The sequence below is a fragment of the Pseudomonas lini genome, assembly GCF_001042905.1.
Classification (GTDB): Bacteria; Pseudomonadota; Gammaproteobacteria; order Pseudomonadales; family Pseudomonadaceae; genus Aquipseudomonas; species Aquipseudomonas lini.
Genome location: NZ_JYLB01000001.1, coordinates 571,802 through 629,472, shown reverse-complemented (window position 1 = coordinate 629,472; position 57,671 = coordinate 571,802). Strand labels below are relative to the sequence as shown.

The 57,671-nt window shown below is 60.2% G+C and carries 48 protein-coding genes (2 of these 48 running past the window's edge); 25 read left to right on the top strand and 23 right to left on the bottom strand.

Going from position 1 to position 57,671, the window contains the following annotated elements; all coding sequences use genetic code 11:
- A protein-coding gene (gene nirB / locus TU81_RS02750) for a nitrite reductase large subunit NirB (RefSeq protein WP_048393230.1) crosses the window boundary here: on the bottom strand, positions 1 to 861 show its 5' end (the start). The gene continues 1,701 nt to the left of window position 1, outside the view; only the first 861 of its 2,562 coding nucleotides appear in the window; the start codon lies at positions 859 to 861; its stop codon lies off the left edge, out of view.
- Positions 862 to 1,720: 859 nt separating this feature from the next.
- Here nirB and TU81_RS02745 point away from each other — a divergent pair.
- The 5 genes from TU81_RS02745 (at position 1,721) to TU81_RS02725 (ending at position 5,743) form a co-directional block, all read left to right on the top strand.
- Positions 1,721 to 2,074, top strand: coding sequence for a DUF6124 family protein (locus tag TU81_RS02745; protein WP_038983161.1), 354 nt, complete (start codon positions 1,721 to 1,723; stop codon positions 2,072 to 2,074).
- A gap of 306 nt (positions 2,075 to 2,380) precedes the next feature.
- Entirely contained in the window at positions 2,381 to 2,986 is a 606-nt protein-coding gene (locus TU81_RS02740) for an SCO family protein (RefSeq protein WP_038983160.1), read from the top strand.
- Positions 2,986 to 3,459, top strand: coding sequence for a copper chaperone PCu(A)C (locus TU81_RS02735; protein WP_048393228.1), 474 nt, complete (start codon positions 2,986 to 2,988; stop codon positions 3,457 to 3,459). The genes TU81_RS02740 and TU81_RS02735 overlap by 1 nt, the downstream gene beginning before the upstream one ends.
- Before the next feature lie 138 nt (positions 3,460 to 3,597).
- A complete protein-coding gene (locus TU81_RS02730; RefSeq protein ID WP_048393226.1) occupies positions 3,598 to 4,569 on the top strand; it encodes a TerC family protein in 972 nt (323 codons plus the stop codon).
- A gap of 247 nt (positions 4,570 to 4,816) precedes the next feature.
- Entirely contained in the window at positions 4,817 to 5,743 is a 927-nt protein-coding gene (locus tag TU81_RS02725; RefSeq protein ID WP_231983787.1) for a bifunctional 5,10-methylenetetrahydrofolate dehydrogenase/5,10-methenyltetrahydrofolate cyclohydrolase, read from the top strand.
- 189 nt (positions 5,744 to 5,932) lie between these two features.
- Here the strand turns inward: TU81_RS02725 and TU81_RS02720 are convergent, their stop codons facing one another.
- Entirely contained in the window at positions 5,933 to 6,451 is a 519-nt protein-coding gene (locus TU81_RS02720; protein WP_048393224.1) for an SgcJ/EcaC family oxidoreductase, read from the bottom strand.
- 170 nt (positions 6,452 to 6,621) lie between these two features.
- Here TU81_RS02720 and TU81_RS02715 point away from each other — a divergent pair, with 170 nt between their 5' ends.
- The 4 genes from TU81_RS02715 to TU81_RS02700 are packed head-to-tail and all read left to right on the top strand — an operon-like array spanning position 6,622 to position 11,241.
- Positions 6,622 to 7,806, top strand: a complete 1,185-nt coding sequence (locus tag TU81_RS02715; RefSeq protein ID WP_048393222.1) for a sensor histidine kinase — start codon at positions 6,622 to 6,624, stop codon at positions 7,804 to 7,806.
- Positions 7,803 to 8,456, top strand: coding sequence for a response regulator (locus TU81_RS02710; RefSeq protein ID WP_038983155.1), 654 nt, complete (start codon positions 7,803 to 7,805; stop codon positions 8,454 to 8,456). Before TU81_RS02715 ends, TU81_RS02710 begins: the two co-directional genes overlap by 4 nt.
- Entirely contained in the window at positions 8,453 to 10,780 is a 2,328-nt protein-coding gene (locus TU81_RS02705) for an ATP-binding protein (protein ID WP_038983154.1), read from the top strand. Before TU81_RS02710 ends, TU81_RS02705 begins: the two co-directional genes overlap by 4 nt.
- Positions 10,777 to 11,241, top strand: a complete 465-nt coding sequence (locus TU81_RS02700; protein WP_030128799.1) for a response regulator — start codon at positions 10,777 to 10,779, stop codon at positions 11,239 to 11,241. The genes TU81_RS02705 and TU81_RS02700 overlap by 4 nt, the downstream gene beginning before the upstream one ends.
- On the opposite strand, the gene TU81_RS02695 is transcribed toward TU81_RS02700, so the two are convergent.
- Positions 11,218 to 12,135, bottom strand: a complete 918-nt coding sequence (locus TU81_RS02695; protein ID WP_038983153.1) for an alpha/beta fold hydrolase — start codon at positions 12,133 to 12,135, stop codon at positions 11,218 to 11,220. The two genes, TU81_RS02700 and TU81_RS02695, sit on opposite strands and share 24 nt — an antisense overlap.
- A 303-nt stretch (positions 12,136 to 12,438) precedes the next feature.
- Here TU81_RS02695 and TU81_RS02690 point away from each other — a divergent pair, with 303 nt between their 5' ends.
- Positions 12,439 to 13,116 (top strand): glutathione S-transferase family protein, encoded by a 678-nt coding sequence (locus tag TU81_RS02690; RefSeq protein WP_038983152.1) that lies wholly within the window; start codon positions 12,439 to 12,441, stop codon positions 13,114 to 13,116.
- A gap of 87 nt (positions 13,117 to 13,203) precedes the next feature.
- On the opposite strand, the gene TU81_RS02685 is transcribed toward TU81_RS02690, so the two are convergent.
- Both TU81_RS02685 and TU81_RS02680 read right to left on the bottom strand, forming a co-directional pair.
- A complete protein-coding gene (locus TU81_RS02685) occupies positions 13,204 to 14,478 on the bottom strand; it encodes a glucarate dehydratase family protein (RefSeq protein WP_038983151.1) in 1,275 nt (424 codons plus the stop codon).
- Entirely contained in the window at positions 14,475 to 15,872 is a 1,398-nt protein-coding gene (locus tag TU81_RS02680; RefSeq protein ID WP_038983150.1) for an MFS transporter, read from the bottom strand. The genes TU81_RS02685 and TU81_RS02680 overlap by 4 nt, the downstream gene beginning before the upstream one ends.
- A gap of 105 nt (positions 15,873 to 15,977) precedes the next feature.
- On the opposite strand from TU81_RS02680, the gene TU81_RS02675 reads away from it, so the two are divergent.
- Positions 15,978 to 16,880 (top strand): LysR substrate-binding domain-containing protein, encoded by a 903-nt coding sequence (locus TU81_RS02675; protein WP_048393220.1) that lies wholly within the window; start codon positions 15,978 to 15,980, stop codon positions 16,878 to 16,880.
- Between the two features lie 150 nt (positions 16,881 to 17,030).
- Here the strand turns inward: TU81_RS02675 and TU81_RS02670 are convergent, their stop codons facing one another.
- Entirely contained in the window at positions 17,031 to 17,360 is a 330-nt protein-coding gene (locus tag TU81_RS02670; protein ID WP_038983148.1) for a hypothetical protein, read from the bottom strand.
- 241 nt (positions 17,361 to 17,601) lie between these two features.
- On the opposite strand from TU81_RS02670, the gene TU81_RS02665 reads away from it, so the two are divergent.
- Positions 17,602 to 19,026: a homospermidine synthase gene (locus tag TU81_RS02665; protein ID WP_048393218.1), complete on the top strand. Its 1,425-nt coding sequence runs from the start codon at positions 17,602 to 17,604 to the stop codon at positions 19,024 to 19,026.
- Between the two features lie 36 nt (positions 19,027 to 19,062).
- Here the strand turns inward: TU81_RS02665 and TU81_RS02660 are convergent, their stop codons facing one another.
- The 4 genes from TU81_RS02660 to TU81_RS02645 all read right to left on the bottom strand — a co-directional run bounded on the left by TU81_RS02660 (position 19,063) and on the right by TU81_RS02645 (position 22,751).
- Positions 19,063 to 19,767 carry a phosphoribosyltransferase gene (locus tag TU81_RS02660; RefSeq protein WP_038983147.1) on the bottom strand — a complete coding sequence of 235 codons (705 nt, stop codon included), beginning with the start codon at positions 19,765 to 19,767 and terminating at the stop codon, positions 19,063 to 19,065.
- Between the two features lie 81 nt (positions 19,768 to 19,848).
- Positions 19,849 to 20,736 carry a universal stress protein gene (locus TU81_RS02655; protein ID WP_038983146.1) on the bottom strand — a complete coding sequence of 296 codons (888 nt, stop codon included), beginning with the start codon at positions 20,734 to 20,736 and terminating at the stop codon, positions 19,849 to 19,851.
- Positions 20,737 to 20,911: 175 nt separating this feature from the next.
- Positions 20,912 to 21,730, bottom strand: a complete 819-nt coding sequence (locus TU81_RS02650; RefSeq protein WP_048393216.1) for an alpha/beta fold hydrolase — start codon at positions 21,728 to 21,730, stop codon at positions 20,912 to 20,914.
- Between the two features lie 127 nt (positions 21,731 to 21,857).
- Positions 21,858 to 22,751 (bottom strand): LysR family transcriptional regulator, encoded by an 894-nt coding sequence (locus tag TU81_RS02645; RefSeq protein WP_048393215.1) that lies wholly within the window; start codon positions 22,749 to 22,751, stop codon positions 21,858 to 21,860.
- Between the two features lie 105 nt (positions 22,752 to 22,856).
- On the opposite strand from TU81_RS02645, the gene TU81_RS02640 reads away from it, so the two are divergent.
- From TU81_RS02640 to TU81_RS02615, 6 genes are all read left to right on the top strand, one after another.
- A complete protein-coding gene (locus tag TU81_RS02640) occupies positions 22,857 to 23,522 on the top strand; it encodes an RraA family protein (RefSeq protein WP_048393213.1) in 666 nt (221 codons plus the stop codon).
- Complete coding sequence (locus TU81_RS02635) at positions 23,522 to 24,184, top strand: RraA family protein (protein WP_048393211.1); 663 nt, start codon at positions 23,522 to 23,524, stop codon at positions 24,182 to 24,184. Before TU81_RS02640 ends, TU81_RS02635 begins: the two co-directional genes overlap by 1 nt.
- Positions 24,184 to 24,822, top strand: coding sequence for an RraA family protein (locus TU81_RS02630; RefSeq protein ID WP_038983141.1), 639 nt, complete (start codon positions 24,184 to 24,186; stop codon positions 24,820 to 24,822). The genes TU81_RS02635 and TU81_RS02630 overlap by 1 nt, the downstream gene beginning before the upstream one ends.
- A complete protein-coding gene (locus TU81_RS02625; protein ID WP_048393209.1) occupies positions 24,819 to 26,039 on the top strand; it encodes a pyridoxal phosphate-dependent aminotransferase in 1,221 nt (406 codons plus the stop codon). Before TU81_RS02630 ends, TU81_RS02625 begins: the two co-directional genes overlap by 4 nt.
- A gap of 224 nt (positions 26,040 to 26,263) precedes the next feature.
- Complete coding sequence (locus TU81_RS02620) at positions 26,264 to 27,487, top strand: DUF3422 domain-containing protein (RefSeq protein ID WP_048393207.1); 1,224 nt, start codon at positions 26,264 to 26,266, stop codon at positions 27,485 to 27,487.
- A gap of 174 nt (positions 27,488 to 27,661) precedes the next feature.
- A complete protein-coding gene (locus TU81_RS02615) occupies positions 27,662 to 29,848 on the top strand; it encodes a TonB-dependent siderophore receptor (protein WP_048393205.1) in 2,187 nt (728 codons plus the stop codon).
- Between the two features lie 203 nt (positions 29,849 to 30,051).
- On the opposite strand, the gene TU81_RS02610 is transcribed toward TU81_RS02615, so the two are convergent.
- Positions 30,052 to 32,139 (bottom strand): TonB-dependent siderophore receptor, encoded by a 2,088-nt coding sequence (locus TU81_RS02610; RefSeq protein ID WP_048393203.1) that lies wholly within the window; start codon positions 32,137 to 32,139, stop codon positions 30,052 to 30,054.
- A 317-nt stretch (positions 32,140 to 32,456) separates the two neighbouring features.
- On the opposite strand from TU81_RS02610, the gene TU81_RS02605 reads away from it, so the two are divergent.
- On the top strand, positions 32,457 to 33,503 hold the full coding sequence (locus tag TU81_RS02605; RefSeq protein WP_038983136.1) for an aromatic ring-hydroxylating oxygenase subunit alpha: 1,047 nt from the start codon (positions 32,457 to 32,459) through the stop codon (positions 33,501 to 33,503).
- On the top strand, positions 33,500 to 34,450 hold the full coding sequence (locus TU81_RS02600; protein WP_048393201.1) for a PDR/VanB family oxidoreductase: 951 nt from the start codon (positions 33,500 to 33,502) through the stop codon (positions 34,448 to 34,450). The genes TU81_RS02605 and TU81_RS02600 overlap by 4 nt, the downstream gene beginning before the upstream one ends.
- Positions 34,451 to 34,461: 11 nt before the next feature.
- On the opposite strand, the gene TU81_RS02595 is transcribed toward TU81_RS02600, so the two are convergent.
- The 4 genes from TU81_RS02595 to TU81_RS02580 all read right to left on the bottom strand — a co-directional run bounded on the left by TU81_RS02595 (position 34,462) and on the right by TU81_RS02580 (position 39,812).
- On the bottom strand, positions 34,462 to 35,175 hold the full coding sequence (locus TU81_RS02595) for a GntR family transcriptional regulator (RefSeq protein ID WP_038983134.1): 714 nt from the start codon (positions 35,173 to 35,175) through the stop codon (positions 34,462 to 34,464).
- Positions 35,176 to 35,371: 196 nt separating this feature from the next.
- The gene (locus TU81_RS02590; protein WP_038983714.1) at positions 35,372 to 37,249 is read right to left on the bottom strand and encodes a feruloyl-CoA synthase; all 1,878 of its coding nucleotides are present in this window, start codon (positions 37,247 to 37,249) and stop codon (positions 35,372 to 35,374) included.
- 155 nt (positions 37,250 to 37,404) lie between these two features.
- The gene (locus TU81_RS02585) at positions 37,405 to 38,853 is read right to left on the bottom strand and encodes an aldehyde dehydrogenase (protein ID WP_048393199.1); all 1,449 of its coding nucleotides are present in this window, start codon (positions 38,851 to 38,853) and stop codon (positions 37,405 to 37,407) included.
- A gap of 128 nt (positions 38,854 to 38,981) precedes the next feature.
- Entirely contained in the window at positions 38,982 to 39,812 is an 831-nt protein-coding gene (locus TU81_RS02580) for a p-hydroxycinnamoyl CoA hydratase/lyase (RefSeq protein ID WP_048393197.1), read from the bottom strand.
- 211 nt (positions 39,813 to 40,023) lie between these two features.
- On the opposite strand from TU81_RS02580, the gene TU81_RS02575 reads away from it, so the two are divergent.
- Positions 40,024 to 40,512 (top strand): MarR family winged helix-turn-helix transcriptional regulator, encoded by a 489-nt coding sequence (locus tag TU81_RS02575; RefSeq protein WP_038983131.1) that lies wholly within the window; start codon positions 40,024 to 40,026, stop codon positions 40,510 to 40,512.
- A gap of 962 nt (positions 40,513 to 41,474) precedes the next feature.
- Here the strand turns inward: TU81_RS02575 and TU81_RS02570 are convergent.
- Positions 41,475 to 42,785 carry an OprD family porin gene (locus tag TU81_RS02570; protein ID WP_048393195.1) on the bottom strand — a complete coding sequence of 437 codons (1,311 nt, stop codon included), beginning with the start codon at positions 42,783 to 42,785 and terminating at the stop codon, positions 41,475 to 41,477.
- A 335-nt stretch (positions 42,786 to 43,120) separates the two neighbouring features.
- Here TU81_RS02570 and mhpT point away from each other — a divergent pair, with 335 nt between their 5' ends.
- Positions 43,121 to 44,338, top strand: a complete 1,218-nt coding sequence (gene mhpT / locus TU81_RS02565; protein WP_048393193.1) for a 3-(3-hydroxy-phenyl)propionate transporter MhpT — start codon at positions 43,121 to 43,123, stop codon at positions 44,336 to 44,338.
- Between the two features lie 134 nt (positions 44,339 to 44,472).
- On the opposite strand, the gene TU81_RS02560 is transcribed toward mhpT, so the two are convergent.
- From TU81_RS02560 to TU81_RS02535, 6 genes are all read right to left on the bottom strand, one after another.
- The gene (locus tag TU81_RS02560; RefSeq protein ID WP_048393191.1) at positions 44,473 to 46,896 is read right to left on the bottom strand and encodes an efflux RND transporter permease subunit; all 2,424 of its coding nucleotides are present in this window, start codon (positions 46,894 to 46,896) and stop codon (positions 44,473 to 44,475) included.
- 52 nt (positions 46,897 to 46,948) lie between these two features.
- Positions 46,949 to 48,052, bottom strand: coding sequence for a WD40/YVTN/BNR-like repeat-containing protein (locus TU81_RS02555; protein WP_048393189.1), 1,104 nt, complete (start codon positions 48,050 to 48,052; stop codon positions 46,949 to 46,951).
- A gap of 69 nt (positions 48,053 to 48,121) precedes the next feature.
- Positions 48,122 to 49,483 carry a DUF1329 domain-containing protein gene (locus tag TU81_RS02550; protein ID WP_048393187.1) on the bottom strand — a complete coding sequence of 454 codons (1,362 nt, stop codon included), beginning with the start codon at positions 49,481 to 49,483 and terminating at the stop codon, positions 48,122 to 48,124.
- Between the two features lie 15 nt (positions 49,484 to 49,498).
- A complete protein-coding gene (locus TU81_RS02545; protein WP_048393184.1) occupies positions 49,499 to 51,148 on the bottom strand; it encodes a DUF1302 domain-containing protein in 1,650 nt (549 codons plus the stop codon).
- 145 nt (positions 51,149 to 51,293) lie between these two features.
- Positions 51,294 to 52,061 carry a coniferyl-alcohol dehydrogenase gene (locus tag TU81_RS02540; protein WP_048393183.1) on the bottom strand — a complete coding sequence of 256 codons (768 nt, stop codon included), beginning with the start codon at positions 52,059 to 52,061 and terminating at the stop codon, positions 51,294 to 51,296.
- A 59-nt stretch (positions 52,062 to 52,120) separates the two neighbouring features.
- The gene (locus tag TU81_RS02535; protein WP_048393182.1) at positions 52,121 to 53,596 is read right to left on the bottom strand and encodes a benzaldehyde dehydrogenase; all 1,476 of its coding nucleotides are present in this window, start codon (positions 53,594 to 53,596) and stop codon (positions 52,121 to 52,123) included.
- A gap of 287 nt (positions 53,597 to 53,883) precedes the next feature.
- On the opposite strand from TU81_RS02535, the gene TU81_RS02530 reads away from it, so the two are divergent.
- The 3 genes from TU81_RS02530 (at position 53,884) to TU81_RS02520 (ending at position 57,605) form a co-directional block, all read left to right on the top strand.
- Entirely contained in the window at positions 53,884 to 55,659 is a 1,776-nt protein-coding gene (locus TU81_RS02530) for a sigma-54-dependent Fis family transcriptional regulator (protein ID WP_048393180.1), read from the top strand.
- A gap of 143 nt (positions 55,660 to 55,802) precedes the next feature.
- On the top strand, positions 55,803 to 56,711 hold the full coding sequence (locus tag TU81_RS02525) for an alpha/beta hydrolase (RefSeq protein ID WP_048393178.1): 909 nt from the start codon (positions 55,803 to 55,805) through the stop codon (positions 56,709 to 56,711).
- A gap of 129 nt (positions 56,712 to 56,840) precedes the next feature.
- Complete coding sequence (locus TU81_RS02520; protein WP_048393645.1) at positions 56,841 to 57,605, top strand: substrate-binding periplasmic protein; 765 nt, start codon at positions 56,841 to 56,843, stop codon at positions 57,603 to 57,605.
- A 36-nt stretch (positions 57,606 to 57,641) separates the two neighbouring features.
- Here TU81_RS02520 and gabP read toward each other — a convergent pair whose 3' ends face one another.
- A protein-coding gene (gene gabP / locus TU81_RS02515; RefSeq protein WP_048393176.1) for a GABA permease crosses the window boundary here: on the bottom strand, positions 57,642 to 57,671 show its end. The gene runs 1,374 nt beyond the window's last position; the window shows 30 of its 1,404 coding nt (coding positions 1,375–1,404); its start codon lies off the right edge, out of view; its stop codon occupies positions 57,642 to 57,644.

The window sequence follows — 57,671 nt, the reverse complement described above, 5'->3', positions numbered from 1 at the left end:
CTCGCCGATGGCATAGATATTCGGATCGCTGGTCAGGCACTGATCGTCAATCACCACGCCGCCACGCGGACCGATGTCCAGCGCACATTGGCGGGCCAGCGCGTCTTGCGCGCGGATGCCGGCGGAGAACACGATCAGGTCGGCTTCGAGGAATTCGTCATTGGCAAAATTCATCCGGTAGCGGTACTGCTCGCCAGCACTGATCGACTGCGTGCCACGGGACAGATGCACACCCACGCCGAGCCGCTCGATTTGCGCTTTCAACGCCAAGCCACCCTGCTCGTCCAGCTGCACCGGCATCAAGCGCGGGGCGAATTCCACCACATGCGCTTCCAGGCCCAGGCTTTTCAGGGCGTTGGCGGCTTCCAGACCGAGCAAGCCACCGCCGACCACCACGCCACGCCGGGCATTGGCCGCTGCGGCACGAATCGCGTCGAGGTCTTCAAGGGTGCGATACACCAGGCGCGAGTCGCCTTCTGCACCTTCAATAGGTGGCACAAACGGATAAGACCCGGTGGCCAGAACCAGTTTGTCGTACGAGACGCAACCTTGTGCGGTGATTACCTGACGACGGTCACGGTCGATTTCCAGCACCGGCACGCCCAGATGCAGGGTGACGCCCGGCGTCTGGTACAGAGAGGCTTCGCCCAGGGCCAGCGACTCAGCATCGCGACCGCCGAAATACTCGGACAGATGCACCCGGTCGTAGGCGCGCATCGGCTCTTCACTGAAGACATGCAGGCGATAGTGGTCAAGGGCGCCGCGCTCGATGAGCTGCTCGACACAATGATGTCCGACCATGCCATTGCCGATCACGATCAGTGTTTGCAGTTTGTTCAACGCGGCAACATTGGAATTCATAGTAAGCACCCAGCCAAAGCCAATCACGGTTAAAAAAAGCAAAAAAAAACGCCTGAAACCTCTCGGTTTCAGGCGTCTTTGCCTGTTCTTCGCGGTGTTCGACCTGGCGCCTTCGCCTGATCCACCGATGTTGCCCACGACCTGCTCGGCCGATCGATCTTCGTTGATCGAGTGGGCTGCCCATCTGTTTTCGATGGACCTGAGGGGATCAATGCAGCCTTTGTGCCAGTCGGTGGGTCGATGCTTCATTTGCGTTGTAAAACTTGCGACTGAACAATCGGCAAACAGGCTTGGCGATCGCGGGATAGACGTGTTTTGGCAGGAATAAGACAGTCTTTCAGACGTGGTTGCACGGATCATTGGTAACAGAGGACAAAGGGGAAAACTCAGGGCACCGTTCGCGGCAGGCGCACGTTTTTATGGCATCGCGCTTTATAAAAGTGCATGTAGCGGTTCTTTCGAGGCTTTTACCGCTTGTAGGACGTGCGCGTCAGATTATTCAACATTGCCGGAAAGCGCGTGTTTAAAAACCATGAAGGTTACTTCCTGCAAGCTACAAGATCTTGCGCCGTTGCCTACGCTTACGCCAGAATCCGCCGGCTTGTGCGCCCTGCTCCTGGCCTCTATTGTTTCCGTGCCACTGCCCATCAGTGGTCGGGTTTAGTCGCCCGTGTTAACTCGGTTGTGCGTGCATCTGTCATGCAGGTTTTTCATTGACCTGTACTTTGATGGTGGCTGTACGTAGGGCGCCCTCGGGCGCGCCGGATTGCTGAGTTTCCCGGTCGACTAACCTGCGTGCAGCTGCCTCCCCTTTCGTTTAGTCGCAAGAGGGGTGGCACACCATTAGGAAACTCAGCATATGATAAAGCCTTCACCGAATCCGCCGAACACCGATCCGATATCCCCGTACGAACCCGATTCAAAAGAACTCAACGAGGCCGCCAAACGCGCCCTCGACTTCCACTTCCCGTCGAATGCCGATATCAAAGCCACCGCGCGTACACCCAGTACTATGTTTTCCGTGAACCCGGAGGCCACGGCCGAAACCCTGGCGGTTTTTTTGGTCGAGACGCTGGCCTCGGTCGATGTGATGGTCCATCAGTTGGTCGATCATCTGGAAGGTGAATCGCGTCACGCGCTGCTGGGCATTTCCAACAGCATCATGATCGCGGAGATCACGGCGAACCGGGTACTGGATAAAATAGAAGTGTGAGCTCCATTCCCCTGTGGGAGCGGGCTTGCTCGCGAAAGCGGTGTATCAGGCGACATCAATGTTGACTGTACCGCCGTCTTCGCGAGCAAGCCCGCTCCCACAGGTTTCTCGGTGCTTGCTGCCTGCCATATGTCATACACGCGTCATTTGTATTTCCACGTATCCCGAGACCGCGACCTTTTGGCGCATGCCGGTTGGCCATCGATTGAGCGCCACAGGGCAACAGTTTGTTAACATCCCTGCGCTTTTTTCATCGATTGATCAGCCACTGTAGATTCCCGGTCGCTACACAGGATGCTTTTTTCCATGAGTACGTTGTATACCCGTCGCACGGTCCTGCAAGGCATGAGCCTGTTGAGCCTTGGCCTGCTCGCCGGGTGCGATGACAGCAGCAAGCTGTCGTTCAAGTACGGCAAGGACCTCAGCGACAAGATCATGGGGCGTACCTTCAAGCTCAAGGACGCCCAGGGCGAGTACCGGATGCTGGGCAGCTACCGTGGCCTGATGCCGATGATCTTCTTCGGCTTCACCCAGTGCCCGGCGGTCTGCCCGACGACGCTGGCCCGTGCGGCACAGGCGAAAAAACTGATGGGCCGCGATGGCGAACGCCTGCAAGTGATCTTCATCACTCTGGACCCCGAACGCGATACGCCGCAAATGCTCGACGCCTACGTCAAAGCCTTCGATCCAAGTTTCGAGGCGCTGCACGGTACGCTGGAAGAAACCGCCGCCACCGCCAAGGAGTTCGGTGTGTTCTTTGAAAAGATCCCGAGCGGTTCGACCTATACCCTCTCCCACACCGCGACCAGCTTCGTTTTCGACTCCCGAGGCACTTTGCGCCTGGGGCTGTCCGCGTCCCTTACCGCTAAAGAGTGTGCAGAAGACCTGCTCACCGTCATGGAGGTCTGCTGATGACTTCGTTCTGCACAAAACGTATCAAACAACTGACCTTGGGCCTTTCCCTGATCGGCATGGCCTGGCAGGTGTCCGCCCAAACGCTGGTAAACGACGCCTGGGTTCGCGCGACAGTGGCCGGCCAGCATTCGACCGGCGCCTTCATGACCCTGCAGGCCGACAGCGACAGCAAACTGCTCAGCGTGCAGTCGCCGGTCGCGAACACCGTGCAAATTCACCAATCCAGCATGAAAGACGATGTGATGAGCATGAGCCAGGTCGAGTCCGTCGCGCTGCCGGCTGGCAAATCAGTGAGCTTTGATCCCCATGGCTACCACATCATGCTGATGGACCTGACGGCCCAGGTTAAGGAAGGCGACAAAGTGCCCCTGACCCTGACCGTGGAAAACGCCAAGGGCGAAAAAGAGACAATCAAGGTTGACGCCGACGCTCGGGCGCTCGGCATGCAGGATCACAGCATGATGCATTGAGAGCGTTGCTGAGGTTTTGTCAGCAACACTTCGTAAATAACGAATTGTCAGTGAAGAATATTCGATTTTTCTTCACTGCAATCTCCCCGCTAGCATGACTCTGTCGGCTCCAGAACACGTCCAGACAGTGAGAACGACATGCAACCCCTGAACATCGGCGAACTCTGGATGTGGGTCGCCTTTATCCTCTTCGTCATCGCCATGCTGGCCGTGGATCTGTTTGTCTTCGGCGGGCGCAAGGCGCATCGGGTATCGGTGCGCGAGGCATCGTGCTGGGTGATTGCCTGGTGCGCGCTGGCGCTGGTCTTTGCAGGATTGCTCTGGTGGTACTTGAATGGCGAGTTCGGGCCCGAGATCGCCCAGCGCAAAACTCTGGAATTCCTCACGGGCTATTTGATCGAGCAGTCGCTGTCGATCGACAACATGTTCGTGTTCGTGATGATTTTCGGCTACTTCGCTGTACCACCGGAGTTGCAGCGCCGGATGTTGCTGTACGGTGTGCTCGGGGCAATCGTGTTGCGTGGGGCGATGATTTTCGCCGGCGTGTGGTTGGTGTCGCAGTTCGCGTGGCTGCTGTATGTGTTCGGTGTGTTCCTGATTATCACCGGGGTCAAGATGCTGCTATTCGCCCATCAGCGACCTGACCTCGATAACAACCCCTTTCTGCGTTGGATACACGGCCATCTGCGCGTCACCAGCAGGTTTCATGGCGAGCGTTTTTTTGTGCTGAAAAACGGTCGGCACTGGGCGACGCCGATGTTTCTGGTGCTGGTGCTGATCGAGGCCAGCGACCTGATGTTTGCGGTCGACAGCATCCCGGCGATCTTCGCCGTCACCACCGATCCGTTCATTGTGTTCACGTCGAACATCTTCGCGATCATGGGCCTGCGGGCGCTGTACTTCCTGCTGGCCAACATGGCTGACCGCTTCCACCTGCTCAAATACGGTGTGGCGATCGTGCTGGTGTTCATCGGCACCAAGATGACGCTGATGCCGTGGCTTCACATGCCGGTTGAATGGTCGCTGGCCGTTGTCGGCGGAATCATTCTGACTTCGGTGCTGTTGAGCCTGATCATGACCCGCAAGGAGGATCGAATGCGATCCCTGTAGGAGCTGCCGCAGGCTGCGATCTTTTATCGATAACGATGATCAAGATCAAAAGATCGCAGCCTTCGGCAGCTCCTACAGATTGCCCACGATCCCCTGCCTGTCTTATCTTCCGGTGTTGCGGTGGTATTGGCCTGCCCTCAACTGGTAGCCTGAGCGCCCTTGCCTGCATGTCTCTGATGGATCATCGGTGCGCAAAGACGCCTTGATGATCACTTCACCCCTTTTTAATCAGACAACGGTGACTCTTTTGACCAGCAGCACCCCTGCACTTGCCCGCGATATCGACGGCAAAGCCATTTCTGCCCAGGTTCTCGACGAGGTCCGGGAAGAGGTTCTGGCCCTGGCCGGCCAGCAAATCTATCCCGCCCTGGCGGTCCTGTTGGTCGGCGACGACCCGGCCAGCCACGTTTATGTACGCAATAAACTGCTGCGCGCCAAGGAAGTCGGTATCCGCTCCCTTGAATACCGTCTGCCGGAAACCGCCAGCCAGGCCCAGGTACTGGAACTGATTGCGCAACTCAATGCCGACGCCTCGGTGAACGGCATCCTGGTGCAGCTGCCCTTGCCGGTGCCTATCGATGAGCAGGCGGTGATTCATGCCATCGATCCAATCAAGGACGTGGACGGTTTTCATCGGGAAAACGTCGGCGGGCTGGTGCAAGGCATGGAGGTGTTGACCCCCTGCACGCCCAGCGGCTGCATGCGCCTGCTGCACGAAACCTGCGGTGCTGACTTGAGCGGCTTGCACGCGGTGGTCATCGGCCGTTCGAACATTGTTGGCAAGCCGATGGCGACCTTGTTGTTGCAGGCCAACTGCTCGGTCAGCGTGGTGCACTCGCGCAGCGTCGATGCCCCGGCGTTGTGCCGGTTGGCGGATATCGTGGTCGCGGCGGTGGGTCGGCCAGAGTTGATCGACGCCAGTTGGCTCAAGCCCGGCGCGGTGGTGATCGATGTCGGCATCAACCGCATCGCCGACGAGTCTGGCAACCGTCTGGTGGGCGATGTCAATTACGCCAGCGCCCGCACCGTCGCCCGTGCGATCACCCCGGTGCCCGGTGGCGTCGGGCCGATGACCATTGCCTATCTGCTGAAAAACACCCTGATCGCCAGCCAGTTGCAACGCACCGCGCAGGCCCGCGGGCAGCAGCCTGAGGACGACCTGGCTTTGAACTGACACAACGCACAGTCAGCTAAGGCGCGATTCCTGTGGGAGCGGGCTTGCCCGCGATGAGGGCGAGTCAGTCGATATCAATGTTGACTGATACACCGCAATCGCGGGCAAGCCCGCTCCCACAGGGATTGTGCTTGACTGACATTGGGCTGTGTCTTGCACATTTTTTGCGATTGGCCATCGAAGACGTAGTTATTTCCCGGCGTGCAGCACCTGCGCCTGCGGCATCGCCGAAGAGTGGTGGTTGAGAATCTTCCACTGACCGCCCACTTGCTCATAAACGAAGGTGTAACGCGCCTGTACCTGACGGGTCTTGCCATCGGCCTCGGTCAGGAAAAAGGTGTAGACGCCGCTGTCCATGGCCACGTTGGCGCCCAATGGACGGATCTCACGGTAGTTGATCTGGCCCACCGGCTTGAGCGCCATGAAGTGATCGAAGTAGTCCTTGATCTGCGCGGGCGTGGTGCGCACCTTATTGGAAACCGTCGGCTGTAGCACTGCGTTCGGCGCGTAGAGGTCGACCACGCTCTGAACATTGCCGCTCTTCAACGCGCTATTCCATTGATCAAACAGTGCGGCGATTTCGCGATCCTTCACGTTACCGGGCTGTTCGGCCACGCTGCTGTAGACGTACGGCACTGCCTCCAACGCCTGGGCCAACGGGGCGGTCAGGGCGAACAACAGGGCGATGGTTGAGGTCTTGAATTTCATTGCGCTATTCCAATGGTGGTCGATGGCCCCACTGTGCCGCTCGAAACGTCGCCCGCCATCGGCCAACCGGAGTCATTTGCCTATGCCATTCGGCAGATAGCGCCCTGCCCCGTTAACAAGGTTTAATGACGCCCCTGCCCGAACGGGCGTGTCTGCGCCGGAACCCGCCCATGCAAATTCATGATCATGACCCCGGTAGCGCCCTGGCCATTCGCACCCAATATCGGCAATCGCAAAGTCGCGCGGCGCGTCTGCGGCTGCTGGTGGATACCGGCCAGGAACTGACGCAACTGGCCCCTGAAGCCATGCGTCAACGGGTGCTGCAACGGGCCTGTGCCTTCCTCGCGATGGACCACGCGCTATTGCTGGAATGGGACGTGGATGCGCAGGTCAGGACCACCGCCAGTCATGGTAGCCGTGATCGTTTAAACAGCCTCGAACACCTCGCCGATACCGCGATGCGCACTCCGCGATGGCAGGAGCAGCCGAGCGCGATCCTGCCCAATGTGCTGCGAGTGCCCTTGCGCGGTGGCGATGGCGCGGCCTTCGGTGCGTTGGTGCTGGCCAACAGTATCAGCATCAGTGCACCGGACACCGAGGACATCGAATCCCTGCAATTGCTCGCCACCCTGCTGGCCGCGCACCTGGAAAACCAGCGGTTGCTGGATGCACTGGTCGCCCGCGAGCGCACCATGTCCGATCTGGTGCATCGGCTGTTCAGAGCGCAGGAAGACGAACGCAAACGCATGGCTTACGACCTGCACGACGGTCTGGCGCAAACCCTCGCCGGGCTGCATCAGCGCCTGCAAGGTTTTGCCGGCCGCTGCCCACCTCTGCCGGACGAACTCGGTGCGGACTTACAGACGATTCTTGCATTGGCCCAGCATTGCGTGGGTGAAGGCCGGCAATTGATCAGCGGCCTGCGCCCGACCGTGCTCGACGACTTTGGCTTGCTGAAGGCGGTCGACAAAGAGGCAGATCGCCTGCGCGACGCCGGGATCAAAGTGAACTGGAGCACGCGTTGCGAAGCACGTTTGCCCAGCCAGGTGGAGATCGCCCTGTTCCGGATTGCCCAGGAAGGCATCAACAATATTCTCAAACATGCACAGGCCAGCCACGTCGTACTTGCGCTGGAACTGCACGAAGGACAAGCCTCGCTGCGGGTGGACGACAACGGCCAAGGTTTTGCCATGGAGCAACGACTCGACACCTGCGGCGCCCGACATCTGGGGCTCGCGGCGATGCAGGAACGCGCGAGCCTGCTGGGCGGTGATTTCACCTGCGTCAGCCATGCGCACGGCGGAACACAACTGCGCGCCACCGTCCCTTCCGACCTCAATGGAACAGCTCAATGACTGAAGTTTTACGTCTGGTTCTGGCGGACGATCATGAGGTCACCCGAACCGGCTTCGTCGCGCTTCTGGCGGGCCATCCGCAATTCGAAGTGGTCGGCCAGGCCCGCGATGGTCAAGAAGCGGTGGACGTTTGTGAACGCCTGCTGCCCGACATCGTCATCCTCGACATTCGCATGCCCGTGCTCAATGGGTTGGGCGCCGCGCGGATTCTTCAACAGCGCCTGCCGACCCTGAAAGTGGTGATCTTCACCATGGACGACAGCCCGGATCACCTGGAAGCGGCGATGAATGCCGGTGCCGTGGGCTACCTGCTCAAAGACGCCAGCCGCGATGAAGTGATCAACGCCCTGCAACGCGTCGCGGCGGGTGAGGAAGCCCTCAATAGCGCGGTCAGCGCACGTCTGCTACGGCGCATGACCGAACGCAACGCCAGTGGCGCCGCGCCTGCCGAAACCTTGACTGCCCGCGAACGCCAGGTCCTCGGATTGGTGGCCAGCGGTTTCAGCAATCGCGAAATCGGCGAAGAATTGGGCATCACCACGGGAACGGCCAAAGCCCACGTAGAACGGGTCATCGGCAAACTCGGCGCCGCCGACCGAACCCAGGCCGCCGTTCGTGGCATCGCCCTCGGTCTGGTGACCCAGTCATGAAAGTATCAAGCGCGCGCCGCTGGGCCGATCTGCCATTACGCGGCAAAGCCCTCGTGGTGATTTCCCTGCCGCTGGTGATCCTGATGCTCTCGCTGGTGTTGATCTACATCACCGAACGCCAGACCGCACGCGCGGAAGAGGACGTGCGCCGAGTGCTGCTGGTGCAAGGCGACATTCAGGCCGTGCACACCCTGCTCGCCGAGGCCGCCGCCAGCGTACGTGGTTATCTGCTGACTCGCCGCGAGGATTTCCTGCCAGGTTATCGGCAAGCCAAGCCCTTGATCGAATCTGCCCTGCAGCGGCTCGACAGCAACGTTCGCGATGAGCGGGTGCGCAAACATCTGGAAGTGATCACCCCGTTGATCGACACCAAGGTCGAAGGCCTGGTTGAGCTGCTCGATGATCGCAACGCCACACCCGAGTCGATCACCACCATCCTGATCAACAACAAGCACATCCTCGACGAATTGCGCGAACGCATCAGCGCCATGCGTACCCTTGAAGACACGCTGCTGGCCGAGCGCACCGCAGCGGCCGCCTCCACTCGACAGCGGTTGTTGTTCTCCACCTTGCTGGCCGCTGCGTGCGGGTTGTTTGGCGCCATTGTGGCGGTGCTGTTCCTGTCCAAGGGCATCGTCGCCCGGGTCAAACAGGTCCAGGGCAACGCACAACGGCTGGCACTCGGTCAGCCGTTACTGCCGCAACCGCCGGAGAACGATGAGATTGGTCAATTGGGCACACGTCTGGTCGAAGCCGGGCTGTTGCTGGCTGAACGTGAACGGGCGTTGCGCGATAACGAAGAGCGCTTGCGGCTGATCATCGACGGGGTGAAGGACTACGGTATTTTCGCCCTCGACACACGAGGCTTCGTCACCAGTTGGAATGCGGGCGCCGAACGGATCAAGGGCTACACGGAACAGGAAATCGTCGGCCAGCATTTCTCGGTGTTTTATCTGTCGCAAGAGTGCCCGCAGCATCCCGACATGGCGCTGCGCGAGGCCACTCGCGACGGTCATTACATGGAAGAGGCGTGGCGTTGCCGCAAGGATGGCAGCCGCTTCTGGGCCAGCGTAGTGATTACCGCGCAATACGACAGCAGTGGCGCCCTGCGCGGATTCTCCAAGATCACCCGCGACATCTCCGATCGCCGCGTGGCAGAGATAGCACTGAGCACCGCACGCGAAGAAGCCGAACGCGCCAGCCGCGCCAAAAGCGAATTCCTGTCGCGCATGAGCCACGAACTGCGTACCCCGCTCAACTCCATTCTCGGCTTCGCGCAACTGCTGGATATGGACTCGTCCAAAGGGCAGCGGGCACAGATCGGTCACATTCTGCGGGCCGGACAACACCTGCTGACCCTGATCAACGAGGTGCTGGACATCGCCAAGATCGAGGCCGGGCGCCTGCCACTCAACGTTGAAGCCGTGCCCTTGGCGGTGGTGCTGCAAGAAGCCCTGACGTTGGTTTCGCCCATGGCCTGCGACGCCGGCATCCAACTGGTCGAGCTGCCGATACTGGCCGCCGACAGCGGAATCGTCGCCGATCGGCAACGCCTGGTTCAGGTGCTGCTCAACTTGTTGTCCAACGCGATCAAATACAACCGGCCCCAGGGCCAGGTGCACATTGAAGTCAGGGTCATTCAGCAGCGAATTGCCGTGTCGGTCTGCGATACCGGTAAGGGCATTGCGGCCGATCGACTGGAGCAACTGTTCAAGCCGTTCGAGCGCCTGGAGACCGATCCGAACGTGGAAGGTACCGGCCTGGGTCTGGCCTTGAGCAAGAGCCTGCTGGAAATGATGAACGGCAGCCTGACCGTCAAAAGCCAGCCCGGCGAAGGTTCCAGTTTCACCCTGGAACTGCCCTTTGTGCGCCTGCAACCCGTCACCGAACCACCGGTTTCACGAATCAGTCACCCAACCGTCACGGCCGCCCTCACCGCTCCCGATTACCAGGGTAAAGTGCTGTGCATCGAAGATAACCTCTCAAGCCTGGCCCTGATCGAAACCCTGCTGCACCGACGACCGCATATCCAATTGCTCTCAAGCATGCAGGGGCAAATGGGCCTGGATCTGGCCCGTCAACATGCGCCGCAGCTGATTTTGCTCGACGTGGCGCTGCCGGATCTGGATGGTTTCAATGTTCTGCAACGCTTGCGCCAGTCTTCCATCACCCGTGCCATTCCAGTGCTGATGATTACCGCCGATGCCAGCGACCTCACTCATCTGGCGTTGCTGGAGGCGGGAGCGACGGCGGTGCTGACCAAGCCGATTCACATCCCTTCATTCCTCGCCCATCTCGACCAGCATCTACCGGAGCCTGTGTGAACACTGACCTGCGCATTCTGATCATCGACGACCAGCGGCCCAACCTCGACTTGATGGAGCAGTTGCTTGTCCGCGAAGGATTGACCAATGTACTGAGCAGCACTCAGCCGCTGCGAACCCTGGACCTGTTCAACAGCTTCGAGCCTGATCTGGTGATTCTTGACCTGCACATGCCGGAGTTCGACGGCTTTGCGGTACTGGAACAGCTCAATCGGCGCATCCCGGCCGGCGAATACCTGCCGATCCTCGTGCTCACCGCCGACGCCACCCGCGATACCCGACTGCGCGCGCTGGCCCTGGGCGCCAAAGACTTCATCAGCAAGCCACTGGATGCCCTGGAAACCATGCTGCGCGTCTGGAACCTGCTTGAAACCCGCGCGCTGTATAAAGCCCTGCGCACCCTGGTCCCAGCAGATCAGATCGAGTTGCTGCGTCAGTTAAAGCCGCACCCAGTTAGCTGACTGAAGGGGCGGAATCACTGACGATTTGCCACTGAATGTCAGGTCACGGGGCTGGCTCGGTATCTTGGCGACCGGTTGCAGAAAGCCCAGCAAGGCTTGTTGGGTGTCACTCCATGCCGTTGGGTGTTCCATATCGAGGAAGTGCCCGGCGTTCTTGATGGTCTGAAACTGAGCCTGACGGCTATGAGCGGCAAAAAGACGAGCGTCTTCCACCGAGGTGTACTCATCCCATTCGCCGTTGATAAACAGCAGCGGAACTTCGATGGCATCGGCACAGGAAACGTAGCAGTGAGTGTCCTGGGTCAGCACCTCATTGACGTGAAAATGCATCTGTTGGTATTCGTGTTCGTCCAGGCTGCTGACATGGCGCTCATTGAAACGCTTGAACAGCGACGGCAGGTGCTTGCCGATGGTGCTGTTGATCAAGCGCCCGACATTGCGCCGATCACACGCCTGGAGAAAATCCCGACCGCTCTCCAGGTAATCGCGCATCGGAGTGTTGATTCGCGCGGCGAATGAACTGATCACTGCCTTTTCGATTCGTCGCGGATGCTGCGCCAGCGCCAGCAAGGTCGCCGCCCCGCCCCAGGAAAAGGACATCACATGCTGCGCACGAAAGTGCTCGATCAACTCCAACAGGATTGCGGCCTCGTCTTCCTTGCGGATCGGTTGGTCATGCAGGTTGTGTTGTTTCGATTGACCGGCGTAGGGCTGATCGTAGAGGACTACGTTGAAGCGTGGCCGCAGGTAGCGCACCGTTTGGGCAAAAGATGCGGTCGTTGCCAGCGAGCCATTGACCAGAATAATGGTCTTGTCGGCGGTGGCGTTGAGATAATGCTCGGTATAAACCTTGTACTTCTTGCCAATCTCGACGATCGCGGTTTTCAGCATCATGTCATTCTCTTCCTTGAACAAATTGGATCATCACACAGCGTGAATGGCTATCCGGCTTCCTCCGGGCAAGCCTGACAGCAAGAACCAGCGACAACGGTACAAGGGCGCTGAGATGAACGCCATGACTAACAAGTCACAAACCGACCAGTGGCTCAGTTAAGCAGGGATTTTCCCATGTGCAAGTACGCACGCTTGAAAGTGGCGGCCCTGACGCATTGCCAACATCCGCCTATGATTGTTCATTGCCCCACCTTCATCAGTTCCAGGGCTCTCGCCCCCTCACATCAAATGAGGAGTTGAAAGATGTCGCTGACGCTTTACTACCATCCGCTGGCGTCGTTCTGTCACAAAGTACTCATCGCGCTCTACGAAAACGGCACCGAGTTCGAGAGAAGGATCATCGATCTCGGGGACGCTGCCGACAGCGCAGAACTTCTGGCATTGTGGCCAATCGGAAAGTTCCCGGTTATTCGCGACCCTGTTCACCAGCGGAATCTGCCGGAGTCCAGCATCATCATCGAGTACCTGGATCGACAGTATCCAGGTAAGCACCGCCTGGTCCCAGACGATTGGGATAGCGCACTGGAGGTCCGGTTATGGGATCGTTTCTTCGACCATTATGTACAAGTGCCGATGCAACAGATTGTCAGTGATCGGCTACACGCGACCAACGGTGATTTGAGCAGAGAACGGGCCACGCTGGAGACGGCGTATGGCATGCTCGATCGCCGGATGGCGTCCAGAATCTGGGTGGCCAGCCCGGCGTTCAGCATGGCCGATTGCGCCGCGGCCCCGGCACTTTTCTATGCCAGAACGCTCGTGCCATTCCCCGACGATTACCGGCATTTGAGCGCCTATTTCGAGCGGTTGGTACAGAGACCGTCATTTCAACGGGTGATTGACGAAGCCAGGCCGTGGTTTTCGTACTATCCGTTTGCGGAGGCCATCGAGCAACGGTTTCTGGCGCCGGATAACACATGAGCGGCTCTAACTGCCTTTCGCGCCTGATGCCAGTCGGGCGGGCTGAAGCGCGAAGGGACAGTTGCCGGTTTGTCAGGTAATGCGCGATCAAAACCGCGGTTTGATCGTCTTCCACTCCGGCTTGTAACGCTGCATCTGCTTCACGTCATCGCGCTGACGAATGCCGCAGGTCAGGTATTGATCATGCAGCTTGCCCAATTGATCGTGATCCAGCTCAAGGCCCAACCCTGGCGCACGGGTGATTTTCACGCAGCCATCGACGATGGGTAGCTTGCCACCCTTGATCACCTCTTCGTCCGGTTCCTGCCAGGGGTAATGGGTGTCGCAGGCGTAATCGAGGTTGGGCACCGAGGCGGCGACATGTGCCATGGCCATCAGGCTGATGCCCAGGTGCGAATTGGAATGCATGGACACGCCAAGGCCGAAGGTGTCGCACATTTTCGCCAGCGCCTGAGTGTCGCGCAGGCCACCCCAGTAATGATGGTCAGCGAGCACGATCTGCACGCTGTTCAACGCCACGCTATGGCGGAACTCATCAAAATCCGTGACCACCATATTGGTCGCCAACGGCAGGCCGGTGCGTTTGTGCAGTTCGGCCATGCCGTCGAGGCCTGGCGTCGGGTCTTCATAATATTGCAGGTCATCGCCCAACAGTTCTGCCATGCGAATCGAGGTTTCCAGCGACCAGTTGCCGTTCGGATCGATGCGCAGCGGGTAACCGGGAAAAGCTTTTTTCAGCGCTTTGATGCACGACACTTCGTGCTCCGGCGGCAGTGCGCCGGCCTTGAGTTTGATGCTCTTGAAGCCATAGGCCTCGATCATGCGCCGGGCCTGGGCGACGATCTGTTCTTCGTTCAGGGCTTCGCCCCAGCTGTCCGGTTTGTACGGTGAATCGATGTGTTGCGCGTACTTGAAGAACAGATAGGCGCTGAACGGCACTTCATCACGAATCGCCCCACCCAGCAGGTCCACCAGCGGCACGTTCAGGGAATGCGCCTGTAGATCGAGAAACGCCACTTCGAATGCCGAATACGCGTTGCTCACCGCTTTGCTGGCATGTGAGCCGGGCGCCAGTTCCGCCCCGGCGATGCTCTGGGTTTTGTTTGCCGCCACGGTGGCCTGCACGATGGCGCGCAACTGGTTGAGGTTGAACGGGTCGAGACCGATCAGCTGACTTTGCAATTGCTGTTGAATCGCTAGCGCCGGGGCGTCGCCGTAGCTTTCGCCCAAGCCAATGTAGCCATTGTCGCTCTCGATCTCGATGATCGAACGCAGCGCGAAGGGTTCGTGAATGCCACTGGCATTGAGCAGCGGCGGATCACGGAAGGCGATGGGGGTGACGGTGACGCGTTTGATTTTCAAGAGGCAGCTCCCTTTGGCTCGGTATTCAAGGCTTGATGACTGACAGGATTTTTTGGCGCTGCGGCGTCGACCGGTTTAGCGGTGAGCGAGCGGCGCGTGTCGCCACGCGGTGCCGTGCGGGCAAAAAAGATCACCACGGCCGCCACCAGCGAAGTGGCCGCCAAGCCGTACAAGCCGCCTTCGATGGAGCCGGTGGTCTGTTCCAGGAACCCGAATGCGGTCGGCGCCACAAAGCCGCCGAGATTGCCGATGGAGTTGATCAGGGCGATCACCGCCGCGGCGATACGCGCATCCAGATAGCCCTGGGGAATCGGCCAGAACAATGCTGAAGCCGCCTTGAAACCAATGGCCGCAAAACAGATGGCGACGAAGGCGAAGATCGGCCCGCCGGTGGTGGACATGAACATGCCGAACGCGGCAATCACCAACGTCACCGCCACCCAGGCTTGCTGGTATTTCCATTTGCTGGCCATAGCGGCGAAGCCATACATCGCCAGGATGGAGATGATCCACGGGATCGAGTTGAACAGGCCGACCTGGAAGTCGCCGAGGTTACCCATCTTCTTGATCATGCTGGGCAGCCAGAACGTGGCGCCATAAATCGTCAGGGCGATGGAGAAGTAGATAAAGCAGAACAGGGCAATCTGCCGGTCAGCCAGCAATTTGAACATCGACGGTTTGACCGTCTGCACGGCTTCGCGAGCCTGCTGTTCCAGGGCAATGGCGCTTACCAGCGCGTCCTTCTCTTCAACGCTCAGCCATTTCGCCTCGCGTGGATGGGATTGCAGCCAGAACCAGACAAACCCACAGAGCACGATGGAAGCAAAGCCTTCAATCAGGAACATCCACTGCCAGCCATGCAGGCTGAGACCGTTGACGTGCAGCAGCGCGCCGGACACTGGACCGGAAATCACCGACGCAATGGCCGAACCGCTGAGGAAGATCGCCATGGCCTTGCCCCGCTCGGTCGATGGCAGCCATTGGGTGAAGTAATAAATGATGCCGGGGAAAAACCCTGCTTCGGCGGCGCCGAGAATGAAGCGCAGGACATAGAAGCTGGTTTCGCCGCGCACGAAGGCCATGGCCATCGCCGCCGCACCCCAAGTGAACATGATGCGCGTCAGCCAGGCGCGGGCACCGTAGCGTTGCAGCAACATATTGGACGGCACTTCGAAGATGGCGTAACCGATGAAAAACAGCCCGGCGCCCAATCCATAGGCCGCTGCGCCAATGCCCAGGTCGGTTTCCAGATGGCTGCGCACGAAGCCGATGTTGACCCGGTCGATGTAGTTGACGATGAACATCACCACGAACAGCGGCAGTACATGACGCTTGACCTTGGCCGCTGCTCGGGCAAGGACGGTCGGGTCCGGCGGACTCTGATGGTTATTCAAGGGCGACTCCCGTTCATTGTTTTTTTAGGGGAGAAACGATCATGGACGCGCCTATTGATCCCGTCTAATCTAACTTGGCACTCGATTGATACCCGGATTAGATCAATGTTCGAACTGACGCAACTGCGCTGCTTCACTACCGTGGCCACCGAACTCAACTTTCGCCGGGCCGCCGAACGGTTGAACATGACCCAGCCTCCCCTCAGTCGCCAGATTCAATTGTTGGAGCACCATCTGGGCGTCGAGTTATTCAACCGCACCACGCGTAGCGTCGCTTTGACCGCCGCCGGCCGTGCCTTTTTCATCGAGGCGCAGAACCTGCTGGAGCGCGCTCAGCAAGCCGCCGTGACCGCCCGACGCTTCGCCGAAGGGGACATCGGTACGGTCAACATCAGTTTCGTCGGCAGCGCGGTGTACGAATTTCTGCCCAAGGTCATCGCTGAAGCGCGGCTCAAACAGCCTCAGGTCAAAATCGATCTGTCGGAGATGAATACCTACCAGCAACACGAGGCCCTTCGCACCCGCCGGATCGATCTGGGCATCGTTCGCGCGCCGTTGCTGGAGCCGGGCTATGCCACCGAATGCCTGGTGCGTGAACCCTTCGTATTGGCCGTACCCCATACCCATCGGCTGGCCAGCGCCGAAACGGTGTCCGTCAAAGACCTGGACGCACAACCCTTCCTTATGTACTCCCATGCGGCTTACCCGCCGTTCAACGAACTGCTGACCGGCATGCTCCGCTCGGCCCGCGTCGCCCCGGAATATGTGCAGTGGCTCGGCTCGTCGCTGACCATCCTGGCCTTGGTCAACGCCGGAATGGGCCTGGCCCTGGTGCCGCGTTGCGCCACCAGCGTCGTGTTCAAGAACGTGGTGTTTCGCGACATCGATCTGGGGGAAGGCGTGCAGAGCGAGCTGCATTTGATCTGGCGCGAAAACAACGACAACCCGGCGTTTGCGATGTTGCTGGAAGGGATTCGAAAGGCTGTCAGAGAGGGATGGGGATTGTGAGTTGTCGGCGTATGTTACGAGGGAACCCCCGTAGGAGCTGCCGCAGGCTGCGATCTTTTGATCTTTCCAACGGGCGACTCGTTGCCTGAACAGACGCCAAAGTCAAAAGATCGCAGCCTTCGGCAGCTCCTACGATTAGCCGCCCCCAGCCTACCGTTGCGCCAATTCATGCTTGATGCATTGCTCGTAATACGTTTGCTTGATGTCGGCAGGCTTGAGACGGGAGGGACTGTTGTAGGTTTGTTCCGTGATCCCCATGGCGGTCATGCGCATCCACGGCCGGGGAAATTTGCGCGCTTGCAGTTTCCTGCGTGCCCCGTAAAGCGTGAGCCCGGAAAGCTTTGACGCCTGTGCGCCAGCAGCTATGTCCGAGCCCCAGCTGCAGACGAAACGACTGTTCTTGCTCAGGTCCTTTGCCTGAGCCTCAAGCGAGAGAGTCACCAGGGCAAACGTTGCAGCCATCCATACCAAAGTCCGCATATCGCCAATGCCTAACCTTCTGAAAAGAAAGCAAGTTTGACAACGAACCGGACATCGGGGGGCCAGCAGTTCGCCTCATTTCCATGAGTTTTTTTCGGTCTCGATGGGGCAGTTGATCCACCTTGAGGGAGTCCGAAACTTTTTTGAGTTTTAAGTCAGCGTTGCAGTCTCTAGTTAAGAGCGTCGTGATTATCGACAGGTCATTCGCGGCGAACGCGCTGTCAGGCGGTGGAGGCAATCGATGTCAGATCTTGAGCATGTCATTCAGCCCTTCAATGCCAGGTTGGTGATGATCGGCTCTGGCTGTATCGGCAAAGGCGTACTCCCGCTGCTACTGCGCCATCTTGAGCTTGAACCGCAGCGACTGTTGATCCTTAGCCCTGGTGAAGATGGACGTTTGCTCGCGCAGGAATTCGGCGTCTCCCACCAAGCCGAGCAACTGGACCAGAGCAATTACGAGGCGGTGCTGGACCCTCTTTTGAGCGCTGGCGATTTCCTGCTCAACCTTTCGGTAGGGGTATCGAGCCTGTCCCTGATTCAGTTCGCCCAGCGTAAAGGCGTGCTGTATCTGGACACCTGTATCGAGCCGTGGGAAGGCGGTTATATCGACCCCGACAAATCCCTGTCCGAAAGATCCAACTATGCATTGAGAGAAGCGGCACTTCAGCTTCGGGGTGAAAGTGCGCAAGGTCTGTCCACCGCCATGTTGACCCACGGTGCCAACCCAGGGCTGGTGTCTCACCTGGTCAAACAGGCACTGGTCAACCTCGCTGAAGATTTGGGTGACACAACGCCCCTGCCCGCTAATCGCGAAGAATGGGCGCAACTGGCCAGCCGACTGAATATCCGCTGCATCCACATCGCCGAACGCGATTCGCAGTATTCATCGCAACACAAAATCGCCGATGAGTTCGTCAACACCTGGTCAGTGGACGGCTTCATCAGTGAAGGCAGCCAACCGGCGGAATTGGGTTGGGGCAGCCATGAAAAAGCGCTTCCCGAGGATGGCTACTACCACGCCTTCGGGTGCCAGGCCGGGATCTATCTGCAACGCCCCGGCGCCTCCACGCGGGTTCGCACCTGGACACCCTCGACGGGGCCAACCCATGGGCTGCTCGTGACCCACAACGAAGCCCTGTCGATTGCCAACTACCTGACCCTTGGCCAGGGAAGGCAACCGACTTACCGGCCGACCGTCCACTACGCCTATCGGCCCTGTGACGATGCCCTGCTCTCGGTGTATGAACTTGCCGAGCGCAACTGGAAACCCCAGAGCGGCGAGCGCCTGCTCGATGATGAAATCCTCGACGGCAGTGACGAACTCGGCGTGCTACTGATGGGGCATGCCAGAAACAGTTATTGGTATGGCTCGCGCCTATCGATCCAGCAAGCCCGGGCTCTATGCCCCTATAACAGCGCCACCAGCCTGCAAGTGACGGCGGGCGTGCTGGCCGGTGTGATCTGGGCTATTCGCAATCCTCAACGCGGCATCGTCGAACCGGATGAATTGCCCTTCAGGGAGATTCTGCAGATCTGCATGCCGTATCTGGGCAATGTAGAAGGCATTTATTCCGACTGGACGCCGCTTACCGGACGTCACTCACTGATGCCCGAGCAGACCGATGAATCCGATCCGTGGCAATTCGTGAACGTCAGGATTACTTGAAGGCCTGACGTGGTTTGCTCCACGCCAGGCAACGGCTCAAATACCGGAACCGTTCTGAAATGAGTCGCCCGAGCCGGACTCTCTCTGCCACGCCCGATGCAGAAGATCGATGACTTCCTCATCCGATGTCTGCGAAAAATCCGTGTACCAATGGCCGATCGATATCAACCAATCAGGGATCAGCGGGCAAATCAGCTCGTCCACTTCGTCACGCAACGCCTCTGCCGTCTCAAGGGGTGCCACCGGCACGGCAACGACGATGCGAGACGGCGCTTGCAGGCGCACGGACTGTATCGCGGCCATCATCGTCGCCCCTGTCGCCAGGCCGTCATCGATCAGAATCACCACCTGATCCTTGAGTGCCACAGGTGCGCGCGATGCCCGGTATACCCGCTCGCGACGCAACAACTCCTGCGTTTCCTTTGCAACCACGCCATCGAGCGTGCGTTGATCAATACCGTTAGCCCGCAGCGCATCGTCATTGACGATTTGTATGCCGCCACTGGCAATCGCGCCCATGGCGAATTCCTGGTGGGTTGGTACTCCCAACTTGCGCACCAGCATCAGGTCCAGGCGAACCTCCAGGGCCGTGGCCACTTCATAGGCGACCGGAACGCCGCCACGGGGCAAGGCAAGGACGATGACGTCGGCTCTTTTAGCGTACTTAAGCAACGGCTCCACCAAGCCTCGGCCGGCATCCACCCGGTCATGCAAGATGGTTTGCAATGAAGGACTAGTCATTTGAAAACCTCCCCGGGGCGGGAGCCCCAAAAACGGGCGTTCGTTTGACGGCGGCCATCATTCCGATTGGGGAGCCTGCCCCTAGACCGCCAGAATGCTGCAAGGCACCTGATACAGAATATGTTCGGTCGTGCTGCCAAGCAGCCGTTCCAGACCACGGTATTGGGTCCGGCCCACCACGACCACATCCATCTGATGCTGGTGGGCGAATTCGCTCAGCACCGAGACAGGGTGCCCCATAATGAAATGCCGACAGTCAGAGGGCACACCGAACCGAGCGGCCAATTTGAGAAAAGACTTTTCCAGGTCGCTGCGCAACTCCCGGGTAAGCTCCGCGAGCGTCAGACCGCCGCCCATGTCCGCCAGAAAAGCTGCCGAAATGTCACACGCGTACAGCAGATGCAACTCGGCATTGCACTGCAACGCCAAGCCGGAAGCCTGCAAGATGATCCGGTCATTGAGTTCATTGTTCGAAGGCTCGGTGTCTGACACGTCAACCGCGGCCACTACCTTCTGCGGCAAGGCATGGCATTCACCCCCAACCAGATAAACCGGGACCGGACAATGGCGCAATAAACGCCAATCCAGCGGCGTGAAGAACGCGCGCTTGAGCACGGGTTCATGCTGCACTTGCTTGATCAACAGATCGGGCTGCATCTGCGTGACGTGGTCAAGGATGTCCTGGCGCATGTTGTCAGCCCATGCGACTTCGGTTGTCACCTCGATCCCCCGGCCTCGCATCTTTTCCGCCTGCTCATCGAGCCAGTCGCAGTGCTCCTGCAGGTAGGTCGCCCGGGCCATTTTGCGGTCGCCTTCTTCGAGCAGCGACAGAATGTCCAACGAGGGAATCAGGCCGGCAATGTGCAAGCTCGCCCCGCTAGCCTTGGCCAGGGCGGCGCCATGGTTTATCGCAGGCGAATGGCGCAGCAGCGGGTTGATGATCAGTAATAACCGTTGATACTGGCTCATGATCTGACTCCCAGACAGGTTGATCCTCGACGCCGGCTCAAGAATTCGGCATCAGGCCCAGACTCCGCCATTAAAGCCTCTTAAGCGTTGATTTATATCAACTCCTTGAATGAGGCATTGCAGGGGCCACTTGAAAAGAATAGTTCACAACGGTGCTGTACAACTCGTGCCGGACTCATCCGCGATGGCCGTTCGCCTGAAAATCGGCGATCTGTTGCCACATCGCGATCGGATTGGAATACATGGGGAAATGCCCGCATTGCGCAATCGGCGCCAAGCGCACGCCTTGGGCCTGGATATGCGACAGATAGGACAATGACGCGTTCTGCTCGCCGTACATGAACAGGCGCGGGCATGGCAGGCCGAAGAACTTGCCCATCAAGTCGGCGTTGTCGGAGAGATCGACCATCGACTCAAAAATCCCGCGCACCGCTGCGGCACGAACCTTGTGCCGCAAGCTCGCGGAATAAAGCGCACTGGCATAAGCGGGCGCGTGCCGGGCGCGTTCGATGAAGGCGGCGAAAAACACCTCGGGATCGTCCGCCGGGTAATCAACGATCTGCCGGCTGAGGAAGCAGTCCTCCGGGGCGATGTTGCCCTCGATGTCGACAAAGCTGAGCACCCGGTCCGGGCATTGATGAGCCAGCATCAGTGCGGTCAGTCCGCCCATGGAATGGCCCACCAGATGAAAACGTTCGATACCGAAATCCTCCAGCACCTGCAACGCGGTCTTCAGCAGAAAAGGGATGGAAATCCGCGAAAGGTCGCCGCACTGGCTTTCGCCGCAACCCGGTGCGTCATAAGCGACGAAAGGATGACCGGCGAATGCGGCCTGCTGCACGATGTCGGCATAGTCTTCCTTGGTCGAGCCAAACCCATGCAGGAACACAATCGGCGCCAAGGCACCGTCGCGGTGAAGGGTGGCGATGTTCAGCTCGACGCCCTCCACCGTCAGAGGGATATGCACTTTAGTGAAGGTATCGGGTGTGGACACGTGATGGATTCCTTGAGCGAAAAAGTGACCGCCGGGCCGGAGTTGCCGCCAGCAAGGCCGACAATTTCAGGGGGATCGGGCCTTCTGTAAATTCCTCATTCGGGAATACCGTCATAGGTCAAACCTATCAAACTCTCTTTCGGAGCCGGGCAACCACCTCCTCCACCAGCGGATTGGGTCGATCGGCGTTCCAGGCCACCGCAGTGGTCACCACATTGAGCGGCTGGCTCAGCGGTCGCAGCACCACATTATCGGGGGCCAGTTTTTTCAGCGACGCCGGCACCAGGGCGATGCCTTGCCCACAACTGACGAAAGCGATTTGCGAGGCGACGGAGCGCACTTCATGCAGCACGCGCGGGGAAAAACCGCTGGCGCGACAGGTCGCGATCAGATTGTCGAAGTACACCGGGCTGACCTTTCGGGAAAACATCACCAGAGGCTCAGTGGCCAGGCTCGACAGGCTGATGCGCTTGCGCGAAGCCAATGGATGATCGCTGGGCAAAGCCACGACCAGGCGATCCTCGGTCAGCGGCAGCGACTTGATCGAGGCCCCCAAGTCACCGTCCAGACGGGCGAAGGCCAGGTCGATGTCCCCGGCTTCCAGCGCAGGCACGGCTTCGACGCTGTCGATTTCCCGCACGGACACGGTGAGGTGCGGGTAATCGATCTTCAGTTGCTCGATCAACCCGGGCAACACATCGAACATCGCCGTGGAAATCGCACCGACGGTCAGCATCCCTGACTGCCCCGCCACCGCCTCTTCCACGGCCAGTTCGAGGCGCTCCAGTTGCTCGGCGAATTTGCGCACCGCCGGCAGGATCGCGGCCCCCACCGGAGTCAGCTTCGCCCCGCGCCGCGAGCGGTCGAACAGCTTGACCTTGAGCGCCTGCTCCAGCACTTGAATCTGCTCGCTCAGCGGCGGCTGGGACATGCCCAGGCGTTTGGCGGCGCGGCCGAAATTCTGTTCTTCGGCAACAGCCAGGAACAACCAGAGGTGACGAATCAAGCGGAAATTGATCATGGTTAATCCATAGGTTTAACGTATGTAACGCTTCTGTGATTAGTAATATACCTATCAAATTGTCTCGCTGACACTGGGCGCCTCCGTCACCACTGAGGCTTTCCCATGATCAATAAGAGTTTGCTGGATCGCTTGGCGGCGCTGGACACCAACACGGTTTCCGACGCACTCGACTTCCTCGGCCTGCCGGGCGCCACCGTGGGGCTACGCCCGCTGTGGAACTGCCCGAAGATCGTCGGCCGCGCCAGTACCGTGTTGCTGGCGCCCAAGTCCGACACTGCACCGACCGTGCACCTGATTACCCCGGTGGTTGAACAGATCGACAGCGACGATCGTGTGCTGGTGATCGCCGGCGGCATCGAGGGTATTTCCTGCTGGGGCGACATCCTCGCCAACGCGGCGGCCGGCAAGCAGGTGCGCGGCACGGTGATCGACGGTTTCAGTCGCGACATCGACGGTAGCGAAGCGATTGGTTACCCGGTTTATGGCCGTGGGGTCACCATGATCAGCGCGCGCAACCGGGTGGTGCAGATAGATGCCGCGGTGACGATCAAGGTAGCCGGTGTCGACGTCAGTGAGGATGACTATGTCATTGCCGACACCTGCGGAACCGTATTCGTCCCCCAAACCTATATCGAAAAGGTCATCGATCTCGGCGAGCGCATCGCCCGCCGCCAGGACGGCATGGTCGAGGCCGTGCGCAGCGGTCGCTCGGTGGCCGAGGTGATGCACGACACCCAATTCGAAGCGATCCATGTGGAGCACGCCTGATGAATCTTGAAGACAAAGAACTGGTCGCCTTGTTTGAAGGCTTGGACACACCTGGCGTCTCCGATGCGCTGGACAAACTCGGACTGCCCGGTCAATGCCTCGGCGTGGCACCGCTGGACAATTACCGCAAGGTCATCGTCGGGCCGGCATTCACCGTGCAGTACGTCTCGGCCAGTGTCCCACCGGGCACGGTGGGCGACTTTATCGAAGACGTCGCGCCCGGCGACGTAGTAGTGATCGACAACGGCGGCCGCACCGACTGCACCGTCTGGGGCGACATCATGACCCAGTACGCCGGCACCCGACAGATCGCCGCCACGGTCATCGACGGGGTGTGCCGTGATGTGAACAAAGCACTGGGCGATGGCTACCCGATCTTCAGCAAAGGGCGCTTCATGCGCACCGGCAAAGACCGCGTGCAAGTGCAGTCGGTCAACCAGCCGGTGTCCATCGGTACAGCGCGGGTCTGCTCCCGTGACATCGTGGTCGCCGACGCCAACGGCGTGGTGATCGTGCCTCGTGCCCGTGCCGCTGAAGTGGCGGCGTGTGCCCGTCAGATCGAATCGGTCGAAGACGACATTCGCGCCCTGATCAGCCAAGGCAAAACCCTTAAAGAAGCCCGGGCCGCCCTGGGCTACCACAACCTGCAGAGGAAAGTCTGATGACCACGCTCCCCTTCCCCCTGGATTTTCGCGCGCGGGCAAAAGTACTGGGCAGCTCGACACTGTATGAGGCATCCCATCTGGCCTGCGCAGTCGACAGTGCGATCCGCCCGATCTGGGACGGCGCCTTCATCGCCGCCCCCGCCTACCCGCTGGAATGTTCGCCGGGCGACAATCTGGCGCTGCATCTGGCGATGGAGCGCGTACCCCGTGGCAGCGTACTGGTCGTGGGCACCGGCGGCTTCATCGCCGGTTACTGGGGCGAGGTGCTCACCGTGGCGGCCGAAGCGGCTGGCGTGGTGGGTCTGGTGATCGATGGTGGCGTACGCGATATCGCTGCGTTGAAGAAACGCCAGTTCCCGGTATTCGCCCGTGGTATCTCGGTGAAAGGCACGGTCAAGGCCAGCGCCCCCTCGGTGGGACAACCGTTCAATTTCAATGGTGCTTTTGTGGCGCAGGGCGATCTGGTGGTGGCTGACGATGACGGCGTGATCATCATCCCCAAGGCCGATGCGGCACGTACCCTCGCAGAAGGCGAAGCGCGTGCGAACAAGGAAGCGCAGATGATGCAGGCGCTAACCGAAGGCCGCTCCACGCTGGAACTGATGAACCTGACCGACTGGAGAACCCGGGCATGAGCACCGACATTCAGCGCCTCAACCAACGCCTGGCCAGCGCACAACCCTCGGCGACTTATCGGATCATGGACCGGGTGGCGGAACGCCGGGCACAAGGGGCGAAGATCATTTCGCTGTGTGCCGGCGAACCGGATTTCGATACCCCCAAACATGTGCGTGAAGCAGCCATTCACGCCATCGAGCATGGCCATACCCGCTACACCCAGGTCGCCGGTGTGCGCTCGTTGCGAGAAGCGGTGGCGGCCAAGTTCCGGCGCGAAAATGGTCTGGACGTGAGCTGGCAAGACACGCTGGTTTGCAACGGTGGCAAACAAGTGATCTACAACGCCCTGGCCGCGACCCTCAACGAGGGCGATCAGGTCATCGTGCCGGCGCCGTACTGGGTCAGTTACCCGGAAATGGTGCAACTGTGCGGCGGTGAAGCGCGAATCGTCACGTGCGATGCCGGGACCGGTTTCAAACTGACGCCTGCGGCGCTGGCCGCCGCGATCACCCCGCAGACCCGTTGGTTGATCCTCAACTCACCGTCCAATCCGACCGGTGCGGTGTACAGCGAGGCGGAACTTCGTGCCCTGGCGGCTGTGCTGCTGGATCATCCCCACGTGCTGACTCTGGCCGATGACATCTATGAACACCTGATCTTTGACGATCAAGCGTTCTACACCCTGGCCCAGGTGGAGCCACGACTGGCACCGCGAACCCTGACCATGAACGGTGTCTCCAAGGCCTACGCCATGACTGGCTGGCGCATCGGTTTTGCCACCGGGCCGCGCTGGTTGCTGGAGGCCATGGAAAAGCTGCAAGGCCAGCAGACCTCGGGCGCGAGTTCTGTCTCGCAACAAGCCGCACTCGCCGCGCTTGAGGGGCCGAAAGACTTCATCCGCGAAAGCCGTGCCGCTTTCCAGGGCCGTCGCGATTTGATGGTGGCGCTGCTGAACGACACGCCGGGGCTGGAATGCGTGAGCCCGGCGGGCGCGTTCTATGCGTTCGCCTCTTGCGCAGGGCTGATCGGCCGCACCTCGCCCGCCGGTCGCGTGCTGCACACCGACGAAGATGTCGTCCATGCGCTGCTCGACGAAGCCGATGTGGCGGTGGTGCATGGCAGTGCGTTCGGCCTTGGCCCCTACATCCGCATTGCCTATGCGCTGGATGATGCTTCGTTGCACCAGGCCTGCGAGGCTATTCGTGCGTTCTGTACAGCGTTAAGGACTACGTGAACCCAGTCAGTTAAACGCATTCCCTGTGGGAGCGGGCTTGCCCGCGAAGGCGGAGTATCAGGCAACATTAATATCGACTGACACTCCCTCATCGCGGGCAAGCCCGCTCCCACAGGTTCCGTGGTTTGGTTGACTGGCATTGGGCAATCGTCAGGTTTTGTTTGTGACTCGGGTATTCGTCATCCTGTCCCAAGAACAAACAACTCCAACATGGCCCAAACAGCATGCATCCGCAAAGACTGATCCTGCACAACGAGTTGCACGCGCGCCCTTCTCTGTATTTCGACGAGCCCGCCCATGTGTTTCATATGGCGTTTCTGGCGAATGACGGGCAGTGCGACACTCTGCTGAGTCGCTGCTGCCCCGGCCCGGTCGACCCGGATGCGGCCCAGGGCATCACCGAGCTGGAGGGCCATGCCTTGAAGTGGGAGCGGCACGCGGAGTTCCTGACGCTGACGCTGGTGGTGCCCTCCTCCAGTCACGAGCCATGCTGGAGCCCGCCCCCCAGAGCCTTGATGGACCGGGTCGAACCCTTCATGCAGCACATGATCAACGCTGTGCAGATTGTGGTGCGCACTGATACGTCCTTTTCTGGCGATCTGTCTGTTTATGGATTCAAAGATCCTAGCGGCTCTTGCATCGGTGGTGGCGATGCGACGGTCTGGAGCGATTTTCGCCTGAGCGCCGACGGCACCAACCGTTTCCTGTTCATTAACAAACGCCTGAATGCGTATCGGCTGGGACGGATGATCCGCCGCCTGCTGGAAATCGAAACCTACCGAATGATGGCTTCGCTTTCACTCATCACCGCGAAAGCCTTGAGCACTCAGCTCAACGTCTTCGACAAGACCCTGGTAAACCTCTCGGAACGTAACGCCGGCCCCGATACCGGAAATGCGAAAGCGTTGCTCACCGACATTGCCAACCTGTCGGCGCAAGTAGTCAGCAGCAGCGCAAAAACCCGACACCGCTTCAGCGCCACCCAAGCCTATGCACAGCTGGTTTTCGAACGCCTGGGCGAACTGCGCGAAAGCCACGTGGGTGATTGCCAGCGACTGGGTATCTTCATCGAAAGACGCTTCAAACCCACGGTCAGATACTGCGCGGTCACCGAACAACGCTTGGAGCAACTGGCCGAAAGCGTGGCCAACCTCGGGGACTTGTTGCAGGCCCGTGTGCAGGTCGAAATGGAAGAGCAGAACTCGGAAATCCTGAAGAGCCTGAACGCCCGCGCCGACACTCAAATCAAAATCCAGCGCGCGGTCGAAGGGTTGTCGATTATCGCCATCACCTATTACTTGTTGAGCCTGTTCAAGCTGTTCTACTCGGGGCTGCACGTCATGGGCGCGGACATTTCCGCGAGAGACGCCTTGCTGGCCATGACCCCGCTCGCGCTCTGCGTCCTGCTGTTTATTTTGATCAGGATCAGGAAAGCCAAAGAGCATTGACCCACCGTAAAGTGCCCCTGCGCGCTGATTGTCGTGTGCGCCAGGGGTCATGCACTACCAGCCCTCAGGGCACACATCGCCTTTTCCAGTTTTAACCGACTCTTTCCTGAAGCGTACCCGGGCATTTATGCCCGGTATTCGCCAGCCAGGGAGTGCGGTCGTCGAGGAGTTTTCATGGATATGCTTTACCGGACCTCCCGCGAGGGAGTGACCGCCCCGCGGTTCGCGTTCAACCCCCTGAACCTGGGCCTGCTGCTGGTCTGTGCGATGCCTTCAGCCTGGGCCGCCACCGAACTGCCGGCGGTGACCGTCACCGGCGAAGACACCTCCGGTTATCAGGCCGACAGCGCTTCGGTCGGTGGTTTCGAGGCGGCGCCATTGCTTGATACGCCAGCCTCGATTTCGGTGGTCAATGAGGCTTTGATCAAGGATCAGCAGGCGCGCCTGCTCAGCGAAGTGCTGCGCAACGACGCCTCGGTGGGTGAAAGCTACGCGCCGGTCGGTTACTACGAAAATTTCGTGGTGCGTGGCTTTTCCCTCAACTCCGCCAGCAGCTACAAGATCAACGGCCGCACCATCACCGGCGAGCAGAACGTCGGGCTGGAAAACAAACAGCAAGTGGAGTTGCTCAAGGGCCTTTCCGGTCTGCAAAGCGGCGTCAGCGAACCCGGCGGGCTGGTCAACTACGTGACCAAGCGGCCTGCCGATGTGCGTTCGGTCACCGTCTCCACCGATGATCGCGGCAGCGGTTACCTGGCCACCGATGTCGGTGGCTGGTTCGGCAGCGAACAGCAGTTCGGCCTGCGCGCCAATCTGGCACACGAAGACCTGCATTCCTACGTCGAACACACCAACGGCCAGCGCGATTTCGCCTCGCTGGCCTTCGACTGGAACATCAGCCCCGATGCGCTGCTGCAACTGGACGCCGAGTACCAGACCAAGGAACAGCGCTCGGCACCGGGCTATCAATTGCTCGGCGGTTCCAGCCTGCCGCACCACGCCTCGCCGAAGAAGCTGCTGGCACACCAGAGTGGTTCGAAGCCGGTCACCACCGATGCGCTGAACCTCAACGGCAACTTCGAATACCGCTTCAGCGATCAGTGGAAAGGCAGCCTCAGCGCCTCGCGCAGCCGAGTGGTGATCGATGACTACAGCTCGTTCGCCTGGGGCTGCTACGGCTCCGCCAGTTGCGCCAGCGCGGCAGTGCCGAACTACTTCAGCCCCGAGGGCGACTACGACATTTACGATTTCCGCAGCCCCGACGATACCCGTCGCAACGATGAGGTGCAGGCAGTCCTCAGCGGCCGCTTCGAAACCGCCGGCCTGGGTCACGAACTGAGCGTCGGGACTAGTGCGTTCCGCCGTGTAGTGGACAAGCGCGACGCCATCAACCAGATGATCGGCAGTGCCAACATCAACAGCGAGCCGGCTGATTTTGCCCGCTACGACGGGCCGCTCAACGACTCCTATCGACGCCTGGACAGCCGTCAGTACGGGTTGTTCTTCAATGACCGGATCAGCTTCAACGAGCAATGGCAGACCGTGCTCGGCGGGCGCGAAGTGCGCCTGGATGAAGAGACTTTCGACAGCCAGGGCGACACCACCCGGCACACCCAGCGCTATGTGTTCCTGCCCCAGGCCGCACTGATCTACAAGCCGCTGCAAAACCTGTCGCTGTACACCCGCTACAGCAAGGGCCTGTCCCTGGGCGGCGAAGCGGCGTGGTTCACCACCAATGCCTATGAAATCCTCGCGCCTACCGTATCGCGACAAATCGAGGCCGGCATCAAATACGACTGGCAGCGCATCAGCCTGGCCGCGACGCTGTTCCAGATCCGTCAGGCCTACCAGTACTCGCGACCGAATGACGACGGTACGTTCACGTTCACCCAACAGGGCGAACAGAAGAACACCGGACTGGAGCTCTCGGCCAATGGTTGGGCCAGCCAGCGCCTGCAGATTTCTGCCAGTGTCGCGGCGATCCGCGCGCGGGTCACCGACAGCGACACGCCCGCTTATGAGGGCCACCAGACGATTAACGTTCCGACCCTGCGCGCCAACCTCTACGGCGACTATGCCCTGCCCTGGTTCGATGGCCTGGCGCTACTCGGCGGGGTGCAGTACAGCGCCAGCAAGTACGCCAACCGCCAGGGTGAAGTGCAGACCGGTGCCTATGCCATCTTCAACATTGGCAGCCGCTACAGCACGCGCATCGACGGTTACGACACGGTGTTCCGCCTGACCGTGGACAATCTGTTCGACAAACGCTACTGGCGTGATGCCGGTGAGTACATGGGCGATGGCTACCTGTTCCAGGGCGCGCCATTGACCGCGCGGCTGAGTGCCTCGATCAACTTCTGAGTCACCGGAACGAAAGAAGAGGTCGAAGCCTGATGGTACGGAACCTGTGGGAGCGGGCTTGCTCGCGAAAGCGTCAGGTCAGCCAACACTGATGTTGACTGACACATCGCCTTCGCGAGCAAGCCCGCTCCCACATTTTGAATTGGGTTGCGCCGGCTACTTGGGCTCGACACAAGCCCAAGGATCGCCGTCAATGCACAGGGTCAGAACGTCACACTGGCGCTGAGGCGTGCTGTGCGCGGCTCGCCGACATTGACCTGCAGCTGGCTGCCGGTGGAGGACGGGTAGTACTGTTTGTCGAACAGGTTGTCGACATTGAACTGCAGCGAAGTCTTGTACCCGAACATCGGCGATTCCCAGCGCACGAAGGCATCGGCCACGGTGTAGCTGCTCAGCCAGAAATCGTTGGCGTTGTTCGCCGCACGCTCGCCGACGTAACGCGCGCCGGCACCGGTATGCCAAGCGCCGAACTCCGCAGGGATGTTCAAGTGATGCGTGAGGTACAGGCTCGCGGTGTGCTTCGGCGCATTGGCGAGGCGGTGACCTTCGTCATCCGGATCGTCGAGGATTTCCGTGTGGGTGTAAGCGTAGGTGCCGATCAGGTCCCAGCGCTCGGCCACACGCCCGGTAATGTCCAGTTCCAGGCCCTGTGAACCGACCTTGCCTGCCGCCTCCGAGAGGCTGACGCCATTGAGCGTCTGAGTGGTCACGACGTTTTTCTTGACGATGTCGAACAGCGCAAGGTTGATGTTCAGCCCCGGCAGCGGATCGTACTTTGCGCCGACCTCGTAGCTGCGACCCTCCTCTGGATCGAAGGTATGGCCAGCATCGTCGACTTCCGTATTGGGCTTGAACGAACGGCTGTAGTTGCCGTACAGCGACAGGGTATCGGTGGCTTTGTAGACCAGGCCCAGAAACGGCACGAAGGCATCGCCGTTATCGTCGCGGTTGACGGTGTAGCTGCTGCCGCGGCCTTGATCGCTGTACTGATCGTAATGCTGCTGGCGACCACCGAGGACCAGGATCCAGCGGTCATCGAGGTGCCAGTTATCCTTGAAGTACACGGAGCTTGAGGTCAGCTGGTTGCTCAAGTCGCTTTGGGCAGCACTGACGAGACTGGGCTCCGCCAGACGACCATAAACCGGCGACGTGATGTCGAAGCCTGACCGTGCCGTATTACGGTAGGTTTTACCGCGAAATTGGTCGGACGCTTCAGTGTCCGCGCCGACCAGCAGGTCATGGCGTTGGCCGAACAGTTCTTGCTGGCCGATGAAATCCCAACTGGCGTAGCGGGTCTCATCGTCGTAGTGAGCGCCGTTGGCGGCTCGTCGCAGATTGTTGCCGGTCAACGAACTCGGCTGGGCAATCGAGAGGCTGTAGCGGTCGTTGTTCCAGCCGTAGGTAACGCGGGTTTTCCAATCGTCATTCAACTGATATTCGAAACGCGCGGTGGCCGTTTCACGGATGCCCACACTTTTGGCCCACTTTTCGTCGAGGCGCTTGTCGTAGTCGATGTCCGCCGGGTGACCGTTGGTAAACACGGTGCCACGGTCGAAGGGATTGGAGTATTCGTTGTACTCGTAGCTCAGCGTCAAGCTGGCGCGGTCGCCAGTCCAACTCAGCGATGGTGCGACCAACGTGCTCTCATTCACGCCGTAGTTGCGCCAATAATCTTCATGACCACGTTCAGCGATCAGGCGATAGGCCAGGCCCGTATCGCCCATCGGCCCGGTGGTGTCCACCGCCATGGTGCCGCCGCCTTCGCTATAGGCCGAGCCGCTCAGCGTTGTGCTCTGGGTGTATTCAGGCTTCTTGCTGATCACATTGATCAATCCGCCGGGCTCCAGCGCGCCGTACAGCATCGAAGCAGGCCCTTTGAGCACTTCGACACGATCCGTCGTGGTGCTGAAGTTATGCCCCAGATTGGAACGCACGCCATCGCGCAGGATCGAGCCGTCATCGTTGGTGCCGAAACCGCGCTTGACCAGCGAGTCCCGGGAACCGCCCAGGGTGTTGCCCTGGCTGACGCCGCTGACGAACTTCATGGCGTCGGCCAGCGAGCGCACCTGATAGTCGGCCAGGGTTTGTTGGGTGACCACATTGATCGATTGCGCCTCTTCCTTGATCGGCACATTGCTTTTGCTCGCCGTGCTGGCTTGGGAGGTGGTGTAGCTCGTGTCTTGGCTGACGCGGCTCGCCTGAATATCAGTGGTCGGCAGTTCGATGGCTTGCTGTGCCCATAAAGGACTGGCAAACATAACGCAGGAGAGTGTCGGCAACGCGTGTTTCATGAAGACCTTGCGGCGGGCAAAGGGGTGAGGATGGCTCAAGACGTCGCGCTCAATGAGTTAGTAGTAATGATTCTCATTGTATGATGCGACGTATTTCCAGTAAATACCCTCCGTACTATTAACTAACGAGTTACTGATCCGCTGTATAGATTATTTGTGGTCGGTATCACGAAGTTCGGATTGCGCTGATCCAGAGGGTCAGAAAACCATCAATGGATCCACTAAATCGTTAACAAACAGAATTAGTTTGACAAAAACCCCATAAATCACCATTAATGGATCCACTAAATAACAACAAACAGCCTTGGAGAATCTCCATGTACCCCAAGAACACCTGGTACGTCGCCTGTACGCCCGATGAAATCGCCGACAAGCCGCTAGGCCGTCAGATCTGTGGTGAAAAGATGGTTTTTTACCGCGGGCATGAAGGCAAGGTGGCAGCTGTCGAGGACTTCTGCCCCCATCGCGGCGCACCGCTGTCTTTGGGTTATGTGGAAAACGGCAATCTGGTGTGCGGCTATCACGGCCTGGTGATGGGCTGCGACGGCAAGACCGTGGAAATGCCCGGGCAGCGGGTTCGCGGCTTTCCGTGCAACAAGACATTCACCGTGGTCGAGCGTTACGGATTTATCTGGGTCTGGCCCGGCGATCAGGCGTTGGCCGACCCGGCGCTGATCCATCATCTGGAATGGGCGGTCAGCGATGAGTGGGCCTACGGCGGCGGCCTGTTCCACATCCAGTGCGACTATCGCCTGATGATCGACAACCTGATGGACCTGACTCACGAAACCTACGTTCACGCGTCCAGCATCGGCCAAAAGGAAATCGACGAAGCACCGCCGGTAACCACGGTCGATGGCGACGAGGTGGTCACTGCCCGCCACATGGAAAACATCATGGCGCCGCCCTTCTGGCGCATGGCTCTGCGCGGCAACAACCTGGCCGACGATGTACCAGTGGACCGCTGGCAGATCTGCCGCTTCACCCCGCCCAGTCATGTGCTGATCGAAGTCGGTGTGGCCCATGCCGGCAAAGGCGGTTATCACGCCCCCCAACAGTTCAAGGCGTCGAGCATCGTCGTCGACTTCATCACGCCGCAAACCGAAACCTCGATCTGGTATTTCTGGGGCATGGCGCGCAATTTCAACCCGCAGGATGAAGCCTTGACCGCGAGCATTCGCGAGGGTCAGGGCAAGATTTTCAGCGAGGACCTGGAGATGCTCGAACGCCAGCAACAGAACCTGCTCAGCCACCCCCAGCGCAACTTGCTCAAGCTCAATATCGACGCCGGCGGTGTGCAGTCGCGCCGTGTTCTGGAGCGCCTGATCGCTCAGGAACAAGCGCCGCAGGAGTCAATGGCATGATCGAAGTGCTGGTGGTATCGCGCAACAACGAAGCCCAGGACATCTGCAGCTATGAGCTGGCCAGTGTCGATGACCGACCGCTACCGACCTTCAGCGCCGGCGCGCATATCGATGTGCATCTGCCTGGCGGCTTGATCCGGCAATATTCCCTGTGCAACCACCCCGAAGAACGCCATCGCTACCTGATCGGCGTGCTCAAGGATCCGACCTCTCGCGGGGGTTCACTGGCCATGCACGAGCAGATACACCCCGGCACGCGGCTGTCTATCAGTGAGCCGCGCAACCTGTTTCCGTTGGCCCATGAAGCCAGGCGCAGCCTGCTCTTCGCCGGCGGTATCGGCATTACCCCAATCCTCTGCATGGCCGAGCGCCTGGCCCACAGTGGAGCGGATTTCGAGCTGCACTACTGCGCCCGTTCGCGAGAACGCGCGGCCTTTGTCGAACGCCTGCAACACTCGGCTTTTGCCCACCGGGTGTTCCTGCATTTCGATCAGGAACCCGACACTGCGCTGGATGCGGCCAAGGTCCTGGCCATGCCTCAGAGCGATGTTCATTTATATGTGTGTGGCCCCGGCGGTTTTATGCAGCATGTGCTGAACACGGCCAAGGCCAAAGGCTGGCAGGAGCAATGCTTGCATCGCGAGTACTTCGCCGCCAACCCTGTCGACACTGATGCCGATGGCAGTTTCTCGATCAAGGTCGCCAGCAGCGGCCAGGTCTTCGAGGTGCCGGCCGACAAGAGCGTGGTGCAGGTGCTGCAAAACCAGGGCATCGAGATCGCCATTTCCTGCGAACAGGGCATTTGTGGCACCTGCCTGACTCGGGTTCTGGAGGGCGTGCCGGAACACCGTGACCTGTTCCTCACCGAGGATGAACAGGCCTGCAACGATCAGTTCACCCCTTGCTGCTCGCGCTCGAAAACGCCGCTGCTGGTGCTGGATATCTGAAAGAATCGCGCCTATTCCGAGCGGAGAATGACCTTCATCCGCTCTTCGGCCGTCGCTGAGCCGAAGATCTCGGCATAACGCAACGTGGCGTTGGCGTGCTCGCGCATGATTGCTTCGGCACGCGCGCCCTGGCGGTTGACCAAGGCATCGAACACCGAATGGTGTTGCATGTGGGCGTAGTTGAAGCGTCGGTATTCCCGGACCATGTCGTTGCGGTCCACTGCCAGGGCTGTTACCGAAGCAAAGGGTAAATGATCGTTGCGCGCCAGTGCATCGGCGATCGCCGGGTTGTGGCTGCCTTCGACAATCACTTCGTGAAAACGCATGTTGAGATCGTGATAGACCTCCAGGTCCTCGATGGTCACAAACCCCTTGTCGAACAGCTGATCACCTTGCATCAGGCACTGTTCAAGGGTCGCGCGGGCCTCGTCCGATAGCCCGCGCTCGGCGGTCTGACGCGCCGCCAGGCCTTCGAGTACACCTCGCACTTCAACCGCACCGGCAATGTCATCGGGGCTGACCGAACGCACCTGAAACCCGCGCCCGCCAAAGCGCACCAGCAAGCCTTCCTGCTCCAGCGTGCGGAATGCCATGCGCACCGGCATTCGCGAAACACCGAACAATTGCGCCGTGGGAATTTCCATCAAGCGCTCGCCAGCCGCCAGCTCGCCCGAGGCGATCATCTTGCGCAACGCGACCAGCACCGTTTGACCGGGCTTACTCATCCAGGCAACTTCCAGAAAAGGTGGGTCTGCATAGTAACGCAAGGTTTGAAGGAGACGTTGCGGCGGATGGTTTAATAAAGCAAAAGATCGCAGCCTGAGGCAGCTCCTAAAGGTTCGCGTTCAACCCCGATAATCGCGGTGAACACGGTCCATGTAGGAGCTGCCGAAGGCTGCGATCTTTTGATCCTAAGCTTTGTTATCGCCCGGCACGCAGGATAGAAGCATCCTCGCCGCGATACAGAGCCTCGACCTTGTCGGCGCGCCACTGCAGCACCGCGCGCTGGTTGATCGAGCCCTTGTCGGTGATTTCACCGCGGTCGATGGAGGCGGGTTCGTCGAGCAGCGCGATCCATTCCAGGCGGCTGGCATTGCCGGTGGCGTCGCGGTTGAGCCGTTGCAGCCAATCGCCGAACCACTGACGCACCGGCGCGCTGGCCAGGACTTCGGCATCGCTGGCGTGGGCACTCAAACCGGCCAGACGTCGGCATTCGTAAAGACGGGGAAAGACCAGCGCACCCAGGCACTCGCGGTCCGGCGCGGCCACCACCAAGTCCTGAACATAGGGTGAGCCCTCGAGCACCGCGCGATTGCGCAACGGGCCGACGCTGACAAACACACCGGAGCTCAGTTTGAAGTCCTCGGCGATGCGCCCGTCAAACATCAACCCCAGTTGCGGATCGCGGGCGTCGGCCAGTTTCAACGCGTCGCCGGAACAGTAGAAGCCCTGCTCGTCGAACACTTCGGCGGTCTGCTGTGGCGCACGCCAGTAACCCGGCATGATGTGCGGCCCACGAAAACGCCCCTCCAGTTTGCCGTCCACCGGCACCAGCCGCACTTCGCAACCGGGTGCCGGCAGGCCGATGTAGCCGGCCATGGACAGAGGCCCGGTGGTGAACGTGCAGGATGGTGCCGCCTCAGTCATGCCGAGCCCGGCCATCATGCGAATGCGCTCGCCACAATGCTGTTCGGCGATCCGGTCCAGGCGATCCCAAACCCTCTGGGACAAACCGGCGGCAGCGAAAAAGAACAGCTTCATGCGCGAGAAGAAACGTTCGCGCAACTCGCCGTCCTGCTCCAGCGCATTGACCAGTTCTTCCCAGCCTTTGGGCACGGTGAGGTACGCGGTGGGCGATATTTCCTTGAGGTTGCGCAGTGTTTCAGCAAACCCCTGGACGGTCGGCTTGCCGTCGTCCAGGTAAAAGGTGCCGCCGTTGTACAGCACGATCCCGACGTTGTGGCTGCCGCCGAAGGTGTGATTCCACGGCAGCCAGTCCACCAGCACCGGGGGTTCTTCGCCGAACACCGGGAAGGTCTGCAACAGCATCTGCTGGTTGGCGCAGAGCATGCGCTGAGTGGTGATCACTGCCTTGGGCAGCTTGGTGGAGCCTGAGGTAAACAGGAACTTGGCGATGCTGTCCGGCCCGGTAGCCGTAAAAGCGCAATCGGCCTCGGCACTGCCGGATTGTTCCAGCAGACTGGCAAAGCTCGCCTGCTTGCGGCCAGGAATTTGACCGCGCACGGTGATCAGCGGCGTTTCGGCCGGCAGCACCGCATCGATCGCCCGCTGATAGGCCGCGGCGTCGCTGACGAACACCAAACCCGGTTGCAGCAGATTGCAGACATGCCGCAGCTTGGCGAAATCCTGGGACAACAACGAATAGGCAGGAGAAACCGGGCAGTAAGGAATCCCGGCATACATCGCGCCCAAGGCAATCTGTAAATGCTCGATGTCATTGCCCGAGAGGATCGCCAGCGGTCGCTCGGCCGACAGCCCATAACTGAGCAGGCTTTGGGCAATGGCGCGGACGCTGGTCAGCATCTCGGCGTAACTCACCCGGCGCCAGTCGCCGCCGTTCTGGCGAGCAGCGATAAAGGTCTGTTGCGGGCGCACCTGGGCCCAATGCACCAGGCGATCCAGCAAACGTACAGGCAACTTGGCCAAGGGTTCCAGGGAGCGCATGTGCAGGATGCCCTGCTCTTCGCTGACCTCGACCGCAGGATGACCGATGGACACCTGGCGATAGCGCGGCGCGTTGGCTTCGGTCTGGGGTGGCGATCTGAATTCGGAACTCACGTGCTTGTCCTCCATCAAGGCACGCCACCGGCTCGCAGCGATGCGTTCAACCGGGGCATGGCAGCCTGTGGCTGCAGCCTCTTTATTGTTATGTCTGCCTGCACGCCGGCGACGATCGCTCTCAAGCGTTCGTCGCCCGACGGTGCGACGGATGCTCAGATCGGGTAGTGCCGCGGTCCGTTCTGCAAGGTCACCCAGCGTAACTGGGTGAAATGCTCGATGGACGCCTTGCCGCCAAAACTGCCATAGCCGCTGGACTTGACTCCGCCGAAGGGCATCTGCGCCTCGTCGTGCACGGTCGGGCCGTTGATATGGCAGATGCCCGACTCGACCCGCTGGGCCAGAGCCAGAGCGCGCCCGGTGTCGCGGCTGAAAATCGCCGCCGACAGACCGAACTCGGAATCGTTGGCCAGGCACAACAGTGCTTCATCGCCCTCGCCACGCAACACCACCGCCACAGGGCCGAAGGACTCTTCGCGGTACAAACGCATGGCATCGGTGACGCCGTCGAGCAAGGTCGGCTGCAGAATGCTGCCTTCCAGTTGGCCACCCGTAACCAGGGTGGCACCCTTGTCGAGGGCATCGTCGATCAACAGTTTAATGCGCTCACCGGCGCTGCTGTCCACCAGAGAACCGAGGACCGAACCTTCGACGTTGGGGTTGCCGGCGGGCAAGGTGGCGATCTTCGCCGCGAGCTTGGCGACAAAGGCATCGGCCACCTTTGCATCGACGATCAGACGCTCGGTGGACATGCAAATTTGTCCCTGGTTGAAGAAGGCGCCGAAGGCTGCAGCCTCCACCGCCGCATCCAGGTCGGCATCCTCCAACACCAGGAATGGTGCCTTGCCTCCCAGTTCCAGCAACGCCGGTTTGAGATGACGTGCCGACAGTTCACCGACGATACGCCCGACATGGGTCGAGCCGGTGAAGTTGACCCGACGCACCGCGGGATTGGCGATCAGCCGCTCGACAATCGCCGCGGCATCCTGGGGCGCATTGCTGATGACATTGACCACGCCGTCGCCGAGGCCTGCGTCCTGCAACACCTGACCGATCAGGCGGTGCACCGCCGGGCTCAGTTCCGACGCCTTGAGCACCACAGTGTTTCCGCAGGCCAACGGCATGGCGATGGCGCGGGTGGCGAGGATCACTGGGGCATTCCAGGGCGCGATGCCCAGCACCACGCCGCAGGGTTGACGCAAGGCCATGGCGAAGCTGCCGGGCACATCGGAGGGAATGACTTCGCCGGTGATCTGAGTGGTCATGCACGCGGCTTCGCGCAGCATGTTGGACGCCAGATGCACATTGAAACCGTACCAGTTGGCCATGGCGCCGGTCTCACCGGCCGCCGCGATGAATTCCGCGCTGCGGGCCTGCAACTGCTCGGCCGCACGCAACAACCGGGTGCGTCGTTCATTGGGGGCCAGGGCCGCCCAGGCGGGAAATGCCGCTTTGGCCGCAGCCACGGCGGCGTCGGCATCTTCCAGGGTGGCGGCGGCAACGCGCGACACAACTTCACCGGTCACCGGATTACGCCGTTCGAAGGTTCGTCCGTCTCGGGCGGGGCACGACTGGCCGCCGATCAGCAGGGGCACGTCCAGCATGGTGATTCCTCTTTATTGTCTTTATCGGGAATACGTTCGAGGGGCTCACAGTAGCGCCTGGGCGCCGGGGCGAACAGCTGGCGGACGCTCGATCGCCCGGCCAGCTCGCCCTGATTCAATGCCGGGTTTCAGCGCTTGTAAGTCTGCAAACCGGGCTTGATGCTCTTGTCATCTAGGAACTGCTTCATGCCCTGCTCGCGGCCACCTTCGGTGTCCAGCAGGCGCGACTGATCGAGCTTGGCGTAGAGGTAATCTTCGTTCTGCTCCCAGGTCAGCTCGCGGCAACGCTTGAAGCCGTGCTTGGCCGCCCGCAGCACCACCGGGTTTTTCTCCAGCAGGTTACGCGCCAGCTCGATCGTCACTTCACGCAGTTGCGCCAGGGGTACGCTTTCGTTGACCAGGCCCATCTCGGCGGCTTTCTGCCCGCCAAAGGTCTTGCCGGTCATGATGTAGTACAGCGACTGGCGATGGCCCACGGTGTCGGCCATGGCCTTGCTCACCAGGTTGCCTGGCGGGATGCCCCAGTTGATTTCCGACAGGCCGAAGGTCGCTTCATCGGCGCAGATCGCCAGGTCGCAGGCCACCAGCGGGCTGAAACCGCCACCGAAGCACCAGCCGTTGACCATGGCGATGGTTGGCTTGGCGTACATGCGCAGCAGTTTCCATTGCCATTGAGAAGCTTCGCGGCGAATTTTTTCTTGAAGGATTTCCGGGCCGGTGTCCACTTCGCGGAAGTATTCCTTGAGGTCCATGCCCGCAGTCCAGGCTTCGCCCGCACCGGTCAGCACCAGCACACCGGCGTCTGGATCCTGCTCCAGGGTTTCCAGAACGTCGATCATCTCGCGGTTCAATGTCGGGCTCATGGCGTTGCGCTTTTCCGGGCGATTGAGGATGACCCAGGCGATGCCTTCCTCGATTTCCACTTTGACCGTTGTCCAGCGACCTTCGTAATTGCTCATGGCGATGCTCTCTTGTTCTTGGCTTGACGATGGGTAAAAATTAAACCCCAATATTAGTTATGTCAATTAACTATTAATTAAATTAACCAAATATTTTTCGTCCCGAAAACAGGCGCAACGCCCAGAGATCTGAAAGAGGTCATGGCTATCCCCGGCCAACCTCGGCAAACTAGATAGTCTTCTTAACCGCCAGCTGAGGATTCACCCTGCAATGGCCAAGTCTTCCAAGATTGCCGCCGCCCCCGAGGCCCCTGCCGACAGCGCCGAACCCCAGGCACCGCTGGATTCCGCCCTGGACGATCTGATCGGTTACGCCATGCGCCGGGCGCAGCTGAAACTGTTCCAGAACCTCATTGGTCGGCTCTCGGCCCACGACTTGCGACCGGCCCAGTTTTCGGCCCTGGCGATCATCGACCAGAACCCAGGGCTGATGCAGGCCGATCTGGCCAAGGCCTTGACCATCGAGCCACCGCAAGTGGTGCCACTGCTGAACAAACTGGAAAGCCGGGCATTGGCGGTGCGGGTGCGCTGCAAACCGGACAAGCGCTCCTATGGGATTTTTCTCAGCAAGACCGGCGAGGCCCTGCTCAAGGAGCTGAAACTGATCGCTGCCGAGAGCGACATGGACGCAACGTCCAACCTCGACAGCCAGGAACGCGAAGAACTGCTCAGGTTGCTGAAGAAGGTCTACCAGGCCTGAAACGCCAACGCCGGCGCGTTCCTGGGGAACGGCCGGCCTCATGGCAGCATGGGTCTCTACACATCTCTTGAGCTAGATATTTGCTGTTGGGGCTTGGTGTTTTGGAGTACATATCCGTTTCTGCGGTAACGGCCGCTGGCGGTTTCGCTTTTACAGCGAGTCACTTTCGAAAAGCGCGAAAGTAACCAAAGCGCTTTTTGCCCCGCCATTCGGTGCCTCGCCTAGGCTCGGCATGCCCTCTCTCCGGCATTGCTCCGGGGGCCCGCCGCCATCGGCCATCCATGGCCGGGGGCGGCTACCGCGGCATCCTTGCCGCGGCATCCTTGCCGCGGTGCCCCCTGCGCAACGCCTGCGTTCGGCCTCTGGGAAAGGGGCAACAGCAACGGCAAGATCAACAGCTTTGCGAGCAAGCCCGCTCCCACAGTTGGACTGAGTACATCCCGGGGGAGATTGGTCGACTGACAGGCCGCCATCGCAGGCAAGCCAGCTCCCACAGTTGGAGTGAGTACATCCGGGGAAGATGGGTCGGCTGACAGGGCACCATCGCAGCGATGCGGCGCCCCGACAAGCCAGCTCCCACAAAAAATCAGAGCACATCTGCTCTGCTGTTCACCACTCAACAGGCCGAGCGTTAGCTCGCCTGCAGCTCTTGATCTTGAGGCACCGCACCCTCGAGAGGCCGAGTGGAGGTTCTGCGCAGTGGGCAACCCGGCATGGATGCCGGGTTAGCCGCGCACGGCCATGGATGGCCGATCGCGGCGGGCCCACGGAGCAGGACCGGAGCGAGGGCATGCCGAGCCTAGGCGAGGCACCGAACGAAAGGGGCAAAAGCGCTTTGGTTACTTTCGCGCTTTTCGAAAGTGACTCGCTGTAAAAGCGAAACCAATAGAAGCCGTTACCGCAGAAACGGATATGTACATCATAAAAATCAAGAAACGCATACTCAGGCAGGTAAAAACGACTTACCAGATCGGCACGGTGTAAAGCACCAGAAAGCGGGTCTGGTTTTCATCGCGAAACGCCGCGCCGGCGGGGAAGTCATTGCGATAGATCGACTTGCGCGCCATCAGTCCGACATTCTTCAGCGGGCCACTCTGGATCACATACCCCAGCTCCATCTGGAATTCTCGCTCCTTGCGGTCGTCGGCATTCAGCGCCGTCAGCTCGATATGGTCACCGCGCACATAACGCAGCCGGCTCTTCAGCCCGGGCACCCCGACGGCGGTGAAGTCATAGTCGTACATCGCTTGCCAGGTTCGCTCCTTGGCATTGAGGAAGTCCGAACTCATCGTCAGCTCACTCATGCCCATCAACTCGGTGCCCGACACATAAGGCGTCGCTGTATCTCCACTGGCGTGCATATAGCCCAGGCTCAGGCGATGACCGCCAAAGCGATAACCGAACAGCGCCGACAAATTGCGGTTGTCCACCTTGCCGGCCTTGGCGCTGCCATCCTCGTCGCTGAAAAAACTGCGCAGATCGGTGGTCAGCGTGCCCTCGCCCACCTGCAGATTGTGCAGCAAGGCCAGGGTATTCTGCTGGTACAGGTCCGCCACTTCGGCGTGATACGCACGCAGACTGAGGTCCTTGTTCACCTGATAATCGCCGCCAACATAGGCCATGTGCGATGACGTGGCCGCGCCATTGAAACGCCGGTTCGGCGAGGCGATGCTCATCGGCTGGTAATCGGTGGAATCACGCTTGTTGATGCGATCGATGTAGCCGGTGTTGAGGGTCAGTCCGTCGATGTCCTTGGAACTGAGGATAGTGCCGCGAAAAGTCTGCGGCAACAGCCGCGACGGGCTAGCGAAAGCGAATGGCAGGAAGATCGACACATCACCGGTCTTCACCGTGGTCTGGGCAAAACGCATCTTGGCGGTCATGGCCAGGCGCGAATATTCGTCCGCCGCGCGCTTGTCGCTGCTGGACACCGGCAGCAACTCGGTGCCGCTACGGTCCGGCGACGAGTCCAGCTTCACCCCCATCAGCCCGCGGGCATCCAGGCCGAAGCCGACAGCCCCCGGGGTAAAGCCCGACTCCACATTCATGATGAAACCCTGAGCCCATTCCCTGGCCGCGGTTTTCGCCCCATCATCCTTGTAGTCGCGATCCAGGTAGTAATTGCGCAAGGTCAAGGTGCCGTGGCTGTCGTCGATGAAGCCTTCGGCCAGCGCCGGGGTGGCAATCACACTCAAACCCAACAGGACCAGGCAAGGTGCGCGAACAGGTAAGGCTGAAGTCGCCGCAAGGGGGTTCCAAGGGAGCGTTGGCATGTTCGATGTCCACTTATTGTTGTTGTTTTTTGAACGGGATCGCCAGGGTTGTTCCAGGGATCTCAGGCCAGAGAATGGAAACAGCCGAGGGGTGGCGTCAATCCACAATGACCGATAATCGAACATTAATATTATTATCTATTTTTTAGATAAATCTTCACTCATACGTCATGACATTGATTTCAATGGAATAAACGTCATTTTTTAGCGAACATCCTTGACCGTTCATTTTTTAGTTATCTTTGTTAATCTTAATTCCAGCCTGTCATCGCTTGAGGCGAGCAGGCTCGCGCTCCCCCGTCAGCACACCAACAAAAACAATAATGAGGTTCGCCATGGACACCCCATCACGTCGTACGACGCTGACCATCGCCCTGTGTTTTATCGTTGCATTGATTGAAGGCTTCGACCTGCAAGCTGCCGGCACTGCCGCCGCGGGCCTGCGCCAGACCTTTGCCCTGGACCCGAAAATGATGGGCTGGGTGTTCAGTGCCGGCATCATCGGCTTGCTGCCCGGCGCCTTCTTCGGCGGCTGGATTGCCGATCGCATCGGTCGCAAAAAAATCCTCATCGGCGCCGTGTTGCTGTTCGGCGTGTTCTCGCTCAGCACTGCCTATGTCAGCACTTTCTCCAGCCTGCTGCTGGCGCGCTTCATGACCGGCCTGGGCCTGGGCGCCGCCCTGCCCAACCTGATTGCCCTGTGCGCCGAAGCCGTGGGTGAACAACGCCGTGGTACCGCCATCAGCATCATGTATGCCGGCGTGCCGTTGGGTGGAGCACTGGCGGCGGTGGTCGCCATGCTGTTCACCGATCATTGGCAGGCGACCTTCATCATCGGCGGTCTCGCACCGTTGCTGGTGGTGCCGCTGATGATCCTGTTGTTGCCCGAGTCCAGCGCCTTTCGCCAGCAGCAAGGGACTGTCAATGTGGCGCGCGCTTCAACCGGCCAGGCACTGTTTGGCGAAGGCCGGGCTCGCGTCACCCTGGCGCTGTGGCTGAGCTACTTCTTCACCCTGACCGTGATGTACATGTTGCTCAACTGGCTGCCATCACTGCTGCTGGAACAGGGATTCAGCAAACCCCAGGCGGGCCTGGTGCAGATGCTGTTCAATATCGGCGGCGCCCTCGGCTCCCTGCTCGGCGGAGTGCTGCTGGATCGCTGCAACGGCATCAAGGTGGTGCTGTTTGTCTATGCCGGGTTGCTGGTGGCGCTGGCCGGAGTCGGCCTGTCGGTGGGTATTGTTCCTATGGGCATCGCCGGGTTTGCCGCGGGGTTGTTTGTGATGGCTGCGCAACTGGTGCTTTACGCGCTGGCACCGCCGTCGTACCCCACTTCGGTGCGTGCCACCGGCGTCGGCGCGGCAGTGGCCATCGGTCGCCTGGGGTCAGTTGCCGGGCCCTTGGCCGCGGGGCAGATTCTGGCAGCCGGAGCCGGCACCACCGGGGTATTGCTGGCGACCTCCCCCGGGTTGGTGATTGCAGCACTGACCATCATCAGCGTGATTGCCCGTTCGACCCCACTGACTGTATCGATGGAAAAGGCCAAAGCCTGATGCCTGTCAGTTAACGCGAGACCTGTGGGAGCGGGCTTGCTCGCGAAGGCGGCGGCACAGGCAACATTGATGTCGTCTGACACTCCGCCTTCGCGAGCAAGCCCGCTCCCACAGGGTCCAACGTGCCGAGCCCTTCAGCCCTCCTTGACCCACTGCACAAGCACACTCGCCTCAGGCTTTTTTGCGAAGACCTTCTGCGGCAGCAGCAGCCAGGCCAGAGCCGGCAGCAGGATCAAGGCGCCAAGCATGTTCACCAGGAACATGAAGGCCAGCAGGATACCCATATCGGCCTGGAACTTGATCGGCGAGAAGGCCCAGGTCGATACCGCGACCGCCAGTGTCATGCCGGTCAGCAATACCACTTTGCCGGTGAACAACAGCGCCTGGTAATAGGCTTGGGCCAGAGTGTCACCGGCACGCATTCGCGCCAGGATCACGCTCAACACATAGAGTGCATAGTCGATGCCGATCCCCACCCCGAGTGCAATCACCGGCAGTGTCGCCACTTTTACGCCCATGCCCAGCCCCACCATCAGCGCCTCGCAAAGAATCGAGGTGAGCATCAGCGGCAGCATCGCGCAAAGGGTTGCGCGCCAGCTACGGAAGGTCAGCAGGCAAAGCAGGCTGACCGCGCCGTAGACCCAGAACAGCATTTCGTGCATGGATTTTTTCACCACGATATTGGTCGCGGCTTCGATCCCGGCGCTGCCGGCGGCCAGCATGAATTTGACCTCGGGCACCTGATGCGCTGCGATGAAGGCCTCGCTCGCCTCCACCACACGATTCAGGGTATCGGCCTTGTGATCGGACAGGTAAACGTACAGCGACAGCATCGAACAGCCCTGATTGAACAGTTCCCGCGGTGCCCGGGTCTGCACGGCGCCCAGCGCACCGTCATTGGGGATCAGCTCATACCACTTGAAGTTGCCTTCGTTGTAACCGGCCGTGGCGATCTTGCTCATCGCCGCCATTGAAGTGGTCGACTCCACGCCAGGCAATTGCTCCAGTTGCCAGGCCAACGCGTCCACGGCGGACAGGCTGGCGTAGCGCGTGCACTGATCTTCCGGCGTCTTGATCATGATCACGAAAATATCCGAACTGGCCGCATAGTTTTGGGTCATGAACAGCGCGTCGCGGTTGTAGCGCGAGTCGGCCCGCAACTCCGGAGCACCGGGGTCGAGATCACCGATCTTCAGGTTCAGGCTCACGGCAAAACCAAACGCTGCCAGCAGCAGGCCGCCCAGCATCGCGCCAATGGCCCAGCGACGTTGGGTGAACAAATCGAGCACACGCCACAACGGATGCTTGATCTGTGCTTGCAGCTCGGCGGTTTCCGAACTCAGGCTGCGTTGCGCCGCTGTCGGGCTGACACCGATATAGCTGAGCAGGATCGGCAGCAGAATCAGGTTGGTGAAAATCAGCACCGCCACGCCGAGGCTGGCGGTGATCGCCAGGTCCTGAATCACTCGGATATTGATCAGCAGCAACACGGCAAAGCCCACCGCATCGCAGAGCAAAGCGGTCATACCGGCGGCGAACAGTCGGCGGAAGGTATAACGCGCGGCCACTACCCGGTGGGTGCCACGACCGACATCCTGCATGATGCCATTCATCTTCTGCGCGCCATGGCTCATGCCAATGGCAAACACCAGAAACGGCACCAGCGCCGAGTACGGGTCCAGCTCATACCCAAGCATCGCGAGCAGGCCCATCTGCCAGAGCACAGCCACCAACGAACACGTCACCACCACCAGAGTGCTGCGCGCGCAGCGGGTGTAACCGTAAAGCACCACCACGGTCACCAACACCGCCATCACGAAGAACAACAAGACCTGGGTCAGCCCCTCGATCAGATCGCCGACGATTTTGGTGAAACCGGTGATGTGGATTCGCAGTTCATCGGTTTGGTACTTGTCCCGCAGCGCCTCCAGCTGCCGGGAGAACTCACCGTAGTCCAGGGCTTTGCCAGTCTGCGGACTGACTTCGAGCAGCGGCACGAAGATCACGCTGGACTTGAAGTTACCGGCGACCAATTGGCCGACCTCACCGGAACGCGCGACGTTGGTTCGCACCTGCTCGATACTGCTCGCCGAACCATCATAATCATCGGGGATCACGGTGCCGCCATCGAGCCCCTCCTCAGTCACTGCGGTCCAGCGCGTGGTCGGGGTCCATAACGACTTCATGTAGGGGCGGTCGACACCCGGCAGCAGATAAAGCTCATCGTTGAGCCTGGCCAGGGTGTCGAGGTAATCCTTGGTGAAGATGCTGCCCTGCTTGACCTCCACAGCGATTCGCAACGAGTTGCCCAGACCGCTCAACTCGCTGCGGTTCTCCAGGAAGTTGGCGACATAGGGGTGCCCCGTAGGGATGGTTTTCTCATAGCTGGCATTGATACCGATGCGCGTGGCTTGCCAACCGAGCACCAGCGTCACCAGCAGACACAGCAGGATCACCAACGGTCGATGGTTGAAGATCATTCGCTCGGCGAAATTGCCCGACGCCTGGTCGAAGTCTTCCAGGCGGCCGATCACGGTTTGGGTTTTGTCGTCTTTCAAGTCTGACTCCTGTTGCACGGGCCATGGCCCGATAGCGCTACACCGTGAAGTTTCAAGGTTTGGCGGAAGCCCGCGGATCCTGGTCAGTGGCCACGCCACTCAAACCGACGCTGGCCAGACCTCCGTCGGCTGCCTGTTGCACGGCAGCGACCGTCCCGCCGCTGCGGCTCTGGCGCTTGTCGAAGCTGCGACCCTGGTCATGGCTGAACAAAAATTCACCGCTCTGGCTGGCCAACAGCAAGCTGCCGTCACGCAGCTCGATGGCTGTCGCAAGGGTTGATTCGATGCCGGTGTCGAGGCGTCGCCAACTGCTGCCACGGTCCTCGGACCACCAGGCGTTGCCGCGCAATCCATAGGCAATCAACGCTCCGCCGCGGGTACAGAGCAGACCGAAGAAGCTGCCTTCATAAGGTGATTTCAGAGGCTGGAACGAATGCCCGGCGTCGGTCGAACGCAACAGCAAGCCGCGCTCGCCCACCAGCAGCAGGTCGTTACCCGAAGCGCGGATCCCATACAGGTTCAGGCCCTGCGGATTGTTCACATGCTGCATCCACGGCCGCCAGCTTCGCCCGCCGTCGTCGGTGCGATAGATCTGGTTATAGGCGCCAACGATGTAGCCATGCAGGCGGTCACTGAAGTACAGGTCGAGAAACGGTTTATCCGGCCCGTCGTCCACCATCTGCCGTGCCTGCGCAAGGTTGCTGGCGCCGCCTGACTGATCGGCATCGCGCTCCGCGGCCTGCACCGCCAGCGCGGCGGCACGCTCACCGTCGAGTTGCTTGTGCCAGGTTTCGCCACCGTCCTCAGTGTGCAACACCACGCCCAGATGACCGACCGCCCAGCCCTGTTCCGCGTCGACGAATTGCACCGCGGTCAGGCTGACGCTGACCGGCACACGGGCCTGGCGCCAAGTCATTCCAGAGTCATCCGAGAGCAGCACGATGCCGCGCTCGCCGACCGCCACCAGGCGCTCGCCAGCCCGGGCCAATCCAAGCAATACCGCGCGCGCGGCCTTGGCGGTCGGCAGTGCCGGCTGCTGCAGTACCGCGAATGTCGCGGCCTGCGCAGTCATGGACGTGCTCGCCAACAGACACAACGCCAGCGCGCCGGCACTCCATCGCAGACCGAAACTCGCAAAGATTTTTTCAACGTTCATGTCTTTATCCCGCCTGGAAAATTGCCAGCGACCGCAACGAGCTTCTCGCCCGCCACGGCGCTCCATGGTTCAACGCATGTTTTCGTTGGCCATGGCGTCCGGTGTGTAAAAGGAAGCTGAAGGTTTTGCGATCGTCTGGTACTGGACCGCCAGATCGTTGCTCGAAGCGTTAAGGAAGTAGGCGCCGGTATCGAGGTTGTAGCTGCCCCACATGACTTGCGCAGTGAGCGCCGGCAGGTCCGGCGCCAGCAGCGTCAGCGAATACATCTGCCGTCCCAGTTTGCCCTGGGCGTCATAGCCGTCGACCATCAGGATCTGCCAGGAGTCCTCGTCGACGTAGTAGGTCCGATGCGGCACCACATGACGTTTGCCGGATTTGAGCGTGGCCTCGACCACCCAGACCCGATGCTTCTCCCAGCGCACCAGATCCGGATTGAGAAAGTTCGGTTTGACCAGATCGTCGCTCTTGGCCAGGCCGGCGCGATTATTGTTGTAGGGGACGATCAGTTCTTTCTTGCCCGCAAGCTTGAGATCGTAGCGGTCGGTAGGCCCGAACAGCATGAACGCTTCGTCAAACAGACCGACGCCAGAGGTGACAAAGTCCGGGGTGTCGTAGGCGATGTTCGGCGCTCGGCGTACCCGGCGCTGGCCGACCAGATACTGCCAGGCTGCACGGTTGGCCGGGTCCATGTCCCAATGGGTCATCAGGCCTTCGCCGGCCTTGGAGGACGGCAGTTCGGTCAGCAGCTTGCCAACCTGGTACTTGCCGGCAAAGTTTTCCAGGCTGCCACTTTCGGAGTAGTAGGGAAACTGATAGCTGAACAGGGCTCGGGTCGCCTGGACCTTCTTGCCACCGGCGGTCATCAGCCAGGTATCAAAAGGTGCGCTGATGGTCTCACCGCCCTGCCAGGACAACCGGTAGTTCCACAACACTTGCGCACCGTTGTCCGGGATCGGGAACGGGATGCCGCCATAAGCGCTGGCGACTTTTTCGGTTTCCACGTCCAGCGTGGCACGGGTGGCGTTCTTGCCGGTGTTGTCATACACCCATTGCGGGGCCGCTGCCGAGCGATGGGTCGGGTATACGTCCAGGCGATAGTCCGGGTATTTCTTCAGCAGGAGCTTGGTGCCTTCGGCCAATCCGCTGGCGTACTGCTCCATGTTCGAGGCCTTGATTGAATACAGTGGTTTCTCGCCGGCGAATGGGTCGGCACGTTTGTCACCCGCTTTGTAGCCGGGCGCGACCTTGGTGTAACCGCCGTTCCATGGCGGGATGCTGCCATCGGCATTGCCGGCGCGCTCGCCGCCAAGGGGCGTCAGTTCAGTCTTCAAACGTGCAGCCTGCTCAGGCGACACCGCGGCTTGCGCCAGGCTCATGCCTGCAAGGGTCAGGGTGAGGACGCAAGTGTTCAGGAAAGCGTTGTTCTGCATGGCGAATCCACCTTATTAGAATGAGGTTTTCACGTAGAGCGAGACGAAGTCGCGGTCGGCCAGCGACTGCCCGTAACTGAAATTGCCGTCCTCGCGCAGCCCGGCTTTCGGCGCCCCGAAGAAGTTCACGTAGTTGAGGCCGACATCCCAGCGCTGCAGATACGTGGCCTTGAGCCCGACACTCCAGTCGCCGGAATGGGTATTGCCGAAGCCCGACTTGTTAACCGCCGAAGAGCGCCCATCGAGCACCACACCCATGCCGATCGGCACGGTCAGGTCGATCCCGTCGACAATCTGGAAGTACGCAGGCTCCACCAGTACCCGCAACGCAGTGGCATCGCGGGTTGTGTTGGAATCCAGGGCCGCGGCGTTCTCGGTGACGCTCAGGGTGCGGTTCCACGCCAGTTCGGCCAGTGCCGAGCCGCCATCCCAAAAAGCACCAGGCGATAGCAGGTAAATCGCCGACAGGTTGGCGTGAGCGGTTTTGCCCCGGGCAAACAGTGCGTCATCGCCGCCATCGGCCTCCATGCCTGGGGTCACCACCTGCAGGTTGCTCACCAACGGCGCATTCCAGCGCACCGAAGTTTCACCGGCAAAGTTGAACGGCCCATAGGCAGTGGAGAAGCTGACGCCGGCCGTCTTGATATCTTCGGCGTAGACCTGACGATAGGAACTCAGGATCGGCAGCCCGGTGGCCGCCGCGGCTGCACCGTCGAGGTAGGCATACAGGCCGATGGGGGCTTTGTCGTGATATTGCGCGGCGTAGAAACCCAGTTCCAGTTCGGTCCCGGTCGGTTTGAAGCGAATCTGCATGCCGCCCTGCCCCGAGTTCCTCGGTTTCAGATCGCCGCCATTCACGGTGTCGTTGCCGAACACTTCGCGTAGCGAACCGCTGCCGTAACCGATGGCATCGACATCGCTCAGGTAGCTGCCGGCGCCGGGCAGATTGGAACGCTCCCACTCGAACTGGTAGTAAGCGCCCACCGATAACTGCGGGTTGATCTGCAGCTGTCCAGAGATCTGATTGACCGGACGCAGGATCTCCTTGAACTGGGTTCCCGGAACGCTGAGCAACTTGACCACATCGGTCGGACCCTGGGCATTGGCGATGCCGTTGCCGCCGTAGAACAGGCTTTCACCGTAGATCAGGCTGTGCCGGCCCAGACGCACCACGCCCTGGGAGTCTTCGCCGAGGTCACCGCGCAGGAACACGAAGGCGTCGAGAATTTCCGCGTCGCGACCATGGAGCTTGCGGGTCTCGCTGAGGAAATGCGGTTGCTCGCTGTCGTCGGTGTCCTGGTTGTAGATATCGTCGTACCAGGCCGCGCCACTCACACGCAGCCCGTAGTTTTGCCGGCTGAGGTCCATTTCAGAAAACAGATCCAGACGGTTGGAGACCAGGCCGCGGCTGAAGTTTTTATCGCCCTGACTCTGGATCGAGGGGTACAGACCGTTGGCGGTCGGTGCGTTAACTAATCGGCTGTCCTGACCTTGCAGACGCCAGGCCTGGCTGTACTTGATGGTGTTGTCCCAACGCAGTTTCCAGTCGGAATCGCCCAGGTCCATTTGCATGGCCTCGGCCCTTTCGATCATCACGCCTGCACTGCATAACGCCAGGAACAGGGCGCAATGCTTGAAACGAAAGCAACGTTTAACGTTGTCCATGGACGCTCCTCATTATTTTTATTTTTGGCATTGCACTTGTGGCGAGGGGGCTTGCCCCCGTTCGGCTGCGAAGCAGTCGTAAACCAGTACTGAATTCAGGGCCGCTGCGCGCCCCAACGGGGGCAAGCCCCCTCACCACATGGTTTCAGATGTAGGTGGAGGCCAATCCGCCATCAACTGCCAGGTTGACGCCGTTGATCCAGCGCGACTCGTCGGCACACAGGAATGCGATCACCGCCGCCACCTCATCGGCATAACCAGGGCGTTTCATGCGATGGGCATCGGCCTGGGTTCGTGCTTCACCGAGCATGCTCACGAAGTCACCGAGGATGGGCGTGAAGACCGGGCCCGGCGCCACGCTGTTCATGCGCACTGAATGTTCGAGAAACCAGGGCTGGGCCTGCAGATAGTTCCAGACGATCAAGGCTTCCTTGAAATACTGGTAGCAGGTCTCGTCCGGTACCGGGTGCTCGGCCAGCCAGGCCTGCGCGGCGGCGAAGCCTTCGATGCGTGCCAGCGCCTTGTGCTGTTCCAGGCGCAGCGGCCACTCGGCGCCGAGGATCGAGGCGATATTGACGATGCTGCCGCCAGCGGTGATGCGCGGCAGCAGTGCGCTGCTCAGGTGACGCAGCCCCAGGTAGTTGACCTGCGCCAGCAATTGCGGGTTTGCCGTGCCTGGCACCCCAGCGATATTGCACAGGCTGTCGATCCGTGCCGGTAGCTGTGGCAACAGCCGGTCGATGTTCTCGGCACTGCTCAGATCGCCCTGGACAAAACCGTCCAGGGTCATGTGCGGGGCCTTCAGATCGACGCCAATCACGTGGGCGCCGTGGGCGCGCAGCAGGCTTGCAGTGGCGGCGCCGATACCCGAGGAGACCCCGGTCACCAGCACCGTCTTGTTGTCGAGTTTCATGTTGAGTCCTCTTATTATTTTTGTGTACTCGCCCGACCTCGTCGGCCTGGTCCTGTCCGTCAGAACGGATAGCGTGGCGCCTTATCCTTGATCGTCACCCATTGCCATTGGGTGTATTCGTCCCAATCGGCCGGACCGCCCACGCTGCCGCCATTGCCCGAGCTGCCGCGCCCACCGAACGGGTTGATGCACTCGTCGGCCACCGTCTGATCGTTGATGTGCAGCAGACCGCAATTGAGTTGCTCGCCAATCGCCATCGCGTGCCCGACCGAAGGCGAAATGATCCCTGCGGACAAGCCATACTCGGTGCGGTTGGCCAGGTCGATGGCCTCATCGTCGCTGGTAAAACTCACCACCGTGGCGACCGGGCCGAAGATTTCCTCGTCGAATGCGCGCATGCCCGGGCGCACGCCGGAAAGCACCGTGGGTTGGTAGAACAACCGTTCAAACTCGCCGCCGGCTTGCAGTTTTGCCCCGGCAGTCACACTCTCCGTGACGATTTCATGCACGCGTTGCAACTGTCGTTTGTTGATCAAAGGCCCCAATACCGCCTCGCCACGAGCGGCATTGCCGACCGTGATCGCCCGGGCTTTCTCTGCCAGCCGGCGGACCAGTTCTTCAGCGATCGATTCATGGGCCAGGATGCGTCCGGTGGCCATGCAGATTTGCCCCTGATGCAGCCAGGCACCCCAGGCGGCATTGCTCGCCGCCAATTCAAGATCGGCACCTTCGAGCACGATCAACGAGTTCTTGCCGCCCAACTCCAGGGCGACTTTTTTCAGATGACGCCCAGCCACCTCCGCAACCTTGCGCCCGGCCGCGGTCGAACCGGTGAAGGCGATCATCCGAACATGCGGGTCGCGGCACAGGGCCTCACCGGCCACTGCTGCGCCCGGTAAAACCTGCAGCAACCCTTTTGGCAAACCGGCCGCCTCGAACAACCGGGCAATGATGAAACCGCCACTGACCGGGGTTTGCGGATCGGGTTTGAGCACCACCGCGTTGCCGGCCGCCAGCGCCGGTGCCACCGAACGCAGGGAGAGCACCAGGGGAAAGTTGAACGGCGAGATCACCCCGACCACGCCATGGGGCAACCGGCGCGCATAGGACAAACGCCCCGCTTCGCTTGGGAGGACCAGACCATGGGGTTGCGACAGCAGACCGGCAGCCTGATGCAACAAGACGATCGCCTCGCGAACCTCATGTTCACCCTTGAACAGGCTGCCGCCACTTTCCCGGGCGATGTACAGCGCCAGTTCGGCAAAATGTTGCTGGGCCAGGGCTGCGGCTTTGCGAAAGATCTCTGCGCGTTCCCGTGGCCCCAACGCCGCCCAGGCCGGTTGAACACGGGCGGCGGTCAGGCTGGCAAACGCGATGTCCGCTGCATCGGCTAATCCTGTGACGGTCAGTACCTCGCCGGTGGCCGGCTCGATGACTCTGTTGACGCCGCCCAATGGACGTATCCAGTCGCCATTGAAGATGCGTTCGCACCACAGTGCGTCCCGCAGAAAATCAGATGGTTCACTTACCGACATTTCGGTCTCCCGGCTCTTGTGTTTGTAATTGCCTGACGCGGCCTCGCGAAAACGATGCAGCGTCGTGAAAGCACTAGAGCAAGGGCTGTGCCGACTTCCTCTGTCGCCACGCGTTTTAGGTGGCGAAGGCTCTGGTCTGAAGGTTTGAGAGGAGCATCAACGAATAGGGCAAGCCGTCGGGCGCTCGGTCGACGCCCGGCCACTTGTCCAAATGATAAAGTTATGTTTAATAACTGTTTTGCTAATTGATCATTTCGATCAGTCGACTCGCTCAGGGGCATATAACAATGAATAATCCCCATTCGCTGCTTCCTCATCTCGCGGTGCAGGAGGAACATTTCTCGCCCCGAGGAGACAGCACTCAACTGACCGAGGGCAACTCACCGACCCTGGCCGAGTTGACCGAATGCCTGTTCTTTTCCCCGGTTGACGGACGTATCTGGCTCAACGACCAGCGCATGCTGCTATTGCACAGTTCATCCTTCGGCGCGCTGCGACGGGAGATTATCGAGCGCCAGGGACTGGAACAGACCCGCGGTCTGTTTACCCGCACCGGCTATTTGTCCGGCGCACGCGATGCACGATTGATCCGCGAGCGCTGGCCAGACGCCGATGCCGCGGCGGTTTTCTCGGCCGGCACGCGCCTGCACACACTCGAAGGCATGACCAAGGTCGAACCCCTGCACTTCAAATTCGACGCCGACTCAGGCTTCTACGAAGGTGAATTCCTCTGGCACCACTCCTGTGAGGCCGACGAACATATCGCCGCCTACGGGATCGGCCAGGATCCGGTGTGCTGGACCGAACTGGGCTATGCCATCGGTTATGTCAGCGGGCTGTTCGGCCGTCTGGTGATCTTCCGTGAAACCGAGTGCCGGGGCATGGGCCATGAGAGCTGCCGGGTGATCGGCAAGACCGCCGAGCAATGGGGCGATGTCGAACAGGACCTGAGTTACCTCACCGCTACGCCATCCAGCGTCGCCCCCAAGCAGCGTCCGGCCCCGGCGCCCGCGCCCCAGGATGACGACAGCGAAATGCCCGGCGGGCAAAAGCCCATTGGCGCCAGCGCCGCCTTCAACGCCGCAACGCTCGCCTTGCAGCGGGTTGCGCCGACGCCTGCCACGGTGCTGTTCAGTGGTGAGTCGGGAGTCGGCAAGGAATTGTTCGCCCGTCAGTTGCACCAGTTCAGCCCACGCCACCAAGCACCTTTCGTGGCCCTCAACTGCGCCGCGATCCCGGACAATCTGATCGAGGCAGAGCTGTTCGGTGTCGAACGCGGCGCCTATACCGGCGCGACCCATTCGCGCCCTGGACGCTTCGAACGCGCTCACGGTGGCACCCTGTTTCTCGATGAAATCGCCAGCCTCAGCCTACCGGGCCAAGGCAAGCTGCTGCGTGCATTGCAAGAGCGTGAGATCGAACGCATCGGTGGAAGCCAGCCGATCAAGGTCGATGTCCGGGTGGTGGCGGCCACCAATGTCGACTTGCGCAAAGCCGTGGCGGCCGGAGACTTTCGCGAGGACCTGTTCTACCGCCTGAACGTCTACCCCATCACGTTGCCGCCATTGCGCGAACGTCGTGACGACATACCGTTGCTGGTCAACGCGTTCCTGCGGCGCTTCTGCCAGGCCTACGCCCGCAAGCCCGCCGGGCTGACCATGCGCGCGCTCAAAGTGTTGTTGCGCTATGACTTTCCCGGCAACGTGCGGGAATTGCAGAACCTGGTCGAGCGCGGCCTGATCGCCAGCGAAGACGGTCAAGCCATCGATCTGGTTCACCTGTTTCGCAACGAACCCATGCCGCAGGAGGCTTACTCTCTGGACGGCAATGGCAGCCTCGCAGCCACTGACCCCAACCCCGCCAACACGCAACCTCGCCCGGCCTTGCTGGAAACCCTGGCTCGTCTGGAACACGGCTTCTCCATTGAAGGACTGGAGTCGCGCCTGATCGACGAAGCGCTGCAAAAGAGCGAAGGCAATCTGGCCGCCGCCGCGCGATTGTTGGGGTTGAGTCGTGCGCAGTTTGCTTACCGGCTGAAGAAGTACCGACAGGCATCGGCCTGACTCCGGCTGAGTCAGTGCAGGCGTAGCAACGACTACCCGTCGTAGATGAGGATGAAACGAAATTATCTTGCCAATATAGTTATGACAATTAACTATGTTTGAAGTTAACTTGTTTGCCTCATAACACGCGCCCCGGAGTCCACATGCCCAATAACAACAACATCGACGGCATCATTGAACAACTCAGCCAACTGCCGCCCCTCAGCTCGCTGACTGTCGATCAGCAGCGGCAACAGGCCGAACTACTCTTCGGCGCCGGCTCCTGTGCCGAGGGCGTGACCTTTGAAGCCGCCAATCTGGCCAGCGTCAGTGGGCTTTGGGCCATTCCCACAGATGCCAGGCCCGACTTTGTGTTGCTGTATCTGCATGGCGGAGGCTACTCATTTGGCAGTGCCCGAGCCTATCGCCCGTTCACCAGCCAATTGGCAGCCCGCAGCCGAATTCGTACCCTTTGCATCGATTACCGCCTGGCCCCGGAACACCCTTTCCCGGCCGCCGTAGAGGACGCTCTGGATGTCTACCGTGCACTCCTCGAAAACGGTGTGAACGCCGAACACCTGGTGCTGGCCGGCGACAGTGCCGGCGGCGGTCTGTGCATGGCTCTGATGTTGGCCGCCAAGGCCGCGGGTTTGCCGCTGCCCGCGGCTGCGGTAGTGATGTCGCCTTGGGTGGACATGGCTCAGACCGGTGAGTCCTGGAACTTGCAGAAAACTCGAGATCCATTGCTCGGCCCGGTTGCTGGCAAGACCCTTATGGCCGACACCTATCTGCAGGGCGCCGAGCCACTGAATCCGCTGGCCTCCCCCCTATACGGCGACCTTCGGAGCCTACCGCCAGTGCTGATCCAGGTGGGCAGCCGGGAATGCCTGCTGGACGATTCAACCCGGCTCGCCAGCCGCCTGGCCAGCGCCGAAGTGGCGGTACAGCTGGACGTCTGGCCGGGAATGATTCATGTCTTCCAGACCATGAGCGATCAACTCGAAGAAGCCCGCCGGGCACTGGACCAGATCAGCGCCTTCCTCCTTCGGCACTTGGGGGAAGATGTGTCCTGACCTCAAGTTTGCGTAGAATGCGGGGCGATACCGTATCCAATATGCAACAACGACCGGTAGACCCATCCTCCCTGTGACCAACTGGTGATTTGTGGCGCCCTTCCACGTTCAATGCCTGACCTGTCAACCATGAGCGAGAGCTCATGGGTATTAATTACCAATACAAAAGCGCTTTGCAGGTTTTGTCTGTCGGTATCGTTGCTTGTTGCTGGTAACGCGTCTGGCGTGACATTACCGCTTGAGTTGTATATCCCGGACGCGCCGCCACTGACGTTTGTCGATGATGCCAAGGGTCACGGAATGGTCGGAGAAGCCGTTCTGACGGCCATTGCCAACGCCGGCTATGTCGCTCATGTCCATGTGCTTCCCTGGGCCAGATCGCAGAAATACGTCAGCGAGAAACAGGATATTTTGATAGCCCCTTTGTCTCGCACGCCGGAACGCGAAGATCGCTTCACCTGGATCACGTCAATCATGCCCATGGAGCGCGCTTTTTTCAGCCTCGACCGGCCGGTGAGCAGCTTTGCCCAAGCGAAAAAAACCTACCGGGTGATCGGTGTCGGCCTGGGCAGCGCTCAGGAGGAAATCCTGCGTGCACAAGGCTTCAGCGACGAGCAGATCTACCCGCTGACCATTGGCGACAACCCTGCGCAGATGCTTTTGAAAGGTCGCATTGATGCCTGGTTCAATGGCGTTCCCGAGAGTCAATACATCTGGCCGAAGGTGTCTGAACGCAAGCTGTTCATGAGCCCCGTCATGAGCAGAGCGGAGCTCTATCTGGCTTGCTCCAGGCTTTGCTCCGCTCAACTGGTGCAAGACTTGCGCAAGGCGGTTGAAACGCTTCGTGCTGACGGCACTCTGGCGCGTATACAGCGGAGCTATTTGTCGCCATGACGATCGGCAACAACAGGTTTAGGCTGAAATGGCTGACTATGCGCTTTCCGCCGGCATCGCACCCTG

Excerpts from the sequence above, each read along its gene's own strand:
- TU81_RS02745 (WP_038983161.1), top strand. The coding sequence starts at position 1,721 with ATGATAAAGCCTTCACCGAATCCGCCGAACACCGATCCGATATCCCCG.
- TU81_RS02740 (WP_038983160.1), top strand. The coding sequence starts at position 2,381 with ATGAGTACGTTGTATACCCGTCGCACGGTCCTGCAAGGCATGAGCCTG.
- TU81_RS02735 (WP_048393228.1), top strand. The coding sequence starts at position 2,986 with ATGACTTCGTTCTGCACAAAACGTATCAAACAACTGACCTTGGGCCTT.
- TU81_RS02730 (WP_048393226.1), top strand. The coding sequence starts at position 3,598 with ATGCAACCCCTGAACATCGGCGAACTCTGGATGTGGGTCGCCTTTATC.
- TU81_RS02720 (WP_048393224.1), bottom strand. The coding sequence starts at position 6,451 with ATGAAATTCAAGACCTCAACCATCGCCCTGTTGTTCGCCCTGACCGCC.
- TU81_RS02715 (WP_048393222.1), top strand. The coding sequence starts at position 6,622 with ATGCAAATTCATGATCATGACCCCGGTAGCGCCCTGGCCATTCGCACC.
- TU81_RS02710 (WP_038983155.1), top strand. The coding sequence starts at position 7,803 with ATGACTGAAGTTTTACGTCTGGTTCTGGCGGACGATCATGAGGTCACC.
- TU81_RS02705 (WP_038983154.1), top strand. The coding sequence starts at position 8,453 with ATGAAAGTATCAAGCGCGCGCCGCTGGGCCGATCTGCCATTACGCGGC.
- TU81_RS02695 (WP_038983153.1), bottom strand. The coding sequence starts at position 12,135 with ATGATGCTGAAAACCGCGATCGTCGAGATTGGCAAGAAGTACAAGGTT.
- TU81_RS02690 (WP_038983152.1), top strand. The coding sequence starts at position 12,439 with ATGTCGCTGACGCTTTACTACCATCCGCTGGCGTCGTTCTGTCACAAA.
- TU81_RS02675 (WP_048393220.1), top strand. The coding sequence starts at position 15,978 with ATGTTCGAACTGACGCAACTGCGCTGCTTCACTACCGTGGCCACCGAA.
- TU81_RS02670 (WP_038983148.1), bottom strand. The coding sequence starts at position 17,360 with ATGCGGACTTTGGTATGGATGGCTGCAACGTTTGCCCTGGTGACTCTC.
- TU81_RS02665 (WP_048393218.1), top strand. The coding sequence starts at position 17,602 with ATGTCAGATCTTGAGCATGTCATTCAGCCCTTCAATGCCAGGTTGGTG.
- TU81_RS02660 (WP_038983147.1), bottom strand. The coding sequence starts at position 19,767 with ATGACTAGTCCTTCATTGCAAACCATCTTGCATGACCGGGTGGATGCC.
- TU81_RS02655 (WP_038983146.1), bottom strand. The coding sequence starts at position 20,736 with ATGAGCCAGTATCAACGGTTATTACTGATCATCAACCCGCTGCTGCGC.
- TU81_RS02645 (WP_048393215.1), bottom strand. The coding sequence starts at position 22,751 with ATGATCAATTTCCGCTTGATTCGTCACCTCTGGTTGTTCCTGGCTGTT.
- TU81_RS02640 (WP_048393213.1), top strand. The coding sequence starts at position 22,857 with ATGATCAATAAGAGTTTGCTGGATCGCTTGGCGGCGCTGGACACCAAC.
- TU81_RS02635 (WP_048393211.1), top strand. The coding sequence starts at position 23,522 with ATGAATCTTGAAGACAAAGAACTGGTCGCCTTGTTTGAAGGCTTGGAC.
- TU81_RS02630 (WP_038983141.1), top strand. The coding sequence starts at position 24,184 with ATGACCACGCTCCCCTTCCCCCTGGATTTTCGCGCGCGGGCAAAAGTA.
- TU81_RS02625 (WP_048393209.1), top strand. The coding sequence starts at position 24,819 with ATGAGCACCGACATTCAGCGCCTCAACCAACGCCTGGCCAGCGCACAA.
- TU81_RS02620 (WP_048393207.1), top strand. The coding sequence starts at position 26,264 with ATGCATCCGCAAAGACTGATCCTGCACAACGAGTTGCACGCGCGCCCT.
- TU81_RS02615 (WP_048393205.1), top strand. The coding sequence starts at position 27,662 with ATGGATATGCTTTACCGGACCTCCCGCGAGGGAGTGACCGCCCCGCGG.
- TU81_RS02610 (WP_048393203.1), bottom strand. The coding sequence starts at position 32,139 with ATGAAACACGCGTTGCCGACACTCTCCTGCGTTATGTTTGCCAGTCCT.
- TU81_RS02605 (WP_038983136.1), top strand. The coding sequence starts at position 32,457 with ATGTACCCCAAGAACACCTGGTACGTCGCCTGTACGCCCGATGAAATC.
- TU81_RS02600 (WP_048393201.1), top strand. The coding sequence starts at position 33,500 with ATGATCGAAGTGCTGGTGGTATCGCGCAACAACGAAGCCCAGGACATC.
- TU81_RS02595 (WP_038983134.1), bottom strand. The coding sequence starts at position 35,175 with ATGAGTAAGCCCGGTCAAACGGTGCTGGTCGCGTTGCGCAAGATGATC.
- TU81_RS02585 (WP_048393199.1), bottom strand. The coding sequence starts at position 38,853 with ATGCTGGACGTGCCCCTGCTGATCGGCGGCCAGTCGTGCCCCGCCCGA.
- TU81_RS02580 (WP_048393197.1), bottom strand. The coding sequence starts at position 39,812 with ATGAGCAATTACGAAGGTCGCTGGACAACGGTCAAAGTGGAAATCGAG.
- TU81_RS02575 (WP_038983131.1), top strand. The coding sequence starts at position 40,024 with ATGGCCAAGTCTTCCAAGATTGCCGCCGCCCCCGAGGCCCCTGCCGAC.
- TU81_RS02570 (WP_048393195.1), bottom strand. The coding sequence starts at position 42,785 with ATGCCAACGCTCCCTTGGAACCCCCTTGCGGCGACTTCAGCCTTACCT.
- mhpT (WP_048393193.1), top strand. The coding sequence starts at position 43,121 with ATGGACACCCCATCACGTCGTACGACGCTGACCATCGCCCTGTGTTTT.
- TU81_RS02555 (WP_048393189.1), bottom strand. The coding sequence starts at position 48,052 with ATGAACGTTGAAAAAATCTTTGCGAGTTTCGGTCTGCGATGGAGTGCC.
- TU81_RS02550 (WP_048393187.1), bottom strand. The coding sequence starts at position 49,483 with ATGCAGAACAACGCTTTCCTGAACACTTGCGTCCTCACCCTGACCCTT.
- TU81_RS02545 (WP_048393184.1), bottom strand. The coding sequence starts at position 51,148 with ATGGACAACGTTAAACGTTGCTTTCGTTTCAAGCATTGCGCCCTGTTC.
- TU81_RS02540 (WP_048393183.1), bottom strand. The coding sequence starts at position 52,061 with ATGAAACTCGACAACAAGACGGTGCTGGTGACCGGGGTCTCCTCGGGT.
- TU81_RS02535 (WP_048393182.1), bottom strand. The coding sequence starts at position 53,596 with ATGTCGGTAAGTGAACCATCTGATTTTCTGCGGGACGCACTGTGGTGC.
- TU81_RS02530 (WP_048393180.1), top strand. The coding sequence starts at position 53,884 with ATGAATAATCCCCATTCGCTGCTTCCTCATCTCGCGGTGCAGGAGGAA.
- TU81_RS02525 (WP_048393178.1), top strand. The coding sequence starts at position 55,803 with ATGCCCAATAACAACAACATCGACGGCATCATTGAACAACTCAGCCAA.
- TU81_RS02520 (WP_048393645.1), top strand. The coding sequence starts at position 56,841 with ATGAGCGAGAGCTCATGGGTATTAATTACCAATACAAAAGCGCTTTGC.